This is a genomic window from Streptomyces flavidovirens DSM 40150 (assembly GCF_000429085.1).
Classification (GTDB): Bacteria; Actinomycetota; Actinomycetes; order Streptomycetales; family Streptomycetaceae; genus Streptomyces; species Streptomyces flavidovirens.
The window spans coordinates 1-45,430 of the sequence record NZ_AUBE01000036.1 but is presented as its reverse complement, the minus strand read 5'-3'; the positions used below and the strand labels follow the sequence as shown (position 1 = coordinate 45,430).

The window sequence follows — 45,430 nt, the reverse complement described above, 5'->3', positions numbered from 1 at the left end:
GTGGTGGAGTCGACGCACACGATGGTCCAGTCGACAGCTCCGACGGCATCGGAGTGCTGCTGGACATGCGCGAGGAGCCGGTCCCAGGTGCCGTCGGCGGACCAGTGCCGGAAGCGTTCATAGACCGTCTTCCACGGCCCGTACCGTTCGGGCAGGTCACGCCAGGCGGCCCCGGTGGACAGCTTCCACAAGATCCTGTTCACGACCTGGCGCCGGTCCCGGACCGGTCGGCCCATCCGTCCCGGCGCCAGCAACGGAGCGATCAACGCCCACGACTCATCCGTCAGTTCATGTCGACGCACCACTAACGGACCAACGACTTACCCACTTTCCGGACACGACCTAGCCGCTGACACCTGACCGCCACTGTCGACGGTGACTTCTGACAGAGGCCTCAGCGAGGGCCGGCTGCCGGCGCCGCTTCCGCTAGCCGCCGGCTTCGGGCACCGGGCCGCCGGTCTCCGACACCGCCCTCAGCCGGGCGTACTCCTCGGCCATGGTCTGCGCGGTCCAGTGAGCGTTGAGACCGCTCGGGTTCGGCAGGACCCACACACGGGTCTCGCCGATCGTCCGTTCCTGCGGCCCGACGACTGCCTTCTTCTCGCCGAAGGCGGTGCGGTAGGCGGTGATGCCGACCACCACCAGCCACTTCGGCCGGAGCAGTTCGACCTTCGCCGTCAGGATCCGCCCGCCCTCGCGGAACTCCTCGTCGCTTATCTCGTCCGCCCGCGCACTCGCTCTGGCCACCACGTTGGTGATGCCAAGGCCATAGGAAAGGAGTTCGTCCTGCTCCGCCGGCTTCAGCTGCCGGGGAGTGAATCCCGAGAGGTGCAGCACCGGCCAGAAGCGGTTGCCCGGGCGGGCGAAGTGGTGGCCCGTCGCGGCCGACATCAGCCCCGGATTGATGCCGCAGAAGAGCACGCGCAGGCCACCCGCGACCACGTCTGGGACGAGGCGGTCGCGGGCGGCCAGGACTTCTTCGGGCGTCATGCCGTGCGGATCAGAGGATCGATCCGGGGGTGTACCCGGCGGCGTCGGGGTGCTGCTTGGCGATCTCCTCGATGCGGGAGACCACGACGCCGACCTGCTGCGCCGCCGCTCCCGTGAAGGACAGCTTGTCGGCCATCAGCTCGTCCAGCTGCGCCCGGTCGAGCGGAATCCGCTCGTCGGCCGCGAGCTTGTCCAGCAGCTCGTTGCGCTCGGCGCCCTGCTCCCGCATCGCCAGCGCGGAGGCGACGGCGTTCTCCTTGATGGCCTCGTGCGCGACCTCCCGGCCGACCCCGGCCCGTACCGAAGCCATGAGCACCTTGGTCGTCGCGAGGAAGGGAAGGTAGCGGTCCAGCTCGCGGGCCACGACCGCCGGGAAGGCGCCGAACTCGTCGAGCACCGTGAGGAAGGTCTCCAGCAGACCGTCGAACGCGAAGAACGCGTCGGGCAGCGCGACCCGGCGCACCACCGAGCAGGACACGTCGCCCTCGTTCCACTGGTCGCCCGCCAGCTCGCCCGTCATCGAGGCGTAGCCGCGCAGGATCACCATGAGGCCGTTCACGCGCTCGCAGGAGCGGGTGTTCATCTTGTGCGGCATCGCGGACGAGCCGACCTGGCCGGGCTTGAAGCCCTCCGTCACCAGTTCGTGCCCGGCCATCAGCCGGATGGTCTTGGCAAGAGAGGAAGGAGCGCCCGCCAGCTGCACCAGCGCGGTGACGACCTCGTAGTCCAGCGAACGCGGGTACACCTGGCCCACCGAGGTGAAGGCCTGGGAGAAGCCGAGGTGAACGGCGATCCGCTGCTCCAGGTCCGCCAGCTTCCCGGCGTCGCCGCCCAACAGGTCCAGCATGTCCTGGGCGGTGCCGACCGGGCCCTTGATCCCGCGCAGCGGGTAGCGGCCGAGCAATTCCTCAAGACGCCCGTACGTCACCAGCAGCTCGTCGGCCGCTGTCGCGAAGCGCTTGCCGAGCGTCGTCGCCTGGGCCGCGACGTTGTGCGAGCGGCCCGCCATGACGAGCTCCGCGTACTCGGCGGACAGCTTGCCGAGCCGGGCCAGCACGGCGACCGTACGGTCGCGCATCAGCTCCAGCGACAGCCGGATCTGAAGCTGCTCGACGTTCTCGGTGAGGTCGCGGGACGTCATGCCCTTGTGGACCTGCTCGTGGCCCGCGAGCGCGTTGAACTCCTCGATCCGCGCCTTCACGTCGTGACGCGTGACCTTCTCGCGCTCGGCGATCGACGCCAGGTCGACCTGGTCGAGCACCCGCTCGTAGTCGGGGATGGCCTCGTCGGGCACCTCGATGCCGAGGTCCTTCTGAGCGCGGAGCACGGCGAGCCACAGTTGGCGCTCCAGCTTCACCTTCTGCTCGGGGGACCACAGGACGGCGAGTTGCGCGGAGGCGTAGCGGCCGGCCAGGACATTGGGGATGCGAGGCTTCGCAGGAGCAGCAGTCACGTGACCAGAGTTTACCTGCCGTCTTCAGCGGCTCGTGAGCGCCCACACAGTCCATAAGGTCCAGGTCAGAGGCTCCCAGACCACCGTGTCACGCACAGCGTGTGAGACGCGCGTGAGACGGAACGGCCCCGGGCTGCTGATTCCAGCCCTGCCGGGTCCTTGATCCGAAACCGCTCCGATCAAGGAGGGAACCGAACCCATGCAAGACTGCACCAACAGGGCGACGACCTTGGTTGGCCGCGGACTATCTGCGGCCCGTCTAGCCGAGCACTCTCCTCTCGGTACCGCCCCCTGCGCCCCCTGCGGCGCCGCAGGAACGGAGGCAGGCCGATGAGCCCGCCGCGCACTGTCACGGTGCCGACCTTCGACCACGGCCCGGTCACCGTGACCAGCCTGGAGCAGCGGACCATACGGTATACCAGGTCGAGTACCAGGTGGTCCTCGCGCACGCTGGCGCCGAGGCCGTCATGACCCATGACGGCGGACCGCTCCACTTTGCCAATCGGTAGCAGTACTCGTACGGCCGGAGCGTCCGTCGCCACGTGGGCGTATACGTCGAGCAGTCCGGGTTCGCCCGGACACTGGCGTTGGCGGAGCTGGCCGCGGCGCTCGTCGACCACGTCGCGTAGTTCCGACCTCGCCGCCCCTCAGCACCCTCCGCTCTGCTGGGGGATGAGTAAAGCGGATCGGCGCGGTCGCCACTCTTGCGGCCGTGAGCGTCGTCCTTACCGGTGCCGGATTCTGGCAGAGCGCGTGAGACGACGAAGCCCCGCCGAATCCAGCGGGGCTTCGTTGCGCGGCGTTCTACGACGGCGTGCAGTGTCCGGTGTGGGCACCGTTGTACTCCGGCTCTCCGGTTTCGAGCACTCGGAGCAATGATGCGGTGACGACACGTGTCGTACGGCCGATGCGTAGCACACGGCATGGGAACTCCCCGCGATGGACCAGGTCGTAGCCCTTCGCGCGCGAGAACCCCAACGCCCTGGAGGCGTCCTCCAGGCTCCCTGTTCCGTCCCAGGTGGCGCGGATACGCGTAGGACTGTACTGGGTGCCCTGTACCCCGTTAGTTTGTCCGTGTATTTCGATTCTCCATTTCTCGATGTCGGACGCACAGACGTGTGGATGGAACGCCTGTGGCGAATGAGCAGTGCAAGGTGCCGGGTCGGAAATTGGTCAAGACTGCGGTGACCCAAGTGAGGTCATCATCCTGCGCTGAGGCGCATATGGATGGCAGGCCAATCCGGCGCCGTCTCTTTCCCGGCTTCGTCCGAGATGCGATATCTCATGTGGCCTCTAGAGATCTTTAACGGCGGGGGTTACGCGGTGTGAGGTCGAGTCCGGTCGTTGGCGCTGTAGGTGTCGTCATGGTTCGCCCTGCTGACGGTGTTCGGAGTTGCCGGTCAGGCACAGGCGTGCTCCGTTCGGCTCAGGCCAACGCGCCTGCGGCTCGCCACGATGGTCGACTGGGCCAGACTCTGTACCGTTGTGAAAGGGAGCTCAGCATGCCAATCGTCGCGGTCTTCGATATGCCGGGGATGACCCAGGCTCAATATGAGCAGAGCGCCGAGAAGGTATCTGGTCGGCCTGGCCCGGTAAAGAACCCGCAGACTGGCCGGTGCCCGGCCTGATCTCGCACACCTGCCGCCCCTACTCCCAACGGATGGCTCGTAGTCGACGTATGGGAGTCCGAGAAGGCATTCCAGCAGTTCGGCGAAACCATCATGCCAATCCTGCAAGAGATCGGCGTCCCTGACGCACAGCCGAAGATCTATCCGGTGTTCAACGTGGTCACCCGCTAGCTAGAGATCTTTAACAGCTAGGTTACGGCGGTTGGAGGTCGAGGCCGGTCTTGGCGATGAGGCCCTCGATGAGGCGGGGGCGGTACTGCATCCGTTTCAGCCGCGTCTTCACCAGGGCGGTGAGCTGGTCGAGGCTGTGTTTGGTGAGGTTGGCCAGTGACCTCTTCAGGTGCGACCACACACCTTCGACGGGGTTGAGCTTGGGAGCGTACGGAGGCAGTTGGTAGACGGTGAGCCATAATCGGGCGGCGATCAGCTCGTGCATGGTGCGGCTGATGTGCGTGTTCAAGTTGTCCCACACCAGCACGATGGGGCCGCCGAGCTGCTGGTGCGCGGCATCCAGCAGGCGGGCGTAGTCGGTCTCGGTGAAGCCCTTGCGGCGGCCCTTGGCGGGACCACGGTCGAGGTGGATGCGGTAGATCAGCCGGGGCTGGTGGCCGGGCTTGGTGCAGATCAGCGCGGCCATCGAGACCCGTTTGGTGCCCGTGGCGCTGACCCGCACCACCGGGGGTGGCCCGGCGGCCCCAGGTGCGGCCCTCGGGCGGCCTCAGGCCCTGGCCTGCCTCGTCCTCGAAGCAGACCCAGGCGCCCAAGCCCGCCGCCTTCTTTTTATGACGGGCCACTGCTCGTCCTTCCAGGCAGCGATTTTCGCCTCGTCCCGCTCGGTGGCCTTGCGGGAGGGGACATGCACGCTCCAGCCGATGCGGTGCAGCAGCAGGTCCAGGCTGGCAAGGGTGTACTCGACGCCGAACCGGCGGCGCACGATCTCAGCGATCCGGGCCAGCGTCCAGCACTGGTCACTCCAGCCCGAGGCGGCCGGGCCGACATCCAACACCGACTCCAGAACGCGGAGTTGGCCAGCACCGAGCTTGCAACGGGCGCCACCAGGGCCCTTGGAGACCAGAGCCTGCCGACCGTCCGAAGCCAACGCCCGACGCCAGCGGTTCGCCGACATCCGGGTCACCCTGAATCGTCGGGCCACCTCCCGGTCACTGGCCCCTGCTTGGATCAAGTCAGCAGCTGCGAGTCGGACTTGTTCACGCCGAGCCCGCTCTTCGGCCGTCAATCCACCGCCATCGGGATACCTCATTCTCACGGCATACCGCGGCCCACGACAGCCGTCACGACCCGACGTAACCCGCACCGTTAAAGATCTCTAGCGTGCACGGTACCTGTTCCGGAGCAGCTCCGTGGCGGTGCAGTCGCTAATGGATGCGCGACGAGTTCAATTTATGGTCGTCTCGGTGATGCCTTTCGCGTATGGGCAGGTCGTGGCGGTGAACTATCAATGATGCGTGGGATCGCCGGTTTGGCTAACCGGCGATCCCACGCTATGTTCCCTGGCTCTGACGTGCCGGCGATCAGCGTGTGCGGCTGACCGCGGGGCTGGCTGGGGCCGCCGGGATGACTGGCGGCGTGGTGCCGAGGCTCGTCCCTGGAGTGCGCTGATGTGCTCGGCTTAGACGCAAGTCCCCGTTGGCCACCGACTGCGGGCCTCCCTCAGTTGGATGACGACCCGGCATCTGTGGGGCGGTCCACCTCGGTGGCTCGCGTCGGGCCGTGACTTCCTTGTCGCATCTTGTGGTTGTCCAACGGATCAGCTCGCGAATACCCTCTACCGGCGGGTTCATTTTCGCTGCGGGGCCGGTGCCTCAGCCATTGTGGGGAGTGAGTATGTCGGAAGACGGAGTGCAGTGGCTGGCTTATGAGGGACTGGAGGGGTTCTGGTTGCTCGCGGCGCGGAACATCTCCGCCCGTGAGCTGCTGGGCCGGGTGGGCTGCTCCGGCGACGAGCTGCATTTGAGCTGGGGTGACGGCACATCGCTTGAGGTCGAGACCAGAGTAACGCTGCTGCGTTCAGTCACTGTCGGAGACTGGTCTGTCGCGCTGGGGCAATACGGGCCGTCCGGAGAGGCCGGCAGGGCGCTCGATGCAGCGGTCCGCAGGGCTTCCCGGGGTACAGACGCGGTGGACATTTCCCAAACGACGAATTTCGATACCTTCTTTGCTTACGCCTCTCATGAGCGGACGCTCTGCACGTTCGATCCACTGGCGGATGCCGAGCCCCGCGGGGATCAGCCCGATTCGGTGGTGCCGGCCATGCAGCGGGTGGGACTGCTCGATTCGGACGGCAACCCAGTGGAGTGGGATGAGAGTCCGGAACGCGACCCTATGTTGCTGACTCTCAAAATGGTCGAGGATTGCTTTTCGCTTTCGGTACCCCGCACGATACTCGCCGATGAGGTCTTGACCATGCGCGCTCCGTCCTAATAAAGCCCTGAGGCCGAAGAGGTGTCCTCTTCGGCCTCAGTTCCACGGCCCGACGCTTTTCTGCACTACGGCCGCGGCATGACGGTGCATACCTCCTCTACCTTGCAGTTCTCGAGTTCGGGAACCACGGGGTAGTACGGATCGCTGTCGATCAGCCGTACCTCCACGGTGAAGCGCCCCAGGTCGCCGCCCGCATCCGTGTTCTGCTGAGTCGGAATGCTGCCTCGGCCACACGGCTCGTTCCAAGTAGGCAGGGCGTAGTTGGAGTCGTAGTGGAGCGACCACTTCTTGGTCTGGGTGTTCTGCACGGCGGAGAACTGCGCACAGGCGGTGCCCTTGAGCGGCACGCCGCTGGCGTCGGTCTTCAGTCCACCGCTCTGTCGCGACTTCGCGAACGGGTACTCGTCGCAGCTGGCCCCTGCCGGATTGGGGACGAAGTTCGTGGCGCTCTTGGAACACATGCGGCTGCGATTGGTCTTTGCAGCCGCATCGCTGGCCAGACGTGTCAGCGGAGAATTCTTGTCCTTGTTTCCAGGGAAGTTGCCGCCTTGGAGCTTCTTCCAGATGACCCAGTACAGAGATGCCGCGACCGGGTACTTCTCGTAATTGAGTTCGAAGTCGGGGATGTAGCTGGGAAATACGCAGCCAGGATTGCCGCCGACCTCGTTGTCGCAACGCACCGTCAGAGCGTCCTTGGTCCATGTGTGCGGGACGCTCTTGGCCTTGCCGCCGACAGCGGTAGCGGTCACTGACCACTTCAGGTCCAGGAAGTCATGGACCTTCTTTGTGGGATCGGAGCTGACCCACTTGGACTTGGAAGTAATGGTGGCGGTGTGTGTTTGCCCCGCAGTCCACACTCCGTCGATGACAGAGATCGGCGGTTCCGTCGAGCAGGCCCCGCCGCAAATGAAGTTCAGATCTAGAGAGACGGTCCCCAGTTGCGGCTGGATCTCCACCGGCTTGATATTGAGAGCCTGGTAGATCTCCGTCTTGGTCGCAGTCAGCCTGATGTCGTGGTCGACGACGAACTCACCTGTTCCCACAGGCACGTTGTTTTCGAAGAGGATGAGCTTCAGCTTCGTCACCGCGCATGCCTGGAATCGGTTGTAGGACGACATCTCGATGCCGGTACTGCACGTCAGGGCGGCTGCTCGTGCGCCAGGGCCGCGAGAGTTCGGCAGGGCCTGTCCCTCGAGTGATGTCGTCTGGATGCACATCTCGCGCCCAGCAACGCCTGGGACGGGGCGGCAGTTGTTCGCCGGCGACTTGAACGCAGAAGCCCGGTTGGCTGGTATCGGGCGGGCAGCCTCGCCGAACACCACGTCAGGTGCGTTCGGGTCGGCATTCTGCAGTACCAGCTGCGGGACACCACCCGTGGTGGTCTTCGGTGCGAATGCGACGGCATCAAATGCGATGTCCTGGTCGCCAGTGCCGTCCGGGGTCTCCGAAGAGAGGCTGACTTCCGGGATGACGCCCTTGAAGTTTTGTATGCCGAGCGATACCCACCGGTTCGCCATGCCTGGCTGGGAGATGACCTTGCGGGTTGTGCGAGCGATGGACTTGATGTCGTATGCGGCCTGGGTGGTGTGCGCCCCGTGATCAGGTAGGTGCACCAAGACTTCGGCTGCTCCGGTCATGGGCTTGTCGAGCTTCCAGGTGCCGGTGACTTTCATGCGTCCGCCGTCGGCGCCGGGCTTGCGGGTGTGGGCGTACCAGAAGTGCCCCCCGTACCCTGCGCCGAGCTGCTGGAAGTCGATTCGGGCGCTGGGAGATGCGAAGTCCAGGTCAAACGTTCCTGCCGACGGTTTCAGCAGCGAGCAACCACCCCGTGGAGAGGCGTAGCTGTTCGGAGTGTCATCGACGATGAGGGCGTTTGCAGGCAGGCCCTGGGTTGAGCAATTGGGCGGGTAGGCGGTGCCGTCGGCCTCTTCTGCAAAGGTGTCGTTGAACCTGAGGATCTCGTTGCCGCACTCCGCCTTGGTGCAGTCCTTCCACTTGACCGGCTGGTTCCACCAGCACTTGAGGTCGGCGCGGTTGCAGGCACCGAGACCGGGTTCGTTCTGGTCGTTCGGACCGATCTTGCTCGCGTCGCAGTTGTTGGCCGTGGTGCAGAACAGTCCTTCTGCGGGCTTCATTTTCGTGCGCAGAGCGTCGTTGGTCCACCAAGCGGGACGGAAGCCGGAGACCATGTTCCCCGGGGATTCCAGCCCTTCGAGTGGGCGTGCGGCCCAACCGAGGACCTTTTCCTGGTACGGCCAGTCCTGCGGATGGGCGGCCTGAGAGTAGTCGTTACCGCCTGACGGGCTTTCCAGGAACGGGGTGCGGTTGGCCTTCCACAGCGGGTTGGCCGGGTTGTTGGTATAACCCACTCCCCACATGCCACCATTGGCGCCCGCGCTGGCCTTGGGGTAGTAACCGGCGTTGTAGGCCCACAGGGCGAAGAACCAGTTCTCCAGGTACTTCGGGTCACCGCCGTTGGCGGTCAGGCCGTCTTTGCGGGTTTGGTTCCACTTGTCGACGAGGATGTTGACGCCAGCCGCGACATTGGCGGTGTAGTCCAGGGCGACCGCTTCCTGTTGAAGAGCACTGAGAGGCTTCTCGCCGGGCTTCTCCCTGCCGTGCATCCGCATGCCGTCGGTAACCTGCGTGATGCCGTAACCGCAGTCGGCTTCTGCCCAGTCGATCGCCCAGGGGTCGTCCTGCGTGCCGCCGGAGCTGTACTTGATGCCGTAGTAGTTGCCGATGAGCGGGTTGCCGGTGACCCCGGGTACCACAACCCGGGACGCCTGCCACATGTTGGATTCCTGGGCAGTGATGCCCAGCATCACCTGCGCCGGGACGCGGCCGCCACCCTCGAGACCCTTGAGCGGGAACAGGCTCTGGGGCTGGTAGGCGCCCATGCCGAGGTTCTTCCAGTTGGCGGGACGGGATATGTGCTTGTTCAGGTTGCCGGTGATGGCCTGGTCCACAGCCCACTCGACTTGCCGCGGCTTAGGTTGCATCGCCTGCTTGCCCGTATTGTTGCGCGGCACCGAACAGTAACGTTCCGGCTCATCTGTTCCGCCGGCTGCCAGTGCTGCCGCCTTGGCGCTGTGAGCTCCCGCTGCGGGAGCGGACAGCGCGGGTGAAAGAGACGCCCCGCCGCCCGGGTGAGCACTCTCCGGTGCCGACGGGGTGAGAGAAAACGCGGCGGTCCTGCCGGTCTTGAGGACCCTGACGTCGATGCCTGCCACCTTGGGAGCCGCACCCTGGGGTGTCCTGGGATCCTTGCCATGGGCGAGGGTCACGCTGGTGATCAGCGCATCGCCGTTGGTTGAGGCCGCGGCGCCCTTCGGGACATCGGGCCAGCGCGTCACCGATTTGGGCAGCGGCTGAGCCGCCTGTGTTTCTCCGGTGACGAAGACCTCGCCGTCGGCGCTGGCGGACAGATCCATCTTGGTGAGCGGTCCGCGGGCCAGCACTGCTGGCTTCGCCTTGGTCGCGTCTGCGTGGGAGATGTCAGCTGCGGTGATCCGCCGGACCTCGCCCTCGGTGCCGGAGTCGGCGGGGCGGTCCATGTAGACAACGCCACCATCGCTGTCCACCGTGAGCCCGAAGGGGACCTGGCTGGTGTGCGCGAGGGCGACGCGGCGGCCCGAAGGGTCGATTCTGGTGAGGCGGGCCGCATCTGCGGCAACGATGTCCTTGCCGATTGGTACCGCGGAAGTAACTTGGCCCTGGAGCTCGACGGTTCGGCCGAGGTTCGCGGTAGAGGCGTCAACGGTCAGCAGCCGGGTCGCGTTCTTGGATTCACCGCCGGCTTGGGTGAACACGGCGGTCTCGCCGGTGCCGCAGCCGGGGCTGAAGTACGCCAACGAGGCTTGCCGGTCGAGCTTGGTGACCGCACCGGATCCCAAGTCGACGACGGCGGTGAACGCACCGCGGGCCATCAGCTCCGGCTTGTTGGTGAAACTACGCGGGGCGTAGGCGACGACGGCACGCTTGCCGGATCCGGTGACACAAGCATTGCCGATCCACATGTCGGTATCGAAACCCGGCTCGGACAGTGTGGCCGCAGTGCGCCAGGCGTAACCGGCCTTTTGATCCGCCGTGAGGATATGGAAGCCTGTGGCATCGCCCGTTGTCGTCCAGGCCCGGTCGGCCGATTCCTTCCAATCCCTCCCCAGCACCTTGTCGCGGTCGGCCGGTGGGACCTTGGATGGGTGGACTGGAGCTTCAGCTGTGGAACGCGCTGGCCGATCGTCTGCTGATTGGGGGTCCGCCCATGCCTGGCTCTGGAGTAGGCCGACTACCAGCGTGGCATTCAGCGCTGCGGCGACGGCCCTTCTTTGTCTTGTTCTGAATTTCAACGATCTTCCCTCTGTGTGCTCTGGGGATGGGTGTGGCGCGGGTGTGCGGCACGGCTGTCATGGTCATGATCAGCAAGTGGCCAGTGGGTGGCGTGAAGGGGTGGTACCGCCTACCGCAGTGACCACAGTTCCGATAGGGCAGGTCGGAGCGGCAATACGCAGGCAGCAGTAGTCGTCAGTGGCGCTGGGTTCGGCCCTGGTCCGTCCCTTTGGCTGGGGCGGACCAGGGTTGAGTTTCCTCGCTCAGCTGACGAGCGGGGTTCCGGTGAGCTGCCAGGTGATCGCGCCCTTTCCGTCTCCCTCGATGTCGTAGACGACGGTCGCGTCACCGGACCAATGCAGATCCGCGTTGTAAGCGGCGGTCGGAGTAGAGCACGTCAGGCCCGTCGCGTTGGCATAGCTCTGGTTGAACTTGTTCGTGAAGTCGCAAGTGGTGCTCGCGACCACACGGTCGACGCCGGACGGCGACGGTCGGTTTTCGAGTCGACTGATTACCTTGAATGATGTGAATCGCTTGCCAGCGTCTTGCACTTGGTCATCCAGGATGCCCCAGTTGAGCGTGACGTCAGCCTTTACATTTTTGTCGGCGGAAGGGTCGGCGCAGACGTCGGCGCCGATCTGAGTGTCCGGCTTGAGCCCGGGCAGATCTATGACTCGTAAGTTGCTGGACGCGGTCGAGCATGTAGCAGCTGCTCTGGCTGACTGCGAGGTCATGATGACTCCGCTGAAAGCGACGGCTGCCGCGGCAAATGTCGACAGGCGCATGACGGCGCGGTTCATAGCAGGTCTCCTAGTTGTTGCTGTGAATCGAAGTAGGGCAGCCCCGTCAATCACCGAGCTGCTTGTCAGGTGCCGCTCTACCGATGAGTCAGGCAATCGAGAGCAGCGCAGCAGCAAGACGTGCTTGCGTAGTCGCACGGACACTCGCAAAATACGAGTGGAGGATGTGCCGCTCGCCTCCCTCTCCTTCCGCACAGTGAAGGGCCTCACTGTTGCGCTGAGGGGGTGCGGCGCCGGAGGTGCTTGCTGTTGCGCACGGCCACGTGAGTGCCCCGCTGTCTCAGCGCGGGTCGGCCTCGAACCTGGACTGTGACCTCGGTCAGACGCGGCCCGGCCCGGCAGCCCTGCCCGCTGAGTGAAGTGGATGAACAGGCCAACGGGCTCGCACCGGGGGGTGCTGTGCGAGCACCGGGTCGTGGCTGCGGAAGCTAGTTGCGGCGGACTTCGAAGATGTCGACCTTGTTGTTCCAGTTCCCGCCGCCGGGATAGGCGAGGTTCCCGAAGTTGCGGTAATCAGCGGGCGCGTTGAGGGCCCTGACCCGGTCATCGACCGGCCATGACCGGTAGTCGGTGATCTTGGCGTTACCGTAGTTGAGCGCCCAACGCCCGACCCAGTAGAAGACGGAGCCCAGGTTGTCGCGGCAGCCCCACTCGTTGAGGTCCTTCTTGCCGTCACTGGACAGCCTGAGCAGCCTGCCCTCGTAGCCGGTGTCCATGTACAGGCACCAGTAGTCGGCGACGCACCCACGGGGAGGCGCCGAGGCCGAGCGCGCCGAGGCAGCCTTCAACGTCTCCTTGCGACTTTCGGCGGGTAGTGCGGGATCGGCCAGCGCTTCCTCGTCCGAGTCGTAGCAGTGGACTTCCCCGTTGGGGAGTTCGGTGCAGCTGTCCGCCCCCTCCCAGGACTCGGCGAGGTTGATCTTCCGCCCGTCGTATTCGGCGATGACCGGGTTGACCGGCTCCTCTGCCGTCGGCGGAGCCGTGACGGACGGCTCAGGAGTGGGCTCGTCGGCCTGCGCTGCCGCGGCGCTGGTGACGATCAGCGCGGTGGCCGATGCGGTCGCGAGCAGAAGATTGGTTAACGGTTTGCGTATCACGAGTTGTTCTCCGGTGTGGTGTCGTAGTTGTGCAGCCGGGTTCCGTCGGGGCCGTACACGTTGAGTACGTAGCCCTGGTCGAGGCGGACGCCCTCTCCGGCCAGGAAGGACGCCAAGTTGGTGGCGAAGTCGTCGAAGGGCTCGTAGCCCGTCTTCTTGCGGGTCCACACGGTCAGCTCAAGGGAGCCGTCCTTGGATTTCGCGTGGCGGATGCCGTAGACGTCGTTGTCTCCGCCGGTCTTGCGGTAGCGGTCGGCCAGCTCGGTGGCCACCGGGGCAGGGGAAGCGGTGGTGCTCGGAGGGGTCGGTGTGGTCGGATCGCGCGTCCATGGAGTCTCATCATCTGAGACGCATCCTGAGAGGAGGACGGCAGCAGCAAGGGCGAGCGCAGGCAGGATTCGTTTCATTACGCCAGTTTCACCGGTACATGGCGGCCGTCAGCCGGCGGGACGGGAGGGACGGGAGGGACGGGAGGGACGGGTCGATGATGACTCGGACACCCTGCCCGGGGGCTTCGTTCCAGCGGCGGATCTTGTTCGCGGCCCTGGCCAGCGTGGGTCGCCTGGCCTGACGCCGATCTCGAAGTGACCTTCGTGTACCCAGCGTCGCACCGTTGTCGTAGGTCCTGTTAATTAACTGCTGCGCTTTGCGTACCATCTCGTCGGGCATGCAGCGGACTCCTTTCAAGGTTATGGGGTGCTGAGTGAGAATGAGCAGGAGTCAAAACCGCGCGAGCTCGGGCCTATTGGCAGCGATTCAGGCACGCTACTGCGACAGCTTGGACAGGAACACGCAAGGAAGAGGGGTGATACCTCTAGCCGCCTGTCCGGGCGTCAGGTACGCCCCGGCTCGTCTAGAACCCGACGGGATTACTTAGCGCGCGATGAAAATCCGGTATCGCGGTCTGACGCGATCCCCCATGACGACGTGGTCCCCCGATGTTTGATGGCGTGCTACTTCGGCAGTCTGGTCAGGACTGCCGGGAACACGGTGACCACCATAGGCACAGCCCGAGAACGCGGGACAAGTGCCCACCCGAGACATGGCCAGGATCCGATGCTTCCACAGGCAAGGCCCAGGGCCGCCCATCCCCGCTGTGACGCCTGGGAAAAGGAGGGCCACTGAGGCGTGAGCAACGCAAAGTGGATGGCCGAATCCGATTCCCGTGACAGCAGCCCACTTCGGGCAGAGTGAAGCGGATCACAACAACAGGTTCCGGCCACAAAGCTGTCCGGGGGGACTCAATGACCTGACAAATTGATTTGACAGAAGGTCAAAAAAATTTGCTTTCCAGTCCTCGAGATCAAGATGGCTGAAGGCGTCTTCGCTGGCGCCGCCCCGCATTGATGCTCCGCCGGCATGCGATCCCGCTTGAACGGCCACCCCTGGAAGGCTGTGGGGTCACCGCCTGGGGGCCGTATCTGTCGAGAAGGGCCGCCCCTGGTCGGGCGGGACGGGCGCTGCAGATCTCGGAGGCGTCCGTGATCTCTAGAATGCTCCGGAAACCGACACCCTGGTTCCCGATGCCCTCACCGACGGTCTTTTCGCTTCGGGCGAGCTTGCGCATGGCCTCGACGCTGGCCCAGGTGAACAGCGTGCCGCCATTGGCCACGTAAAGAGTCCCGTGCGGCTCTTGTCCTCGTCGAGCAGGACTTGGACGCCACCGTTGTTGCGGCCTCTGGGATAGGCGTCGTGGCCGTTTGCGGCAACTCTAGGAGGAACCGGCCGGCGTAGTCCCGCACATTGCTGTGCGAGGCTGCGCGCAACTGTGAGGCGGGCTGCCAGCCTTTCGTCGACTGCCACTCCTTGAGCACGGCCTGCGCGTAGTTGCGCAGCCTAGGGCCCCCGTACCCTCGGAGGTAGCGACGCTCGCGCTGCTCGTTTGCGTTGTACCGACCATATTTCCCCCGGTACTTCTGTGATGATCTCACCGAGACCGTAGCGCGGGAGCCATCGAAAGCGCAGGGCTGTCCGGCGAGATCAGGACACGAGGGAAGCCAAGGGCCTCAGCTGGGGGTGGCTAGCATGTAGTGCGCGAAAGGCTCTCGTCCCACATCTGGGTTCTACCGGCGGATGTTGGACCTGTCGAAGGCGACCTTCCATGTAGAGACGCCAGCGTCGGCTTTCATCGACCGTGACGCTCTTGTGCGGGGCGTCGGATGACTGGCCGAGATTCATTGTGAGCAAACAAGCCATCAGGCCTCCCCTCCCGCACCCCTGTAGCGGAGGGCGTCGGGCTTTCCGGGCAGGATTTGTCAGTGTCGCTGCTGGCGGGCCTCGGGCTGTTCGTCAATTGATCATGGGGGGTTGACCGAATCAGCGTCTCGCTCGGTGCTCCCCCCCTCCCCCGGAGAGTGATCACGAATATGAGGCGTGTTTGTCATCCAGGCGTATCATCCCAGCCAACTTCCGGGCAACCCGGCTGTTGGCAGTCGTGCCGCATCTGACGGCGGGGTGGGGCGACTGTTACCTACGGGGTCTGATGCTGGACGGTCGGCACAAGTCGATCCAGCCGATGGCCGAGCGGCTGCCGGATGGGAACATGCGGGCCCTGCAGCAGTTTGTAAACCAGTCGCCATGGGATCCGCTGTCGGTGCGACTGCGCATTGCCCAGAAGCTGTGCGAGGTGGTCCCGCCCGAGGCGTGGGTGGTCGATGATTGCTTTCATCCTGGCCACTGATCGGGTGACAGCGGCTGGGCACGCAACGCACGAGGCCCCGTGCCGTTGGGGGAGGTGTTCGAAGTCACAATCCACTGGTAAAGGAGCCTCGTTGGTTCCCTATCCTGGAACTCGACCTTCCGCATGCTCTGGTCGAGTGGGTCACGATGCTCGTCGTCACCCGTGAGGGTGACCGGCGCTGCAAGCTGCCGCCGCACAAGCGTGCGCTGGTCGCCTTGGTGCACCTGCGCTAGCACGACCCCTCGCCCAGATAGCCGCCGGCTTCGGGATCTCCGTCGGCACCGCACACGCCTATACCTCTGTGGTGATCGCTCTCCTCGCCGACCGGGCGCCGGGCCTGCTCAAGGTCTTGCGCGAGAGCGATCCGGACTGCGTGCTGCTAGACGGCACTCTCGCGGAGTGTGACCGGACTGGCGACGGGCGGGCCGACTACTTCCACAAGCACCGCCAGCACGGTGTGAACGTGCAGGTCGTGACCGCCCCGACAGGTCGCATGCTGTGGATCTCGCCCGCGCTGCCCGGCCGTGCCCACGACCTCACAGCTGGCCGCGCGCACCGGATCATCCGGATCTGCGAACGTCAGGGCGTCCCCGTCCTCGCCGACCGGGCCTACCAGGGAGCCGGACCGTGGGTGACCACCGGACGCAAACGGCCTCCTGGCGGGGAGCTCTCTCCGACCCGGCGCACGGTCAACCGAGCACTGGCCCAGGCCCGGGCACCCGTCGAACGCGGGATGGCACGGCTGAAGTCCTGGCGCATCTTCCGCCGGTCCCGCGTAAGCCCCAGCCGCATGACGTCAATCGCCGCAGCCGTCCTCACTCTGGAGAGGCAACGCTGAAAACGCTCACTGATCGGTACCATGTTGGGGTGCACCTTTGGCGGCTCCAAGGATGGCGTGCCCGGGGGTGCGGCCAAGACCCCACCGACGTCGCCCTGAAGAGCAAGATCACACCTCCCGCTGCCTTTGCGAGCGAACAGGGTTGGGAGGTCAGGGCCGACTGGATGCCCGAGACCGAGCAGGGGTACCTCCTGAAGGTTCGCGAGGCGGTGTCCGGCCGCCTGCTGTCTACGAGCAAGCCCTGGAAGGCACCGGAGCTCACCGAGGAGCAGACCGAGTCCCCGTCCCTGCGACTGACGGTCCCGCGCATATCGCTGATCACGGGCGGCGAGTACTTCGCGGTGTGGGCGTACGGCAAAAAGAGCAAGAACCAGCTCGACAACGCCAAGGAGGTCATCTCCGCGGCCTTCTACCCGGTCGATGCTTCCGGGGACATCGCCCCATCCGGCACCACGGATGCCGAAATGCCGGGTGAGGATTCCGCCCCCGATCTCAGCGTGTTCCCGGGAGCGCGGGGCCTACTGGTCAGACCCCTCTACGAGAACGCCACCCTAGTGTCCCCTGACGACAAGGTCACCCAAGACATCTCCAAGGTGAAGCTCGGCGGGAAGTTCTCCGACCTGGACCTCAACAATGCCTTCCCCGGTCCGGACGGCCTGGTCACCAACGGCAAACTCGAGCACGGCGGCAGTGCCTCCGGCGGCTTCGGCGTCGACGGCGGCTGGCACAGCACAGAGGTGACTCCGCCCGGCGTTGACGCGGTCCTCAAGGGGGAAGCCGCCCGTACAGGCCCCTGGGAGACGCCGAACGGCCGGATCAACAGCGCCGCGGGCAACCACCTGATCGCCGGCTGGTACACCACTTCGGGCGACCCCATCTCAGCCGTACACGACCTGGCGACCGGCAAGCCCCAGGCGACCGCCTCGTGCGAAAGCGTCGGCACCCCATATGACCTGCGCATCCCCGAGCGAGCCGATCAGTACGACACCCCTCCAGCCGTATCACCCAACGGTGACTATCTGATCAAGGACGGCAGTGTCTTCGACCTTAAGAAGGGCAAGGGCCACTGCGTCGGCGAAGGGAAGGACGCCAAGGAGATCACCCTCATCTCCGTCGGCGACGACGGCACCGCCTATGGTCTGACCGACAGGACGGCACTGAGGGGAACATGCCCGTCTCCGTCTCGGCCAAGACCGGGGTCGCAAAGCCATTGCCGGTGGCGGCCACGCCCCCGGACGCCGTTGCCAAGGATGCCGGCGTGTTCATCACCTACGGCAGTCAGTACATACGCATGATCGTTCTGAGCGCTCGGAACTGAGCGCCGACAGGTCGGCGCGAGGCGTAACGATAGACGACCATCACCTGACGTCCTCCTCACGCCGAAAACGGAAGCCGTGCCCGCACGGGCACGGCCCTTCCGGCGTATTGCGGGCTGGACTCCAACAACGGTGAGCGACAGGACCTCCTGGGACACCGGATCCGCACCTACGCGGCGAGTGGCCTTCAGGACTGGCGAATCACGAAAGACGACCTGGGGCAGCGACAAGACGTTGGCGAACGGACAGTGGGACGAACACCCTCTGAACCGGAAGCGCTCGCTGCGCCGATGTCCCTCACTTGTGGGCCTGTTTCTGGAAGACCACAGGTTGAGAGCCGCTGCCTGACCGTTCGGCGAACGGTCACAGTATCCGCGTCGCCCGTATGCGAGGCCACGGTCGCCACAGCGAAGATCACTGCCTATGGTCCGAAATGTCTCGCTAGGTGCTGCCTCTCACGCCAGCCCGGGGCCGAGATATGCAGGCGATCCGCCCTGCCAGCTCCAGCACCGACTTGGGCGGCGCGCGATACAGCAACCGGAGGCTTCGCATGACTCTTCGTCGCCGAAACCATCGGCCGTTTGGGGCCCGACACGGCGTCCCGAACGTGGAAGCGCTCTGACTGTCGTCCTCGCCACGGCGGGACTGCTCGTAGTTGGGTTTCCGGGACTGCCGTCCGCTGCTGCTCACAGCACGTGCTTCGGTCGCCCGGCCACCAACCCGGGCAGCACGGCCGGCACTCCGGGGCCGGACGTGATCATCGGGACGCCGGGGCCGGACACGATCGATGGCAACGGTGGTAGGGATCTGATCTGCGGCCTGGGCGGAGACGACACGCTCAGTGGCGGGCGTGGCAACGACAAGATTGACGCCGGCGCCGGCGATGACCTGCTCGTCGGTGATGTCATCAGCCTCGGCGGACACGCAGTCGGAGGCGGTGACGATCTCCTCTACGGGCGCGGGGGAGACGACCGAGTCAATGGCGACAGCCGGGGAGAGAGCGCAACCGGCGGTGGCAACGACCGTATCTACGGCGGTCGCGGCGATGACTGGGTGACCGGGGACTCGTTCGCGTTCACCGGGAACGCCAAGGGGGCCGGTGACGATTTGATCAAGGGTGAACAAGGCTTGGACTTCGGGATCGGCGACAGCAACGCGGCCGGGGACGCTATCGGCCGAGGAGGAGATGACGTCATTGACCTGGGCGCTGATGGCGGAGGCGTGGCGATCGGCGATCACAACGTCTTCGTTTTAGATCCGGGTGCCGGCCGTGCGATCGGTTCCGGCAACGACCAGCTCATCGGCGGATCAGCAGACGAACCTCTCGTCGGCGACAGCTCCGCAGCCAACGTCAACGTTACCGACGCAGGCAACGACGTCATCAAGGGCCGAGGCGGAAACGACGCGCTCTTCGGCGACAACGCGAACTTCGACGCTACTGCGACCATCGGCACCGTCGGCGGGCGGGGCGAGCTCAACGGCGGTGCGGGAGACGACACGCTACGGGCAGGCCCGGCAAACGACTTCCTCGACGGCGGGCCGCACACTGACCTCTGCGACGGCGAAGCAGGCAACCGCGACACCGCCGTGCGCTGCGAGACGGTCAACGGCATCCCGTAGAGAACGGCTGCGTTGGCGGTGATGCCGAACGGTTCGGCGCCCAGCCAGCAGCTGAGTGACCTCGTGTGGGTGAGAAAGGGCCTGGAGTCCTGCCCCAAAGAAGGGCACCGGTCGCAAGGCGTGGTTGGCGTAGTTAGCCGAGGTAGCGGAGGTCGCGGTCGGGCTTGCAGGACCTGACAGGGGGCGATGCCTTCGGCCAGAGCGCGGAGGGCCTGCGTACGGTCGATGGCGCGAGGGCGTCCACCCGCAGGGTTACAGCCACCGACATGGACGGCCATCGGGGGCCGTCCATCACCGATGCCCAGCTGGGTCACCCAGTCAGGCCGACTGCTACCGAGCGGGGCCGCCACCGAGCCCCCGGCTGGGCGAGCCTCTGAAGACGCGGCACCTCCGCGAGCACGCTTACCGGCTCATGCGGGAGCTGGAGATGCGGAGGGTGCAGCTCTACGATGCCCGACCCTCGTGCCTCAACTACCTCGCCGTAAACGGTGTGCCTGATGTCGTCCTCGCCGCCCGGGCGGGGCACACGAACGCGGCCTTCACGAAGGCCAAGTACGTCCACGTGGACATCGAGGACCTCCGGCCGGCCGCGGCCGCGTGGGACGCCTTCCACGGAGCTGAACCGAGTGGCAGTGAGAATCGGTGAGAGATGATCAGTAATTGGTCTGCTGAAAGCGTCTCTGATTCCTGGATCTATCCGTTCACGCGTAGAACGTGACCAGATTCTACTGGCGGTTTCTGCAGGCCAGCGCCGCGGTCCCCTTTGTGGCTTGCTACGAAGAGCGCGCGATCAGCGTGTCGAGCGCGCTATGGCAGGGGAGCGTCGTACGGAAGCAGCTCCGGGCGCTTGGCCGGCCGTCCGTCGCCCGACGACCGCCCGGTGACGCGTCGCCCAATCCACGGCACCAGGTGTTCGCGCGCGAACCGCAGGTCACTCCCGCGCCGCGCCGCCCAGCCGGGCAGCACACCGGGCGCCAGCGGCGTCCGCCAGTCTTCCTCGGCCGCGAGACCCAGTGCCTGCCACACCGCCTCGGCGACGCGCCGGTGCCCCTCCGCCGTCAGATGCAACCGGTCGACATGCCACAGCCGCGGGTCACCGAGCACGGGGTTGCCGTACAGATCGACGACCAGGGCGCCGTGCCGCGCCGCCAGCTCGTCGATGAAGGTGAAGAGTTCCTCCATCCGCGGGCGGAAGCGCTCCATCACCGGACCGTTGCGGCCGGGACTGCGCATCAGCACCAGTTGCTTGCAGGAAGGCGCCAGCTTCCCTGCCGCCTCTTCGAGGAGTCCGCACACCCTGCCCATGTCGACCTTCGGCCGGAGCGTGTCATTGAGCCCGCCCACCAGCGTCACCACGTCCGCCTGCATGGCCGCCGCGGCATCGACCTGCTCGGCGACGATCTGGCCGATCAGTTTTCCGCGTACGGCGAGGTTCGCGTACCGGAAACCGGGTGTGCGCGCCGCGAGCCGAGCGGCGAGCAGATCCGCCCAGCCGCGGTACGAGCCGTCGGGCAGGGCGTCCGACATGCCTTCGGTGAACGAGTCGCCGACCGCGACGAGACTGGTGTATGTGGCATTCAGTTCCATGGCGGAGCGATCGTATCCCGGCAGGCGGCGGCCTCGGCGCGCGGCCGCCGACGCGCGCCGAGGCCGCCGCTGCCGGTGCGAGCGTCAGTTGACGAAGACGGCCGGGTTTCCGCTCTGGCTCATGTCCCGGACGGGTCCGTACGTGGCGGAGAAGTAGCCGGGCGAGAAGCAGGAGCTCGGGCCCGAGGAGCGCGTGAACTGCTGGTTGCTGAAGGAGATCGTGTTGCCCTGGTTGTCGGCGCTGCCGCTCATGCTCGTCGCGCGGTATACGCAGGTGATGGGACCGATCCAGCTGTTGAGGCGCGCGGTGATCTGCATCGGCGCTCCGCTGATCACCACGGGCTTTCCGGCGGAATCGCCGACCGACATGGAGTAGGGCAGGTTCTCGATCGTGATGCTCTGCACGCTTGTCGTGCCGCTGACGTTGGAGGTGCAGTCGCCGAGGGTGTGTGAGGTGATCGAGCCCGTGGCGGCGCCGGGTGCGGTCGGGTTCGAGGTGACAGTTGCGCTGAAGGAGGAGGTGGAGCAGCTGACGCCGGTCGTGCCGGTGGCGCTGGAGTAGAAGGTCGCCTTGGTTCCCGTGACGAGCGAGGCGGACACGACGTCACCGACCGCCACGGCGCTGCCGCCGGCACTGCCGTGCGTCAGGACGGGAACCGCGGCCGGTGCCGGTGCCGCAGCCGGTGCCGGTGCGGAGGCGCCGGTGGCCAGTAACGCGGCGGTGGCGGCGGCGGTGACGGCGGTGGCGACCGATGCGGACCGGGAGAGGGCGGACCGGGAGACGGTGGAGCGGGAGACGGTGGAGCGGGGCGTGGCGGTGAGGGAGGTGGTGGAGCCGGTCGTGGCGGAGCGGGAGGTGAATGAGCGCATGGCATGACCCTTCTGGGGATGTGGCTTTCGCCTCAGGGTGTGCACGGGAAGACGCCCGGGCGAGGGACCCGGCGCGCTGCGGCTTCCGGCGAACGACGGTGCGGCGGAGACGCGCCCGGCCGCATGTTCCCGCGCCATACTGGGAACGCCGGGCCTCCTACCGCATCGCTGGACAGGGAGGCCAACACGCGGCGCTGCCTTGGACATTGAGCGGGCGGCGACGCCGAATAATAGGAACTCTTGGGGGTTGTAAACCCGTTGGAGTTGCAACGTCAAGGGGGTTCGGTACGTGATGGCGCAATTGCGGCCGGGTCCGCCGGAGGCACCCTTCCCCTGCCCGCTCCCCGGCGCACGCGAGGGCCGGGACCCCGCCCGCGCCATCAAGCGTGGTCCGAGCCGCGTCCCCGCCGAACTGGTTGCCGCCACGCAGCGGGACCGGCTGTACGACGGCCTGGTCCACACCGTGGCCGAAAAGGGCTACGCGAACGCGCGGGTGACCGACATCTGCCGGGCGGCCGGAGTCACCCGCCCCGTCTTCTACGCCCTCTTCGACGGCAAGGAGGACGCCTTCCTGGCCACGTACCGGCATGGCACCCATGTCCTGCTGCGCATGATGGACGCCGCGTACGACGCCGCCCGTGACTGGCAGCAGGGGGCGCGAGCGAGCCTGGGCGTACTGCTCGAACTCCTCGCCCGCGTTCCCGCGTTCGCCACGATGGCGCTCGTGGAGATCGACGCGGTAGGTCCCCGCGCCCGCGAGGAGCGCGCCCGGCTCCTCCGGCACTTCCACCACTTCTTCGCCCAGGCACCCACCCCACCGCCGCCTGCCGAGGCGAACGAGCTCATCTCGGCGGTGGTCGGCGGCATCTATTCCACGCTGTGCGGGTACGTCGCCGACGGCCGTACGGCCGAACTGCCCGGGCAGCTGCCGCACCTCAGCTTCTTCCTTCTCGCCCCGTTCCTCGGCCCGGCCGCCGCGTCCGCGGCCCTGCTGTCGGACAGCGGCGCGACGGCCCAGGCGCCCTAGGACTGCTTCTGGTCCGGCCGCCCCACCAGTTCGCGCAGTACGTCCTCCATCGTGACCAGACCGGCCGGATTGCCGTCGTCGCCCAGCACCGCGGCCAGGTGAGTCCGGCTGCGCCGCATCGCCGTCAGTACGTCGTCGAGCGGCGTGACCGCCCGCACCCGGGCGATCGGCCGGAGCGCGGAGACGGGGAACGGCACGTTGCGCGGCGCGGCGTCCAGCGCGTCCTTCACGTGCAGATAGCCGAGGATCCGCAGGCCCTCGAGTACGGGGAAACGGGAGAATCCCGACTCGGCCGACAGCCGCTCCAAGTCCTCCGGCGTCGTCCCCATCTGGGCGAACACCACGCGTTCCACCGGCATGACCACGTCCTGCACCGGGCGCCGGCCCAGCTCAAGGGCGTCGTGCAGCCGCTCGGCCGCGCGATCGTCGAGCAGCCCGGCGTGGCCCGCGTCCGTGACCAGCCGCGCCAGTTCGTCGTCCGTGAACGTCGCCGACACCTCGCTCTTGGCCTCCACCCGCAACAGCTTGAGCAGGGCATTGGCGAAGGCGTTGATGGCGAAGATCACCGGCCGCAGCGCACGGGCCAGCGCCACCAGCGGCGGCCCGAGCAGCAGCGCGGTCCTGACCGGTTCGGCCAGCGCGATGTTCTTCGGCACCATCTCACCGAAGAGCATGTGCAGATACGTCGCCACCGCGAGCGCGATCACGAACGAGATCGGATGCGTCAGCCCGTCCGGCACTCCGAGAGCGTGGAAGACCGGCTCCAGCAGATGCGCGATGGCCGGCTCGGCGACCACACCGAGGACCAGGGTGCACAGCGTGATGCCCAGCTGGGCCGCCGCGAGAAGCGCCGCGACGTGTTCGAGTCCCCACAGGACGCTGCGCGCCCGCCGGTTGCCTTGTTCCGCCTCGGGCTCGATCTGGCTGCGGCGTACGGAGATCAAAGCGAACTCCGCGCCGACGAAGAAGGCGTTGACGACCAGCGTGAGCAGGCCGATGAGCAGTTGGACCGCGGTCATCGCCCGGCCTCCTTGTCCCCGGAGCCGAAGGAGTCGGTGGAGTGGAAGGAGCCGGTGGAGCCGAGCGACTCAGGGGAACCGGCGGAACCTGCGGAACCGGTGGAGTCGGGCGAGCCGGTGGAATCGCCCGGCAGGGGCGCGTGCAGCAGCACACGTGCCGCGCGCCGCCCCGTCGCGTCCACCACGTCGAGCTGCCACCCGGCCACGTCGATGCGGTCACCCACGGCCGGGATGCGTCCCAGCTCGTGGGCAACCAGCCCGGCGAGCGTCTCGTACGGGCCCTCGCCCAGCCGCAGCCCGACCCGCTCCAGCTGGTCCGTCCTGGCCGCGCCGTCCGCCGACCACAGCACCCGCCCGTCGGCGTCCTCGCCCGCCGGGGCGAGGTCCGGTGTCTCGTGCGGATCGTGCTCGTCGCGCACCTCGCCGACGACTTCCTCGACGATGTCCTCCAGCGTCACGACGCCCGCGGTCCCGCCGTATTCGTCGATGACGACGGCCATGGTGTGCTTGCCCGACAGCCGGTCGAGGAGCCGGTCCACGGTAAGCGTCTCCGGTACGAGCAGGGGTTCGCGCAGCAGAGACGCGACGGGGTACGACGGCCTGCGGTCGGCGGGCACGGTCAGTACATCCTTGATGTGCGCGATGCCGACGACTGAGTCGAGGCTGCCCCGGTAGACGGGGAAGCGCGACAGGCCGGTCGCGCGGGTGGCGTTCGCGACGTCCTCCGCGGTGGCCTGCACGTCCAGTGCGGTGACCTGCACCCGCGGGGTCATCACGTTCTGCGCGTTCAGTTCCGCCAGATTGAGGGTCCGTACGAACAACTCGGCGGTGTCGGCCTCCAGCGCGCCCTCCCGCGCCGAGTGTCGCGCGAGGGCGACGAGCTCCTGGGGGTTGCGGGCGGACGCCAGTTCCTCGGCGGGCTCCATGCCCAGGCGCCGCACGATCCGGTTCGCCGAGCCGTTGAGGTGGCTGATGAGCGGCCGGAAGACAAGGCTGAACATCCGCTGCGGGGCGGCCACGACCTTGGCCACGCCCAGCGGCGAGGAGATCGCCCAGTTCTTGGGCACCAGCTCGCCGACGACCATCAGGACGACGGTGGACAGCCCGGTGCCGAGGGCGAGAGCCACCGACGAGGACGCCGCGGGGGACAGGCCGACTGCCCTGAGCGGGCCGCGGATCAGCTTGCCGATGGAAGGCTCGGCGAGCATGCCGACGAGGAGGTTGGTCACGGTGATGCCGAGCTGGGCGCCGGAGAGCTGGAACGTAAGGCTGCGTACGGCCTTCAGGGCACTCGACGCACCCCGCTCGCCGCGGTCCACCGCGCGTTCGAGGTCTCCGCGCTCGATCGTGGTCAGGGAGAACTCCGCCGCGACAAAGGCTCCGCAGGCGAGCGAGAGCAGCAGGGCCAGGGCGAGCAGAAGCACTTCGGTCATCGGTTCACCTCCGCCCCATGATCGGGCAGGGCGGGGAGGAGTGCGCGATGTCGACTGGGAGGCTCGCCCATGGGCGGACGCTCACACCTTTCAAAAAAGGGGGTGAATGATCCGCCCATGGTAGAGGGACGAGTGAATTGCGACAGAAGTCAGCCCAAATGTCACCCTGTGAGCGGCTTGACCCACCGCCGCCACTGCTGCTCCGGGGCGTACCCCGCGGCCCGCCAGGCGTGGTGCGCGCGCTCGTTCTCCGCCAGGACCATCGCGTCGCCGCGTCGCCCGCCCAGCGCCACGAACCGTTCCTCCGCCGCCGCGAGCAGCGCGGCGCTGATGCCACGCCGCCGCCGGTCCGGGTGCACCGCCAGCCGGTACAGGTGACAGCGCCAGCCGTCGAAGCCCGCGATGACGGTGCCGACGAGCCCGGCGCCCCCACCGCCGGTGCCTCCGGCGTCGCCGAGCTCAGCCAGGATCAGCGCCTCGGGGTCGCGGACGACCAGCCGCTCGACACCCGCGCGGTCGTCGCTGATGCTCGTTCCCTCGGCGGCCTCCTTCCAGAAAGCCAGCACCGCGTCGAGGTCGTCGGGCGTCGCGGCCCGTATACGAAGATCATCCATGCCTGGCATCCCACCACCCCGCGCGTCACGGCGTCGACCCCTTTCCCACCCCTCGTCGCGTCCCCCTTGCCGGTGCTAGCGCCGTCGCGCTAGCTTGGTGGTGTGGCAAAGACTCAGCTGAACGTACGGGTGGACGAGACCACCGCCGAGGCCGCGCGACAGCGCGCCCTCCAGCGGGGGATGAGCGTGAACCGCTACATCGAGGAGCTCGTCAGGCAGGACGCGGGGGAGGTGGGACGTACCTTCGTCGAGGCCGCGTCCGACTTCATGAGGCAGTACGAGTCGGTGTTCGCGGAGGAGTTCGGCACGGAGCGCGAAGGCAAGCGTTGACTCTCAAGATCGACCTCGCCTGGCTCCTCATGATCGCCGAACGCAAAACTCCGGGTGACCCGCAGGTCGTCGACTGGGGCGCGCTCGTCGCCGCAGTGGCCCGGCACGAGGCGGAGATATTCGGGATCCCCGTCTACAGCGATCCGGCCGCCCGCGCGGCCGCCCTGCTCCAGTTGTTGCTGCACGTGCCGGCGCTGGAGCGCTCGAACGCGATGTTCGCGTCGGCCGTCGCGTACGGCTATCTCGTCGCCTGCGGACTGAAGGTCGTGACCTCGCCCGAACAGGTGCGGGACCTGGCCAGGCTCGTCAAGGAGGGCAAGGCGGACGTGCGCGTGATCGCGGACGAGCTGCGGCAGTGGAGCTAGCGAGCCCCACGGCCGCCCAGGGGGCCCGCTTTCGAAAGCGCCGGCCTCTACGGGACCTCCGGCCGCTACGGGACCTTCGGCCGCTACGGGACCTCCGGAGCCTGCCGCCGGGCCTCCGAGTTCTCCGGAGGCCGGTGTGCCACGCCCAGCACGCACGGCGACGACGGCAGTTTGGGGCCCTTCTCCGGTATGAACAGCCGCCGGTACGTGCCGATGTCGAACCCCGCCGCCGCGATGCCCGCCAGCGGGTCCCGTGCCGTGTGGCAGCCGCCGAAGAGCACCGGCCATACGGTGCGGTCCAGCACCCGCTGGGCCGTCACCATGGCCCTGCCCTCGCCCCTGCCGTGCTCGAAGAAGCGCAGCTCGCCGCCGGGCCGCAGGACGCGCCTGATCTCGGAGAGGGCGCGCGGCACGTCCCGCACGCTGCACAGCACCAGCGACACCACCGCCGCGTCGAACGCCTCGCTCTTGACCGGCAGCGCCTCCGCGGCGCCCGGCACCACGTCCACCGGGACTCCGGCGTCCAGGGCGGCCTTCACCGCCAACTGGCGCAGGCTGCGCTCCGGTTCGATGGCCACGACCTCCGAGACGGCCGACGGGTAATGGGCGAAGTTCAGCCCGTTGCCCGCGCCGATCTCGATGACCCGGCCCGAGAGACCGGACAACAGCTCCGCGCGATGCGCCGCCACCCCGCCTCTCAGGTCGGCCGCCACGCTGAAACGGGCGTAGAAGCGTGCGAAGAGCGGGTGGTGCACGGCGTCCCGGCGAACCTTGCTGCGGCGCTCGGGCATCACGGACCTCCTCCGGTGGGGCGTACGGCTACCGCGATACTTACCCCGTCGGGCGGCTCACTCCGCTCACGAAGCAGAACTCGTTGCCTTCCGGGTCCAGCAGCACCTGGAAGGAGCCGTGCTCGTCGGTGACGATGCCGCCGGTCCTGGTCGCGCCGAGGCGCTCCGCCTCGGCACTCGCCGTGTCCAGATCGCCCGCGTCCAGGTCGAGATGCAGCCGGTTCTTGGCGGCCTTCCCCTCCGGTACGCGCTGGAACGCGACCCGGGTCCAGTCCGGCGGGTCGACGTACGACCAGTCCGGACTCCGGTCGACCGGTTCGCCGCCCAGCAGGGCGGCCCAGAAGCGGACCAGGGCGGCCGGGTCCGCGCAGTCGAAGACGATTTCGTCGATACGTGCTCGCATGGCGACGACCATACGGGCGTTACGGGCGCTACAGGTGTTACGGCTGCCAGGTCCCGCCCAGCGGGGGCGCGAGCCATGTCGTGGCGCGGGTACGGAATTCAGCCGGGTCCAGGGCGCCCGCGCCTTCGGGAACGGCGCCGAGCAGGGGGGCTCCTCCCGCCGCCTCCGGCAGATCGATCACATTGCACCGTTCCGCGAGGCCGGGGGCGCCGGGCCAGCTGCCGATGACGACTCCGAGCATCTCGATTCCGCGGGCGCGCAGGGCCTCGGCGGTCAGCGCGGTCGAATTCAGTGTGCCGAGGGCGGCCGGGGTGACGACGAGGACGGGCGCGTCGAGGAGGCGGGCGGCGTCGGCGAGGGTGGCGCCTTCGTCGTCGAAGCGGACGAGGAGACCACCCGCGCCTTCGACGAGCACGAGGTCGTACTCGGTGGCCAGTTCGGCCGCCGCCTTGGCGACGTCGTGCGGCCGTACGGGGGGCAGGCCCGCTCGGCGGGCGGCGGTCGCGGGCGCCAGGGGCTCGGGGAACCGGGCGAGTTCGACCCCGGTCACTCCGTCGCCCGCCAGCCGCACGACCTCGTCGGCGTCCCCCGGCTCCCCCGCGGCGAGCCCGGTCTGGGCGGGCTTGAGCACCGCGACGGTACGGCCCTGGGTTCGGGCGACGGCTGCGAGGGCGGCCGTGACGACGGTCTTGCCGATCTCGGTTCCGGTGCCACTGATGACGATGACGGTCATGCGGTGTGTTCCTGCCTCAGTAGTGCGTGTCTGACGGTAGTGCGTGTCTGGCGGGGCTGGGGGAAGAGCCACTCACGCGCCCGCCGACGCCGCCGCCGCTCGTACCGCCCCGCAGATGCGGGCCAGGTCCGCGTCGGTCGTGACGTACGGCGGCATCGTGTAGATCAGGTCGCGGAACGGGCGCAGCCAAACGCCCTCCCGTACCGCCGCCTCCGTCGCCGCTGCCATGGCGGCCTCGTCGAGAGCGCGGCCCAGCTGTACGACGCCGATCGCGCCCAGCACCCGTACGTCCCGTACCCCCGGCAGTCCCGTCACCTGCGCCAGGCCGTCGCCCAGCCCCGCTTCGATGCGTTTGACCTCGCCCTGCCAGTCCTGGCCGAGCAGCAGGTCGATCGAGGCGCAGGCCACCGCCGAAGCCAGCGGGTTGCCCATGAACGTCGGCCCGTGGGCCAGGACCGGCACCTCGCCGCGTGAGATGCCGTCGGCCACCTCAGCCGTGCACAGCGTCGCCGACATGGTCAGATAGCCGCCGGTCAGCGCCTTGCCCAGGCACAGGACATCGGGCGAGACCGACGCGTGCTCCGACGCGAAGAGCGTCCCCGTACGGCCGAAGCCCGTCGCGATCTCGTCGAAGATCAGCAGTACGCCGTGCTCGTCGCACGCCTCCCGCAGCACCCGCAGGTACGCGGGCGAGTGGAAGCGCATGCCGCCCGCGCCCTGCACCACCGGCTCCACGATCACCGCCGCCAGCTCGTCCGCGTGACGGGCGATCAGTTCGCGCAGGTGGCCGGCGTACGCCGCGTCGTACGCGGCCGGCGGCGCGTCCGCGAAGATCTGGCGCGGCAGCACCCCCTGCCACAACTCGTGCATCCCGCCCTCGGGGTCGCACACCGCCATCGGCTGCCAGGTGTCCCCGTGGTAGCCGCCGCGCCACGTCAGCAGCCGCTGCTTGCCCGGGCGGCCCACCGAGCGCCAGTACTGGAGGCACATCTTGACCGCGACCTCGACCGACACCGAACCGGAGTCGGCCAGGAACACGTGCCGCAGCGGCTCGGGAGTGATCTCCACCAGCTTCGCGGCCAGGCGCACCGCCGGCTCATGGGTGAGCCCGCCGAACATCACATGGCTCATCCGGTCGAGCTGACCGCGCGCCGCCTCGTTGAGGACCGGGTGGTTGTAGCCGTGCACCGCCGACCACCAGGACGACATGCCGTCGATCAACTCGTCCTGCCCGTGGGCCGGCTGAGCGAGGCGAAGGCGTACGCCGGACGCCGAATCCACCAGCAGCGGCTCGGCCCGGCCCGGCATCGGACCGTACGGATGCCACACGTGCTCGCGGTCGAGCCGGAGCAGCTCGGCCGGGGACAGCGGCTCAGGCATTGGGCGCGAGGTCCGTCCCGGCGCCCCGCCGCCGTACCGACACGAGGTCCGTACGGGCCGCCGGAATCTCCGGGGACGCGTCCTTGCCGGCCGCCGGCTCGCCGCACGCCGACGCACAGCCGCCACCGGCCCGGTGCTCCGGCAGGGTCGTCGTGTCCGTCCCCTCCACCTCGAAACCGGCGTCGGCGATCATCTCCAGGTCGGCCTGGCCGGCCTGGCCCTCACTGGTCAGGTAGTCGCCGAGGAAGATCGAGTTGACCAGGTGCAGCGCCAGCGGCTGCATGGTCCGCAAGTGCACCTCGCGCCCGCCCGCGAGCCGCACCTCCACGTCCGGGCAGACGAACCGCACCATGGCCAGAATGCGCAGCGCCCGCTGCGGCGTCAGGTTCCACTCCTTGGCGAGCGGCGTCCCCTCAAAGGGGATCAGGAAGTTCACCGGCACCGAGTCGGGGTCGAGCTCGCGCAGCGCGAAGACCACGTCCACGAGGTCCGCGTCGGTCTCACCCATGCCCGCGATCAGGCCGGAGCACGCGGACATGCCCGCCGCCTGCGCCTGCTGGACCGTCTCCACGCGGTCGGCGTAGGTGTGGGTGGTGGTGATGTCGCCGTACGTCGCCTCGGACGTGTTGAGGTTGTGGTTGTACGCGTCGGCGCCCGCCGCCCGCAGCCGCTCGGCCTGTCCGTCCGACAGCAGGCCGAGGCAGGCGCACACCTCGACGTCCTCGTGCCGGTCCTTGATCGCTTCGATCGTCTTCGAGACGCGGTCGACGTCCTTGTCCGTCGGCCCGCGCCCGCTCGCGACCAGGCACACCCGCTTCGCCCCGCCCGCGACCCCCGCCGCCGCCGCCTCGGACGCCTCGTCGGGCTTCAGCCAGGTGTACTTCAGGATCTCGGCCTTCGAGCCGAGCCGCTGCGAGCAGTACGAACAGTCCTCGGGGCACAGGCCCGACTTGAGGTTCACCAGATAGTTGAGTTTCACCCGCCGTCCGAACCACTGGCGGCGTACCTTTCCGGCCGCGGCCACCACATCGAGCAGCTCGTCGTCGGTCGTCGCCAGCACGGCGAGCGCCTCTTCGCGGGTCGGCAGCTCGCGCCGCAGCCCCTTCTCCACCAGCGTGTTCAGCAGGTCCATGGAGCCGATCCTCACCTACGGCGCCGCCTGCCGCCAAGGAGGAACCGCACAAGAGCGGCCTCACGAGGTGTGGGTATTGCCACACCCTGCCCTCGCGCGAGCCCGGCTAGTGTCTGTGGGCTGCCTACAAAAGGGACTCTTCCATGCCCCAGGGACCGTTCGACCCGTTCGACTGGATCGACGAGCAGGCGGCGGTACGTGCCAGGGCCGGCCTCGTCAGGACGCTGCGCCCGCGCCCCGCCGAGTCCGCCCTGCTCGACCTCGCGAGCAACGACTACCTCGGCCTCACGCACCGCCCGGAGGTCACCGCCGCCGCCGCGGACGCCGCCCGCCGCTGGGGCGCCGGCGCCACCGGGTCGCGGCTCGTCACCGGCAGCACGCGGCTGCACGCCGAACTTGAGCGGGAATTGGCCGATTTCTGCGGATTCGGGGCGGCTCTGGTCCTCTCCTCCGGTTACGCCGCCAACCTTGCCGCCCTCACCGCGCTCAGCGGCCACGGTTCGCTGATCGTTTCCGACGCCCTCAACCACGCCTCGATCGTGGACGGCTGCCGGCTCTCGCGCGCCACGACCGCCGTGGTGCCGCACACCGACCCCGACGCCGTACGCAAGACACTCGACGCGCACGACGGCCGCGCCCTCGCCGTCACCGACTCGGTCTTCTCGGTGGACGGCGACGCGGCGCCCCTGCCCGAACTGGCAGCCGCCTGCCGCGCGTACGGCGCCGCCCTCCTCGTCGACGACGCCCACGGCCTCGGGGTGCTCGGTGACGGAGGCAGGGGCGCCCTGGACGCGGCGGGCCTGGCCGGAGCGGACGGCGTCGTCGCCACGCTCACGCTCTCCAAGTCGCTCGGCAGCCAGGGCGGAGCGGTCCTCGGCCCGGCCCGCGTCATCGACCACCTGGTCAACACGGCCCGTACGTTCATCTTCGACACCGGCCTGGCACCGGCCGCGGCGGGCGCGGCGCTGGCGAGCGTACGGCTGCTGCGCCGCGAACCGGAGCTGGCGGCGAGGGCCCGTACGGTCGCCGTGTCACTGCACCGCGGACTGACGGACGCGGGTCTGTCCGCCGTACGTCCGGACGCCGCCGTGGTGTCGGTCCTGGCGCCCTCGCCCGAGGAGGCGGTGCGGTGGGCCGCCGACTGCCGGGCCGCCGGTCTCGTCGTGGGCTGTTTCCGTCCGCCGTCGGTGCCGGACGGTATCTCCAGGCTCCGGCTGACCGCTCGCGCGGACCTGACGGGCCCGCAGGTCGAGGAGGCGGTGGCCACGGTCGTGCGGACCGCCCCCACCGCCGCCTTCTGACGGCCGGTCGCTCAGCTCGTCAGCTTCGGCTTCCCTCGCCCAGCGCCTCGTCGCGCACGGCGGACAGGAAGCACGTCCAGGTGTCCGGCCCGAACAGCAGGGCTGGCCGGGTGACGTTCTTGGAATCGCGCACGGCCAGCAGGCCGTCGGTGAGGCGGGCCGCCTCGACGCAGTTGTTCATCCCGGTGCTGCGGCTGCTGCGCCGCCACCGGGTTCCGTGCAGGAGAGTGCTGGAAGGTAAGTTCGCAAGAGGTGCGGACACGGGGCCTCCTACCGGTCATCACTGATACGCGTGATGAGAGCGGATGATTCCTCTGGTGAAAGAGCCTGTTCCTGAAGCGCGTTGAACGCGGCGTCGTACGCCTTGAGGTCTTCTTTCCGTTCCAGGTAGAGGCTACTCGTCAAGTGGTCGATAACAACCACATCCAGATCAGCTATGTTCGGAAAAGAGAAGATAACGAAAGGGCCCGTGAGTCCAATGTGCGCTCCGGACTCGAACGGCAGGACCTGTAAACGGACATGAGGCAATTCTGCCACCGCCAGTAACTGCCGTAACTGCTGTTTCATGATCTGCCGGCCGCCCACCGGACGGCGCAGCACCGCCTCGTCCAGCACCGCGCTCAATTCCAGCGGTTTTCCCGAACCCAGCACTTCCTGACGGGTGATCCGCACCTCGACCAGCGAATCGACCTTCGCCGCGGGCAGGCCCGCGAGCGCCGCCCGCGTCACCGCCCGTGCGTAGTCCGGGGTCTGAAGCAGCCCCGGCACCACCGTGGTCTCCAGGGTGCGCGCCGCACTCGCCTGCGACTCCAGGCTGATGAGGTCCCGGTACTGGGGCGGCAGCAGCCCGCGGTACGCGTGCCACCAGTGCTTGCCGTTCTCCTTGGCCGGTGGGCTCGTCAACGCGTGGACCAGCTCCCTCAGCCGGGGGTCGGTGACTCCGTACGCGTCGAGCAGCCGGGTCACGTCGGACGGCTTCACGGCACTGCGGCCTGTCTCGATCCTGCTCACCTTCGACTGGTGCCACCCGACCAGGCGGGCGGCCTCGGGGCTGGTGAGCCCGGCCCTGTCGCGCAGTCTCCGCAGCTCCTCTCCGAGCTTGCGCCGACGTACCGCGGGACTCTGCCGCATGTCCGCCTCCTTCCAACCGGCGAGGATGCGCCGGTTCGAGCCCGAATACGGTCTCGCGTAGCAGAGTTCACCGCATCGAGCGACAGATATATGCATATCTTGGGTGATGAGGCCCTATCGGAGCACCAGGAGTGGCACTCTGACGACGGAGCACAATCCGAGGCCGTCCTCGAAGTTCATCCGCTACGAGTCGGAGTCCGGCCCCGGTGGGAAAGGGACAGCGTCGCCATGGCAGACCACCAGGAAGCATCCGTCACTCTGCCGAGCGAGCCAGCCTCGGTCTCCGCCGCGAGGAGATATGTCGCGGAGATTCTCGGCGAGTGGGGCATGACCCCCGGATCCGACGCCGCCGATACCGTACGGCTGATCGTTTCGGAGCTGGCCACCAATGCCGTTCAGCACACTTTCGGGCAGTCGCCGACGTTCACCGTTGACGTACAGCTCGACCGGGACGAGCAGTTGCGCATCGGCGTCACCGACAGCCACCCGCGCTGGCCGAAACGGCTTCCCGCGGCCGTCCAGCAGGACAACGGGCGCGGCATAGTGATCATCCGGTGTCTCACCGCCGAATGCGGTGGGCGGGTCTCCGTCCAGCCCACCCGCGAAGGGGGCAAGACCGTGTGGATCGAACTGCCCTGGACCGTTCCCGTGCAACAGCCCGTCGTCCAGTAGACGACCCGTCGGCCAGGAAGAGTCGTCAGGCCGTCAGGATGCCGCAGCCCTGCCGAACGCGCCGCGCAGCAGCGCGCGCAGCGTGTCCGCCGCCGGGCTTGCCTCGCCCGGCCGGTGCGCCACCGAGATTGTGCGCCGCAGCCCGGCCGGCTCCAGCGCCCGTACGCCCAGCGGGGTCATCGCCATCGCGGCGACCATCTCCGGCACCACGGCCACCCCCACCCCCGCACTGACCAGGGCGCACACCAGGGCGTACCCCGGCGACTCGCACACCACTGCCGGGGTCGCCCCTGCCGCGGCCAGCGCCGCCTCCACGCCCTGCCGGGCCGGATGCGAGGGCGCGCTGCTGATCAGCGGCTGCCCGGCGAGTTCGGCGACCGGCAGCCGCCCGGAGCCGCCGGCCAGCGCGTGGCCGGGCGCTGTCACCAGTACGAGCTCCTCCACCAGCAGGGGCTCCGCCGCGACCCCGGCGGGCAACGGTACGGGCGGTGCGGGCTCGTAGGCGTGGGTCAGCGCCAGGTCGACCGCGCCCGAGGCCACCGCCGAGACGCCGTCGGGCGGCTCGTAGTCGGCCACCGCCAGTTCCACGTCCGGATGGGCGCGGCGGAAGGCACTGAGCACGGGCGGCAGCAGATGAATCCCGGCCGTGGTGAACGTACCCACGCGCAGGCGTCCGCCGGACAGGCCTGCCAGCCGGGCGAGCTCGTGCCGCGCCTGGTCCATCTCGTCCAGTACGCGCCGGGCCCGCGCCGCCAGCAGTTCGCCCGCCGCCGTCAGGCGGGCCCCGCGGTGATGGCGTACCAGCAGAGCGGCGCCCGCCTCCCGCTCCAGCTTCGCGAGCTGCTGGGACAGGGCGGGCGCGGTGTAGCCCAGGCGCGCGGCGGCCCGCGTGATCGAACCGGCCTCGGCGACCGCCACCAGCGCCGCGAGCCGGGTCGGGTCGTACATCCGGCGGCTCCTGACCCTTAAGCATATCTTTAGGCCAACCCAGAGTATTGCAAGTACATGCTAAAGCCCCGGCCAGGCTGAGGGCATGGACGTACAACTTGTCGCCTTCACGGGCGTCGCCGCCGGCATGGTCGCCATGCCCGGCGCGGATTTCACCGTCGTCGTACGCAACGCACTGGCATCACGCCGCGATGGAGTGGCGTGCGCGGCGGGGGTCGCGGGCGGGCTCCTCGTCCACACGGCGCTGGCCGTGGCGGGACTCGCCGCCGTACTGGTCGCCGTGCCGGCGCTCTTCCGCGCGATCCAGCTGCTCGGTGGCGCCTACATCCTCTTCCTCGGCTACCGGGCCCTGCGGTCCGCGCTGCGCCCGGCGCCGCCACGGAATGTGGAACCGGAGCCGGAGGGGAGAAGGGCCGGCGGCACCGGCCGCAGTCTGCGCCAGGGCTTCCTCACCAACGCGCTCAACCCCAAGGCGCCGGTGCTCTTCCTCAGTCTGCTTCCCCAGTTCGTGCCCGCGGACCAGCAGCCGCTGCCGAGGACCCTGCTGCTCGCCACGATCGTCGTCGTACTGGCGATGCTGTGGTTCACGGCCGTGGCACTGCTGGTGGACGGGCTCGGTGGGTGGCTGCGGCGGCCGGGCGCGGCCTGCGCCGTGGAAGCGGTCAGCGGGAGCGCGCTCGTCGTGCTGGGGGTGGCCCTGCTGGCAGGAACGGTGACGGCGGCCGGGTAGCCGCAGGACCGTGGGCCCCCTGCACCCCCGTCAGACGAGCCCGCGCTCCTCAGTGCTGCGCTCCACGCAGAATTCGTTGCCCTCGGGGTCGGCCATGACGACCCAGCCCAGACCGTCCTCGGTGCGACGGTCGCTGACGATCCGCGCACCGAGCGCGGCGAGCCGCTCCACCTCGGCATCCCGCGTGCCGCGCGGCGGCTGGATGTCGAGGTGGACGCGGTTCTTGACGGTCTTGCCGTCCGGCACCCGGATGAACAGGAGGCCGGGCACCTCGGGTTGCTCCGGATCGATCAGCACCTCGTCGTCGCCCGGCGCGTCCAGCAGCTTGTAGCCGGTCAGGTGGGACCAGAACTCGGCGACGGCGTACGGGTCGTGGGCATCGAAGGTGATGTGACGTACCGGATTCAGGAAGGTCATGGCGACGAACGTACCTTCCCGGACCGACAGCCCGTGCGGAATATTCAGCGCACCCGGCCGTACCGGACGCTCTTGGACCAGATCTTCTCCAGCTTGACCACGGAGCCCGACTTGGGGGAGTGCCAGATCTTGCCGCTCCCCGCGTAGATGCCCACGTGGTAGACGCTCCGCCCGGAGTGGAAGAAGACCAGGTCGCCGCGCTGGCGGCTGGAGGCGGAGATGTGCCGGGTCTTGTTGTACTGGGCCTGGGCGGTGCGCGGCAGGCTCTTGCCGGCCTTCTTGTACGAATAGAGCGTCAGCCCTGAGCAGTCGAACCGGCTCGGGCCCGCTGCCCCGTACCTGTACGGGGCCCCCTTCTTCGACGCGGCGACGTTGAGCGCCTTCGTCGAGTGCGCCGCGGCGTGTGCCTCGGGGACGGCCCCCGGTGCCAGCATCGTGCCGCCGATCGCGGCGAGGGTGAGAGCCGAAGCGGCTCCGGCCCGGGACAGTACGGTCGGGACATTCCTGTGCGCGGTCATGCGCAACCCTTCGTCAGCCGCCTGTGAAGGATGACCTGTCGGGTTCGGACAGGCGAAGATGCCCGGCCGCGTAACGCGGCTTCACCCCGAGGGACGACCGTCTCCGGTCACCCCGTACTGCTTGGGTCCTCCACTCCTGCCGATGCACTCCTGTCGACCAGTCATCCGGAACGGCGGCAGGACTCAGCGTCCGCCCGGACCGCCCCGCCGCGGTGGCGGGGGCTTGTCGTCCCAGGGATCTTGACTCATAAACCACCGGATTTCCGAGCCGAAACGGCGTTTTGTGAGGCTACTCACCGATGACCCGTTCGGGTGGACAGGGCGATTCGCGGCGCGGGGCGCGGGTGCCCGGCGACCGCCGTACCAGCGGCGGAATGCTCAATTCCGCCTGCCGCGTAGGCAGGTTGCGCAAGTTGGGCCATACCGCTGTTCAGGTATTTCCTACGCCGTTTGGATGAGCTCCTCTCGTACGCCAATGGAGGGTAGATGGCTGGCTGAGTGTCAACTCTCTGACGCTGGCGGGAGGGTGACGCGGCCCGCGCGCCGCTCTCCGTCGAGCACGCGCAAGGCCCGTGCGAGCGTGGCGGCATGCACGCGCGTCTCGCCGCGTTCGTACATCAGGGCGAGCGCGTCCCGCAGGGCGGCGGCCTTCCCGGCGAGGGCCTGCGCCGCCCGCAGGGCGCCGTAGGTGTCCGCACCCCGTGCGGGGTTGATGCGTCCCATCAGGTCGAGGACTTCGAGGTAACGGTCGACGAACTCGCACTCGGCGCGCGTCAGTGCGGGCAGCGGCGGCAGTTCGGGCGGCAGCATGCGCGGATTCACCTCGGCGAGGAGGACGTCAGGGAGGCCTTGCGGCTCTGTACTACCTGGTCCACCAGGCCGTACGCCGCCGCCGCTTCGGCCGTGAACACCTTGTCGCGCTCGATGTCTTCGTCGACGCGCGCCACGCTCCGGCCGGTGTGCCGCGCGAGGAGTTCGGTGAGCAGCTTGCGCATGCGCGTCAACTCCCGTGCCTCGATCTCCAGGTCGGAGGGCCGGCCGTGCACGGGCTGGTCGATGGAGGGCTGGCTGAGCAGCACCCGCGCTCCCGGCAGCGCGAGGCGCTTGCCCGGCGTGCCGGCCGCGAGCAGCACGGCGGCGGGGGACGCGGCCTGGCCCAGGCAGATCGTCTCGACGTCGCAGGTGACGAACTGGATCGTGTCGTAGATCGCGGTCATGGCGGTGTGCGAGCCGCCGGGGGAGTTGATGTACAGCGAGATGTCCCGGTCGGGGGCGGCGTGTTCGAGGTGCATGAACTGCGCCATCACGTCATTGGCCGCGGTGTCGTCGACGGCCGTCCCCAGGAAGACGATGCGCTCGTCGAGCAGCTTCGCGTACGGATCGACCGTGCGGCTCCCGGCGCTGGTGCGTTCCGTGAACTCGGGCAGTACGTAGCGGGCGCTGTGGGCGGGGGGTCGGTGCATGGCGGTGCCTCCGGGTCTCCGTAAAAAATGTACAGGACGTACAGCTCGTACTATGGGGAGCATGGCGTACGAGATTCCGGTGACGCAAGCCCGGGCAGAGCTGGCAGAGCTGATCAACCGCGTCGTCTACGGCGGTGAACGGGTGGTCGTGACCCGGCACGGGAAGCCGTTGGTGGCGCTGGTATCCGCCGCTGACCTGGAACGACTCGAGGGTGAGCAGGAAGCCGCCGAGGAGTCGGTGATCAGTTCGGTCTCCACGATCGGGTCGGCGTCGTCCGCTGCCGGCGAACGGCGCCGCTTCGGCATCGCCGCCGAGCACCGGGGCGAAGCGCCCGGCAACTGACGCGTCCGCGAGGCGGGCGGTCCTGCGCGCCGTATACGACCCCGGCCCGCCCCATGAGTTCCGCGGGGCGGGCCGAACGTGTTGATGACCATGGACGTGCAAAGGCCCAGTTAACGCGTTGGAAAAACTTCCGCTCTAACGTGCAATGCCTGGCCGCGTGGTGAGAAAGCCCAGGTCAACAGAGTGTTGAAGTTGGATATGGTCCCGCTGCGCCCGAGGTGGACGCCGTGGTTCCGTTCCCGTCCTCAGCCTCGCCGACGCGTTGGATCCGCCTGCCCCCGCCCGGGCGGCCTGGCGGCAGGACTGGAGGTAGCACGCGTGCAACTGACCCCGCACGAGCAGGAGAGACTGCTCATCCATGTGGCGGCGGACGTGGCGGAGAAGCGTTTGGCGCGTGGCGTGAAGCTCAACCACCCCGAATCGATCGCCCTCATCACCGCCCACATCCTCGAAGGCGCCCGCGACGGCCGCACCGTCGCCGAACTCATGTCGTCGGGCCGCAAGGTGCTCACCCGTGACGACGTGATGGAGGGCATCCCCGAGATGATCCACGACGTACAGGTCGAGGCGACCTTCCCGGACGGCACCAAGCTCGTCACCGTCCACGAACCGATCGCCTGACGGGGGACGCGGCCGATGATCCCCGGAGAGATCCTGTACGCCGACGAGCCCGTCGCCCTCAACGAGGCCCTGCCCGTCACCCGCCTCACCGTCCTCAACGCGGCCGACCGGCCCGTCCAGGTCGGCTCCCACTACCACTTCGCCGAGGCCAACCCCGGCCTCGTCTTCGACCGCGCCGCCGCCCGCGGCCTGCGGCTGAACATCGCCGCGGGCACCGCCGTGCGCTTCGAGCCCGGCATCCCCGTCGACGTCGAACTCGTCCCCGTCGGCGGCCTGCGCGTTGTCGCCGGTCTGCGCGGGGAGACCGGAGGTGCCCTCGATGCCTGAGCTGCCGCGCCCTGTGTACGCCGACCTGTTCGGCCCGACCACCGGCGACCGCATCCGCCTCGCCGACACCGACCTGTTCATCGAGATCGAGGAGGACCGCTGCGGCGGCCCCGGACGCGCCGGTGACGAGGCGGTGTTCGGCGGCGGCAAGGTCATCCGCGAGTCCATGGGCCAGGCCCGGACCACCCGGGCCGACGGTGCCCCCGACACCGTCATCACCGGCGCGGTGATCCTCGACCACTGGGGCATCGTGAAGGCCGACATCGGCCTGCGGGACGGGCGGATCACCGGCATCGGCAAGGCCGGCAACCCCGACACCATGGACGGCGTACACCCCGACCTGGTCATCGGGCCCGAGACCGAGATCATCGCCGGCAACGGCAAGATCCTCACCGCCGGGACCATCGACGCGCACGTCCACTTCATCTCGCCGACCGTCGTCGACCAGGCGCTCTCCTGCGGCATCACCACGCTCGTCGGCGGCGGCACCGGCCCCGCCGAGGGCACCAAGGCGACCACGGTCACGCCCGGCGGCTGGCACCTGGCCCGGATGTTCGAGGCGCTGGAGCACTACCCCGTCAACATCGGGCTGCTCGGCAAGGGCAACACCATGTCCCGCGACGCCATGCACGCCCAACTGCGCGGCGGCGCGCTCGGATTCAAGATCCACGAGGACTGGGGCGCCACCCCGGCCGTCATCGACACCTGCCTCAGTGTGTGCGAGGAGACCGGCGCGCAGGTCGCCATCCACACCGACACGCTGAACGAGGCCGGATTCGTCGGGGACACCCTCGCCGCCATCGCCGGGCGCACCATCCACGCGTACCACACCGAGGGAGCGGGCGGCGGACACGCACCGGACATCATCACGGTCGTCTCCGAGCCGTACGTCCTGCCCAGCTCCACCAACCCGACCCGCCCGCACACCGTCAACACCATCGAGGAACACCTCGACATGCTGATGGTCTGCCACCACCTGAACCCGGCCGTGCCGGAGGACCTCGCCTTCGCCGAATCCCGGATCCGGCCCTCCACCATCGCGGCCGAGGACATCCTGCACGACCTCGGCGCGATCTCGATCATCTCCTCCGACTCGCAGGCGATGGGCCGCATCGGGGAGGTCGCGCTGCGCACCTGGCAGACCGCGCACGTCATGAAGAAGCGCCGGGGCGCCCTGCCGGGCGACGGACGCGCCGACAACCACCGTGCGCGTCGCTATGTCGCCAAGTACACGATCAACCCGGCCGTCGCACAGGGCCTCGACCACGAGATCGGCTCCGTCGAGAGCGGGAAGCTCGCCGACCTCGTGCTGTGGGAGCCGGCCTTCTTCGGCGTCAAGCCGCAGCTCGTCATCAAGGGCGGGCAGATCGCGTACGCGCAGATGGGCGACGCCAATGCCTCCATCCCGACCCCGCAGCCGGTCATGCCCCGGCCGATGTTCGGCGCGCTCGGCAGGGCTCCGGCCGGCAACTCCTTCAACTTCGTCGCCCGGGCCGCGATCGAGGACGGACTGCCCGAACGACTCGGCCTCGGCAAGCGGTTCGTACCCATCAGGAACACGCGGCGGGTCACCAAGGCCGACATGCGCGAGAACGACGCTCTCCCGCGCGTCGAGGTCGACCCCGACACCTTCACGGTGACGATCGACGGCGACGCGGTCGAACCCGCGCCCGCGCCGGAACTGCCCATGGCCCAGCGTTACTTCCTCTTCTGACCATGGACACCTCCACACCCGACCCGGCAGCGCCCGGCGCGGCGCGGACCGCCCTTCTCGTCCTCGCGGACGGGCGGTTCCCCGCCGGCGGCCACGCCCACTCCGGCGGCGCCGAGGCCGCCGTCAAGGCGGGGCGTATCCGCGACGCCACGGACCTCGCCGCCTTCTGCCGGGGCCGTCTGCACACCACCGGACTCACCTCGGCGGCGCTCGCCGCCGCCGCGGCCGCCGGTGTCGACGCCCTCGCACTCGACGAGGCCGCCGACGCCCGTACGCCGTCACCCGCCCTGCGGGCAACGGCACGCAAGCTCGGCCGACAACTGATGCGCGCCGCCCGCGCCACCTGGCCGTGCGACGCGCTCGACGCGCTGGCCGCCGCGCGCCCGCGCGGCGCGCACCAGCCCGTCGTGCTCGGCGTCACCGCGCGGGCGGCGGGGCTCGGGCCCGAGGACGCCGCACACTGCGTCGCGTACGAGACCGTCGGCGGCCCCGCCACCGCGGTGGTACGCCTCCTCGGCCTGGACCCCTTCGAGGCGACCGCCGTCCTCGCCCGCCTCGCACCCGAACTCGACCAGGTCGCGCGACGGGCCGCCGGGGCCGCCCACCGCGCCCTGGCCGAAGGCACCGGCACGCTGCCCGCGGCTTCCGCGCCGCTGCTCGACATCACAGCCGAGGCACACGCGGCCTGGCCCGTACGCCTCTTCGCCTCGTAACACCGCTTAGGAGCCGCACACCATGCACCTCGACCACAGTCACGACAGCGCCATGGCCGTCAGCGCCGACGCCGCCCGCCCCGACGGTACGAAGCGCGCCCTGCGCATCGGACTCGGCGGCCCGGTCGGCTCCGGCAAGACCGCGACCGTCGCCGCCCTGTGCCGCGCACTGCGCGAAGAGCTGTCCATCGCCGTCGTCACCAATGACATCTACACGCGCGAGGACGCCGAATTCCTGCTGCGCAACGCCGTGCTGCCGCCCGAGCGCATCCAGGCCGTCGAGACCGGCGCCTGCCCGCACACCGCCATCCGCGACGACATCTCAGCCAACCTCGAAGCGGTCGAGGACCTGGAAGACGCGGTCGGACCGCTCGACCTGATCCTGGTCGAGTCCGGCGGCGACAACCTCACCGCCACCTTCTCCAAGGGACTGGTGGACGCGCAGGTCTTCGTCATCGACGTGGCGGGCGGCGACGACATCCCGCGCAAGGGCGGTCCGGGTGTCACGACGGCCGACCTGCTGGTCGTCAACAAGACCGACCTCGCGCCGTACGTCGGCTCCGACCTCGGCCGCATGGCGCGCGACGCCAAGGCGCAGCGCGGCGAACTGCCCGTCGCCTTCACCTCGCTGACCGCCGAGAACGGCGTGAAACCGGTGGCCGACTGGGTCCGCACACAGCTCGCCGCCTGGTCCGCATGACCACCGCACCGGCGGATGTGGCGCCGGCCGGCATCGGGGCGACGGCCAGGATCACCGCCGTCCCCGACGGCCTGGGCGGCACCCGGCTGCCCGTTCTGGAGAGCGACGGGCCGCTCGCCCTGCGCCGCACGCGCGGCACGGGGGCGTACGCCCGTGTCACCGTCGTCGGCGCGATGAGCGCGCCGCTGGGCGGCGACCGGCTGGCCGTCGAGGCCGGCGTCCGGGACGGCGCCGCGCTCGCCGTGGACTCGGCCGCGGCCACGGTCGCCCTTCCCGGCCGCGGCGGCCGGCACGCCCGCTACGACGTACGGCTGACAGCCGGAGCCGACGCGCGCCTGCGCTGGCTGCCGGAACCGCTGATCTCGGCCCGTGGCAGCGACCTGCGGATGATCACCCGCGTCGAGCTCGCCGCCTCCGCCCGCCTGGTCCTGCGCGAGGAGCAGATCCTCGGCCGGTACGGCGAGGAGCCCGGCACGCTCACCACCCGGCTCACCGTCCACCGGGCCGGCCGCCCGCTCCTCGACCAGGAACTGTCGTACGGTCCGGGGGCGCCCGGTGGCTGGGACGGGGGAGCGGTGCTCGGCGGCCACCGGGCGACCGGCCAACTCCTCGTCGTCAACCCCGACTTTGAGCTCAATCCTCCTGAAACCACCCTTCTGGGCGACAATGCGGTGCTCGCCCCGCTCGCCGGTCCCGCCGTGCTGGTCACGGCGGTGGCGGCCGACGCGCTCCAGCTCCGACGCGTACTGGACCGGGCGCTTCGGACATTTGGGTGACCGTCAGGTGCACCGCTCAGCGGGACATGGGTCTCCGGTTATGGGATTGGTAAAGAAACGCCAGTACAGCCTGTTGCCCAGGGCCTTTCAGGCGACAGGATGCGCCCGTACACGTACTGACCAATGACCTGTCGTCACGTACGGCACCACACTCACTGGGGGAGACACCACTTGAGGCGTACAGCAGCGCTCGGCTCGGCCGGCACTCTGATAGCGGGCACCTTGATGGCCGGCGCACTGGCCGCGCCGGCCGCCGGCGCCGAGGGCCGCAGCACCACCGCCAGCAGCACCACCAGCACCAGTACGTCCGAGGCGCGCGGCGTGCGGATCGCCGCCCACCGCGCCGCGAAGGCGGGCATCGACTGGCGCGAGTGTCCGGCCGGCTGGGGGCTCGACAAGCCCATCCAGTGCGGCTGGGTCACCGTCCCGGTCGACTACGCCAAGCCCAACGGCCGCAAGATCAAGATCGCCGTGGACCGTATCGGCAACACCGGGTCCAGGGAAGACCGTCAGGGCGCGCTGCTCTACAACCCGGGCGGCCCCGGCGCCTCGGGCCTGAAGTTCCCGACCCGGGTCACCAAGAAGAACCCGGTCTACACGAAGATGGCCAAGGCGTACGACTTCGTGGGCTTCGACCCGCGCGGTGTCGGACACTCCTCGCCCATCTCCTGCGTCGACCCGCAGGAGTTCGTCAAGGCGCCGAAGCTCGACCCGGTGCCCGACAGTGAGGCCGACAAGCGCGCCCAGCGCAAGCTCGCCGCCGAGTACGCGGACGGCTGCCAGGAGCGCAGCGGGTGGCTGCTGCCGCACATGACCACGCCGAACAGCGCACGCGACCTGGACGTCCTGCGCGCTGCGCTCGGTGAGAAGAAGCTGAACTTCCTCGGCGTCTCGTACGGCACGTACCTCGGCGCGGTCTACGGAACGCTGTTCCCCGGCCACGTCCGCCGCATGGTCGTCGACAGCGTGGTCAACCCGTCGAAGGAGAAGATCTGGTACCAGGCCAACCTGGACCAGGACGTCGCCTTCCAGACGCGCTGGGAGGACTGGAAGCAGTGGGTGGCCAAGAACGACGCCGCCTACCACCTCGGGGACACCCCCGAGAAGGTCGAACAGCAGTGGCTGAAGCTGCGCGCCACCGCCAAGAAGGACCCCATCGGCGGCGTCGTCGGCCCCGCCGAGCTCATCGGTTTCTTCCAGAGCGCGCCGTACTACGACTCCGCCTGGGCGTCCGTCGCCAAGACCTGGAGCGCGTACGCCGCGGGTGACACGCAGGCGCTCGTCGACGCGATCGCCCCCGACATGTCGGACACCGCGGGCAACGCGTCCTCGGAGAACGGCAACGCCGTCTACACGGCCGTCGAGTGCGCGGACGCCAAGTGGCCCACTAACTGGAAGACATGGGACCGGGACAACACCAGGCTGCACAAGGACCACCCGTTCATGACGTGGGCCAACGCCTGGATGAATTTGCCCTGCGCCACCTGGACGTCGAAGCAGCAGACCCCGCTGAACGTCAAGTCCGGCAAGGGGCTGCCGCCCGTCCTCATCGTGCAGGCCGAGCGCGACGCCGCCACTCCGTACGAGGGCGCCGTCGAACTGCACAAGCGCTTCAAGGGCTCACGCCTGATCACCGAGAAGGACGCCGGCTCGCACGGTGTCACCGGGATCGCCAACCCGTGTGTCAACGACCGGGTCGACACCTACCTGCTCACCGGGAAGACCGACAGCCGCGATGTGACGTGCGCCCCGCACGCCACGCCGAAGCCGTAGGGCCCCGGCGGCCGTAACAGGTGACGGGGAGGGGGCGGCCGGACATCCCGACGCCGTTGGTTAATTCGGCCCCTGTTTCGCCCCGCTGAGTGTCAGCTCAGCGGGGCGAAGTGCTGCGAAGTGGCTGGTGCGGGTGCGGGCTCGGGGTGTTTTAGTGAGGTGGGCATCGATGCGGGCGAGGTTGATGGCGGCGCCGGTCAGCTGGTGCTGGAGGCTTGTCTTCGCGAGACCTCGGTAACGGGATCTTCGCAGGCCACAGCGTTGAACTCCTTGTGAGATGGTGCCTTCGACCCCGGCACGGATCTTGTAACGGTCCTTCCAGGCATCGGTTTGCTGCTCGGCCCGGCTGTGTCGGATGACCTCGTGTTCTTCCTGGGGTCGCAGCATGATCTCCCGGCGCTGGCCG

Annotated in this window: 44 protein-coding genes, 4 pseudogenes and 1 riboswitch; of the genes and pseudogenes, 20 read left to right on the top strand and 28 right to left on the bottom strand. The window is 68.6% G+C overall.

The window, feature by feature from the left end; translation table 11 throughout:
• The 4 genes and pseudogenes from G412_RS0129535 to G412_RS41870 all read right to left on the bottom strand — a co-directional run.
• A partial coding sequence (locus G412_RS0129535) for a transposase (protein ID WP_157839192.1) occupies nucleotides 1–305 on the bottom strand: 305 nt, incomplete at its 3' end.
• Between the two features lie 121 nt (nucleotides 306–426).
• A complete protein-coding gene (gene mug / locus G412_RS0129530) occupies nucleotides 427–990 on the bottom strand; it encodes a G/U mismatch-specific DNA glycosylase (RefSeq protein WP_028815198.1) in 564 nt (187 codons plus the stop codon).
• A 10-nt stretch (nucleotides 991–1,000) separates the two neighbouring features.
• Nucleotides 1,001–2,443, bottom strand: coding sequence for an adenylosuccinate lyase (gene purB / locus G412_RS0129525; protein ID WP_028815197.1), 1,443 nt, complete (start codon nucleotides 2,441–2,443; stop codon nucleotides 1,001–1,003).
• 1,821 nt (nucleotides 2,444–4,264) lie between these two features.
• A pseudogene (locus G412_RS41870) lies at nucleotides 4,265–5,332 on the bottom strand (IS630 family transposase).
• 584 nt (nucleotides 5,333–5,916) lie between these two features.
• On the opposite strand from G412_RS41870, the gene G412_RS0129505 reads away from it, so the two are divergent.
• Nucleotides 5,917–6,513 (top strand): DUF6461 domain-containing protein, encoded by a 597-nt coding sequence (locus tag G412_RS0129505; RefSeq protein ID WP_028815194.1) that lies wholly within the window; start codon nucleotides 5,917–5,919, stop codon nucleotides 6,511–6,513.
• Between the two features lie 65 nt (nucleotides 6,514–6,578).
• On the opposite strand, the gene G412_RS36540 is transcribed toward G412_RS0129505, so the two are convergent.
• The 5 genes from G412_RS36540 to G412_RS39915 form a co-directional block, all read right to left on the bottom strand.
• Complete coding sequence (locus G412_RS36540; protein WP_157839191.1) at nucleotides 6,579–10,682, bottom strand: golvesin C-terminal-like domain-containing protein; 4,104 nt, start codon at nucleotides 10,680–10,682, stop codon at nucleotides 6,579–6,581.
• Between the two features lie 423 nt (nucleotides 10,683–11,105).
• Nucleotides 11,106–11,642 carry a hypothetical protein gene (locus tag G412_RS39925; protein WP_037650225.1) on the bottom strand — a complete coding sequence of 179 codons (537 nt, stop codon included), beginning with the start codon at nucleotides 11,640–11,642 and terminating at the stop codon, nucleotides 11,106–11,108.
• A 428-nt stretch (nucleotides 11,643–12,070) separates the two neighbouring features.
• A complete protein-coding gene (locus G412_RS0129485; RefSeq protein ID WP_028815192.1) occupies nucleotides 12,071–12,739 on the bottom strand; it encodes a peptidase inhibitor family I36 protein in 669 nt (222 codons plus the stop codon).
• Nucleotides 12,736–13,011 carry a hypothetical protein gene (locus G412_RS39920; RefSeq protein ID WP_028815191.1) on the bottom strand — a complete coding sequence of 92 codons (276 nt, stop codon included), beginning with the start codon at nucleotides 13,009–13,011 and terminating at the stop codon, nucleotides 12,736–12,738. The genes G412_RS0129485 and G412_RS39920 overlap by 4 nt, the downstream gene beginning before the upstream one ends.
• 145 nt (nucleotides 13,012–13,156) lie before the next feature.
• A complete protein-coding gene (locus G412_RS39915) occupies nucleotides 13,157–13,408 on the bottom strand; it encodes a hypothetical protein (protein WP_157839190.1) in 252 nt (83 codons plus the stop codon).
• A 1,789-nt stretch (nucleotides 13,409–15,197) separates the two neighbouring features.
• On the opposite strand from G412_RS39915, the pseudogene G412_RS0129470 reads away from it, so the two are divergent.
• From G412_RS0129470 to G412_RS36525, 4 genes and pseudogenes are all read left to right on the top strand, one after another.
• Nucleotides 15,198–15,410: pseudogene (locus G412_RS0129470) on the top strand (transposase); the annotation flags it as partial.
• A gap of 100 nt (nucleotides 15,411–15,510) precedes the next feature.
• Nucleotides 15,511–16,257, top strand: a pseudogene (locus G412_RS36530) (transposase).
• 164 nt (nucleotides 16,258–16,421) lie between these two features.
• A complete protein-coding gene (locus G412_RS0129460) occupies nucleotides 16,422–17,552 on the top strand; it encodes a hypothetical protein (RefSeq protein ID WP_028815189.1) in 1,131 nt (376 codons plus the stop codon).
• A 444-nt stretch (nucleotides 17,553–17,996) separates the two neighbouring features.
• The gene (locus G412_RS36525) at nucleotides 17,997–19,193 is read left to right on the top strand and encodes a calcium-binding protein (RefSeq protein WP_078607509.1); all 1,197 of its coding nucleotides are present in this window, start codon (nucleotides 17,997–17,999) and stop codon (nucleotides 19,191–19,193) included.
• Between the two features lie 185 nt (nucleotides 19,194–19,378).
• On the opposite strand, the pseudogene G412_RS41865 reads toward G412_RS36525, so the two are convergent.
• Nucleotides 19,379–19,507: pseudogene (locus tag G412_RS41865) on the bottom strand (DUF6233 domain-containing protein); the annotation flags it as partial.
• A gap of 98 nt (nucleotides 19,508–19,605) precedes the next feature.
• Here G412_RS41865 and G412_RS0129450 point away from each other — a divergent pair.
• Nucleotides 19,606–19,839, top strand: a complete 234-nt coding sequence (locus G412_RS0129450) for a site-specific integrase (protein WP_028815188.1) — start codon at nucleotides 19,606–19,608, stop codon at nucleotides 19,837–19,839.
• A gap of 161 nt (nucleotides 19,840–20,000) precedes the next feature.
• Here the strand turns inward: G412_RS0129450 and G412_RS0129445 are convergent, their stop codons facing one another.
• Both G412_RS0129445 and G412_RS0129440 read right to left on the bottom strand, forming a co-directional pair.
• Nucleotides 20,001–20,780 carry an SGNH/GDSL hydrolase family protein gene (locus G412_RS0129445; RefSeq protein ID WP_028815187.1) on the bottom strand — a complete coding sequence of 260 codons (780 nt, stop codon included), beginning with the start codon at nucleotides 20,778–20,780 and terminating at the stop codon, nucleotides 20,001–20,003.
• 84 nt (nucleotides 20,781–20,864) lie between these two features.
• Nucleotides 20,865–21,650: a Tat pathway signal sequence domain protein gene (locus G412_RS0129440; RefSeq protein ID WP_244283296.1), complete on the bottom strand. Its 786-nt coding sequence runs from the start codon at nucleotides 21,648–21,650 to the stop codon at nucleotides 20,865–20,867.
• Between the two features lie 292 nt (nucleotides 21,651–21,942).
• Here G412_RS0129440 and G412_RS0129435 point away from each other — a divergent pair, with 292 nt between their 5' ends.
• Complete coding sequence (locus G412_RS0129435; protein ID WP_037650223.1) at nucleotides 21,943–22,677, top strand: TetR/AcrR family transcriptional regulator; 735 nt, start codon at nucleotides 21,943–21,945, stop codon at nucleotides 22,675–22,677.
• On the opposite strand, the gene G412_RS0129430 is transcribed toward G412_RS0129435, so the two are convergent.
• From G412_RS0129430 to G412_RS0129420, 3 genes are all read right to left on the bottom strand, one after another.
• A complete protein-coding gene (locus G412_RS0129430; protein ID WP_028815184.1) occupies nucleotides 22,674–23,696 on the bottom strand; it encodes a hemolysin family protein in 1,023 nt (340 codons plus the stop codon). The genes G412_RS0129435 and G412_RS0129430 overlap by 4 nt on opposite strands.
• On the bottom strand, nucleotides 23,693–25,129 hold the full coding sequence (locus G412_RS36520; protein WP_078607507.1) for a hemolysin family protein: 1,437 nt from the start codon (nucleotides 25,127–25,129) through the stop codon (nucleotides 23,693–23,695). The genes G412_RS0129430 and G412_RS36520 overlap by 4 nt, the downstream gene beginning before the upstream one ends.
• Before the next feature lie 161 nt (nucleotides 25,130–25,290).
• Nucleotides 25,291–25,743, bottom strand: coding sequence for a GNAT family N-acetyltransferase (locus G412_RS0129420; RefSeq protein WP_028815183.1), 453 nt, complete (start codon nucleotides 25,741–25,743; stop codon nucleotides 25,291–25,293).
• 102 nt (nucleotides 25,744–25,845) lie between these two features.
• Here G412_RS0129420 and G412_RS0129415 point away from each other — a divergent pair, with 102 nt between their 5' ends.
• Nucleotides 25,846–26,073, top strand: a complete 228-nt coding sequence (locus tag G412_RS0129415) for a hypothetical protein (RefSeq protein ID WP_028815182.1) — start codon at nucleotides 25,846–25,848, stop codon at nucleotides 26,071–26,073.
• Nucleotides 26,070–26,438, top strand: a complete 369-nt coding sequence (locus tag G412_RS0129410) for a hypothetical protein (RefSeq protein WP_028815181.1) — start codon at nucleotides 26,070–26,072, stop codon at nucleotides 26,436–26,438. The genes G412_RS0129415 and G412_RS0129410 overlap by 4 nt, the downstream gene beginning before the upstream one ends.
• A gap of 83 nt (nucleotides 26,439–26,521) precedes the next feature.
• On the opposite strand, the gene G412_RS0129405 is transcribed toward G412_RS0129410, so the two are convergent.
• The 5 genes from G412_RS0129405 to bioB form a co-directional block, all read right to left on the bottom strand.
• Complete coding sequence (locus G412_RS0129405) at nucleotides 26,522–27,229, bottom strand: class I SAM-dependent methyltransferase (protein WP_028815180.1); 708 nt, start codon at nucleotides 27,227–27,229, stop codon at nucleotides 26,522–26,524.
• Between the two features lie 40 nt (nucleotides 27,230–27,269).
• Nucleotides 27,270–27,632: a VOC family protein gene (locus G412_RS0129400; protein WP_028815179.1), complete on the bottom strand. Its 363-nt coding sequence runs from the start codon at nucleotides 27,630–27,632 to the stop codon at nucleotides 27,270–27,272.
• 37 nt (nucleotides 27,633–27,669) lie between these two features.
• The gene (gene bioD / locus G412_RS0129395) at nucleotides 27,670–28,365 is read right to left on the bottom strand and encodes a dethiobiotin synthase (RefSeq protein WP_028815178.1); all 696 of its coding nucleotides are present in this window, start codon (nucleotides 28,363–28,365) and stop codon (nucleotides 27,670–27,672) included.
• Nucleotides 28,366–28,437: 72 nt separating this feature from the next.
• On the bottom strand, nucleotides 28,438–29,745 hold the full coding sequence (locus G412_RS0129390) for an adenosylmethionine--8-amino-7-oxononanoate transaminase (protein ID WP_028815177.1): 1,308 nt from the start codon (nucleotides 29,743–29,745) through the stop codon (nucleotides 28,438–28,440).
• A complete protein-coding gene (gene bioB, locus G412_RS0129385) occupies nucleotides 29,738–30,877 on the bottom strand; it encodes a biotin synthase BioB (RefSeq protein ID WP_028815176.1) in 1,140 nt (379 codons plus the stop codon). The genes G412_RS0129390 and bioB overlap by 8 nt, the downstream gene beginning before the upstream one ends.
• Before the next feature lie 143 nt (nucleotides 30,878–31,020).
• Between bioB and G412_RS0129380 the strand changes: the two genes are divergently transcribed.
• Nucleotides 31,021–32,178, top strand: coding sequence for an 8-amino-7-oxononanoate synthase (locus tag G412_RS0129380; RefSeq protein WP_028815175.1), 1,158 nt, complete (start codon nucleotides 31,021–31,023; stop codon nucleotides 32,176–32,178).
• A 19-nt stretch (nucleotides 32,179–32,197) separates the two neighbouring features.
• On the opposite strand, the gene G412_RS0129375 is transcribed toward G412_RS0129380, so the two are convergent.
• Both G412_RS0129375 and G412_RS0129370 read right to left on the bottom strand, forming a co-directional pair.
• Complete coding sequence (locus tag G412_RS0129375) at nucleotides 32,198–32,440, bottom strand: DUF397 domain-containing protein (protein ID WP_028815174.1); 243 nt, start codon at nucleotides 32,438–32,440, stop codon at nucleotides 32,198–32,200.
• A gap of 8 nt (nucleotides 32,441–32,448) precedes the next feature.
• Nucleotides 32,449–33,309, bottom strand: coding sequence for a helix-turn-helix domain-containing protein (locus tag G412_RS0129370; RefSeq protein WP_028815173.1), 861 nt, complete (start codon nucleotides 33,307–33,309; stop codon nucleotides 32,449–32,451).
• Between the two features lie 228 nt (nucleotides 33,310–33,537).
• On the opposite strand from G412_RS0129370, the gene G412_RS0129365 reads away from it, so the two are divergent.
• Nucleotides 33,538–33,981, top strand: coding sequence for an ATP-binding protein (locus G412_RS0129365; protein ID WP_028815172.1), 444 nt, complete (start codon nucleotides 33,538–33,540; stop codon nucleotides 33,979–33,981).
• A gap of 33 nt (nucleotides 33,982–34,014) precedes the next feature.
• Here G412_RS0129365 and G412_RS0129360 read toward each other — a convergent pair whose 3' ends face one another.
• Nucleotides 34,015–34,929, bottom strand: coding sequence for a LysR family transcriptional regulator (locus G412_RS0129360; protein WP_028815171.1), 915 nt, complete (start codon nucleotides 34,927–34,929; stop codon nucleotides 34,015–34,017).
• A gap of 85 nt (nucleotides 34,930–35,014) precedes the next feature.
• Here G412_RS0129360 and G412_RS0129355 point away from each other — a divergent pair, with 85 nt between their 5' ends.
• On the top strand, nucleotides 35,015–35,659 hold the full coding sequence (locus tag G412_RS0129355; RefSeq protein ID WP_028815170.1) for a LysE family translocator: 645 nt from the start codon (nucleotides 35,015–35,017) through the stop codon (nucleotides 35,657–35,659).
• A gap of 30 nt (nucleotides 35,660–35,689) precedes the next feature.
• Here G412_RS0129355 and G412_RS39910 read toward each other — a convergent pair whose 3' ends face one another.
• From G412_RS39910 to G412_RS0129335, 4 genes are all read right to left on the bottom strand, one after another.
• Nucleotides 35,690–36,076 (bottom strand): VOC family protein, encoded by a 387-nt coding sequence (locus G412_RS39910; RefSeq protein WP_028815169.1) that lies wholly within the window; start codon nucleotides 36,074–36,076, stop codon nucleotides 35,690–35,692.
• A 44-nt stretch (nucleotides 36,077–36,120) separates the two neighbouring features.
• The gene (locus G412_RS0129345; protein ID WP_028815168.1) at nucleotides 36,121–36,594 is read right to left on the bottom strand and encodes a C40 family peptidase; all 474 of its coding nucleotides are present in this window, start codon (nucleotides 36,592–36,594) and stop codon (nucleotides 36,121–36,123) included.
• 3 nt (nucleotides 36,595–36,597) lie between these two features.
• Nucleotides 36,598–36,760, bottom strand: a riboswitch (cyclic di-AMP (ydaO/yuaA leader).
• Nucleotides 36,761–37,095: 335 nt separating this feature from the next.
• The gene (locus G412_RS0129340; protein ID WP_028815167.1) at nucleotides 37,096–37,404 is read right to left on the bottom strand and encodes a hypothetical protein; all 309 of its coding nucleotides are present in this window, start codon (nucleotides 37,402–37,404) and stop codon (nucleotides 37,096–37,098) included.
• An 8-nt stretch (nucleotides 37,405–37,412) separates the two neighbouring features.
• Nucleotides 37,413–38,057 carry an ATP-dependent Clp protease proteolytic subunit gene (locus G412_RS0129335; RefSeq protein WP_028815166.1) on the bottom strand — a complete coding sequence of 215 codons (645 nt, stop codon included), beginning with the start codon at nucleotides 38,055–38,057 and terminating at the stop codon, nucleotides 37,413–37,415.
• 61 nt (nucleotides 38,058–38,118) lie between these two features.
• On the opposite strand from G412_RS0129335, the gene G412_RS0129330 reads away from it, so the two are divergent.
• From G412_RS0129330 to G412_RS0129295, 8 genes are all read left to right on the top strand, one after another.
• Entirely contained in the window at nucleotides 38,119–38,400 is a 282-nt protein-coding gene (locus tag G412_RS0129330) for a type II toxin-antitoxin system Phd/YefM family antitoxin (protein ID WP_028815165.1), read from the top strand.
• A gap of 318 nt (nucleotides 38,401–38,718) precedes the next feature.
• Entirely contained in the window at nucleotides 38,719–39,021 is a 303-nt protein-coding gene (locus G412_RS0129325) for an urease subunit gamma (protein WP_028815164.1), read from the top strand.
• A gap of 15 nt (nucleotides 39,022–39,036) precedes the next feature.
• Nucleotides 39,037–39,348 carry an urease subunit beta gene (locus tag G412_RS0129320; RefSeq protein ID WP_028815163.1) on the top strand — a complete coding sequence of 104 codons (312 nt, stop codon included), beginning with the start codon at nucleotides 39,037–39,039 and terminating at the stop codon, nucleotides 39,346–39,348.
• Nucleotides 39,341–41,062, top strand: a complete 1,722-nt coding sequence (locus G412_RS0129315) for an urease subunit alpha (protein ID WP_028815162.1) — start codon at nucleotides 39,341–39,343, stop codon at nucleotides 41,060–41,062. The genes G412_RS0129320 and G412_RS0129315 overlap by 8 nt, the downstream gene beginning before the upstream one ends.
• A 2-nt stretch (nucleotides 41,063–41,064) precedes the next feature.
• Nucleotides 41,065–41,775 carry an urease accessory protein UreF gene (locus G412_RS0129310; protein WP_037650220.1) on the top strand — a complete coding sequence of 237 codons (711 nt, stop codon included), beginning with the start codon at nucleotides 41,065–41,067 and terminating at the stop codon, nucleotides 41,773–41,775.
• A 22-nt stretch (nucleotides 41,776–41,797) separates the two neighbouring features.
• Nucleotides 41,798–42,475 carry an urease accessory protein UreG gene (gene ureG / locus G412_RS0129305; protein ID WP_028815161.1) on the top strand — a complete coding sequence of 226 codons (678 nt, stop codon included), beginning with the start codon at nucleotides 41,798–41,800 and terminating at the stop codon, nucleotides 42,473–42,475.
• The gene (locus G412_RS0129300; RefSeq protein ID WP_051338684.1) at nucleotides 42,472–43,251 is read left to right on the top strand and encodes an urease accessory protein UreD; all 780 of its coding nucleotides are present in this window, start codon (nucleotides 42,472–42,474) and stop codon (nucleotides 43,249–43,251) included. The genes ureG and G412_RS0129300 overlap by 4 nt, the downstream gene beginning before the upstream one ends.
• A 171-nt stretch (nucleotides 43,252–43,422) precedes the next feature.
• Nucleotides 43,423–45,024 (top strand): alpha/beta hydrolase, encoded by a 1,602-nt coding sequence (locus G412_RS0129295; RefSeq protein WP_028815159.1) that lies wholly within the window; start codon nucleotides 43,423–43,425, stop codon nucleotides 45,022–45,024.
• A gap of 60 nt (nucleotides 45,025–45,084) precedes the next feature.
• On the opposite strand, the gene G412_RS38675 is transcribed toward G412_RS0129295, so the two are convergent.
• Nucleotides 45,085–45,430: transposase (locus tag G412_RS38675; RefSeq protein ID WP_208857941.1), on the bottom strand; the 346-nt coding region annotated here is incomplete at its 5' end.

Bases quoted from the DNA above. Each gene is read 5' to 3' on its own strand.
- G412_RS39910 (WP_028815169.1), bottom strand. From the start codon at position 36,076: ATGACCTTCCTGAATCCGGTACGTCACATCACCTTCGATGCCCACGAC.
- G412_RS39925 (WP_037650225.1), bottom strand. From the start codon at position 11,642: ATGAACCGCGCCGTCATGCGCCTGTCGACATTTGCCGCGGCAGCCGTC.
- G412_RS0129310 (WP_037650220.1), top strand. From the start codon at position 41,065: ATGGACACCTCCACACCCGACCCGGCAGCGCCCGGCGCGGCGCGGACC.
- G412_RS36520 (WP_078607507.1), bottom strand. From the start codon at position 25,129: ATGACCGAAGTGCTTCTGCTCGCCCTGGCCCTGCTGCTCTCGCTCGCC.
- G412_RS0129405 (WP_028815180.1), bottom strand. From the start codon at position 27,229: ATGCCCGAGCGCCGCAGCAAGGTTCGCCGGGACGCCGTGCACCACCCG.
- G412_RS36525 (WP_078607509.1), top strand. From the start codon at position 17,997: ATGGTCCGAAATGTCTCGCTAGGTGCTGCCTCTCACGCCAGCCCGGGG.
- G412_RS0129450 (WP_028815188.1), top strand. From the start codon at position 19,606: ATGCGGGAGCTGGAGATGCGGAGGGTGCAGCTCTACGATGCCCGACCC.
- G412_RS0129335 (WP_028815166.1), bottom strand. From the start codon at position 38,057: ATGCACCGACCCCCCGCCCACAGCGCCCGCTACGTACTGCCCGAGTTC.
- G412_RS0129320 (WP_028815163.1), top strand. From the start codon at position 39,037: ATGATCCCCGGAGAGATCCTGTACGCCGACGAGCCCGTCGCCCTCAAC.
- G412_RS0129345 (WP_028815168.1), bottom strand. From the start codon at position 36,594: ATGACCGCGCACAGGAATGTCCCGACCGTACTGTCCCGGGCCGGAGCC.
- G412_RS0129340 (WP_028815167.1), bottom strand. From the start codon at position 37,404: ATGCTGCCGCCCGAACTGCCGCCGCTGCCCGCACTGACGCGCGCCGAG.
- G412_RS0129300 (WP_051338684.1), top strand. From the start codon at position 42,472: ATGACCACCGCACCGGCGGATGTGGCGCCGGCCGGCATCGGGGCGACG.
- G412_RS0129435 (WP_037650223.1), top strand. From the start codon at position 21,943: ATGGCGCAATTGCGGCCGGGTCCGCCGGAGGCACCCTTCCCCTGCCCG.
- G412_RS0129365 (WP_028815172.1), top strand. From the start codon at position 33,538: ATGGCAGACCACCAGGAAGCATCCGTCACTCTGCCGAGCGAGCCAGCC.
- G412_RS0129370 (WP_028815173.1), bottom strand. From the start codon at position 33,309: ATGCGGCAGAGTCCCGCGGTACGTCGGCGCAAGCTCGGAGAGGAGCTG.
- bioD (WP_028815178.1), bottom strand. From the start codon at position 28,365: ATGACCGTCATCGTCATCAGTGGCACCGGAACCGAGATCGGCAAGACC.
- G412_RS0129390 (WP_028815177.1), bottom strand. From the start codon at position 29,745: ATGCCTGAGCCGCTGTCCCCGGCCGAGCTGCTCCGGCTCGACCGCGAG.
- G412_RS0129380 (WP_028815175.1), top strand. From the start codon at position 31,021: ATGCCCCAGGGACCGTTCGACCCGTTCGACTGGATCGACGAGCAGGCG.
- G412_RS0129505 (WP_028815194.1), top strand. From the start codon at position 5,917: ATGTCGGAAGACGGAGTGCAGTGGCTGGCTTATGAGGGACTGGAGGGG.
- mug (WP_028815198.1), bottom strand. From the start codon at position 990: ATGACGCCCGAAGAAGTCCTGGCCGCCCGCGACCGCCTCGTCCCAGAC.
- ureG (WP_028815161.1), top strand. From the start codon at position 41,798: ATGCACCTCGACCACAGTCACGACAGCGCCATGGCCGTCAGCGCCGAC.
- G412_RS0129355 (WP_028815170.1), top strand. From the start codon at position 35,015: ATGGACGTACAACTTGTCGCCTTCACGGGCGTCGCCGCCGGCATGGTC.
- G412_RS0129330 (WP_028815165.1), top strand. From the start codon at position 38,119: ATGGCGTACGAGATTCCGGTGACGCAAGCCCGGGCAGAGCTGGCAGAG.
- G412_RS0129445 (WP_028815187.1), bottom strand. From the start codon at position 20,780: ATGGAACTGAATGCCACATACACCAGTCTCGTCGCGGTCGGCGACTCG.
- G412_RS39915 (WP_157839190.1), bottom strand. From the start codon at position 13,408: ATGCCCGACGAGATGGTACGCAAAGCGCAGCAGTTAATTAACAGGACC.
- G412_RS0129420 (WP_028815183.1), bottom strand. From the start codon at position 25,743: ATGGATGATCTTCGTATACGGGCCGCGACGCCCGACGACCTCGACGCG.
- G412_RS0129360 (WP_028815171.1), bottom strand. From the start codon at position 34,929: ATGTACGACCCGACCCGGCTCGCGGCGCTGGTGGCGGTCGCCGAGGCC.
- G412_RS0129315 (WP_028815162.1), top strand. From the start codon at position 39,341: ATGCCTGAGCTGCCGCGCCCTGTGTACGCCGACCTGTTCGGCCCGACC.
- G412_RS0129460 (WP_028815189.1), top strand. From the start codon at position 16,422: ATGCCCGAGACCGAGCAGGGGTACCTCCTGAAGGTTCGCGAGGCGGTG.
- G412_RS0129400 (WP_028815179.1), bottom strand. From the start codon at position 27,632: ATGCGAGCACGTATCGACGAAATCGTCTTCGACTGCGCGGACCCGGCC.
- G412_RS0129440 (WP_244283296.1), bottom strand. From the start codon at position 21,650: ATGCGCTCATTCACCTCCCGCTCCGCCACGACCGGCTCCACCACCTCC.
- bioB (WP_028815176.1), bottom strand. From the start codon at position 30,877: ATGGACCTGCTGAACACGCTGGTGGAGAAGGGGCTGCGGCGCGAGCTG.
- G412_RS0129430 (WP_028815184.1), bottom strand. From the start codon at position 23,696: ATGACCGCGGTCCAACTGCTCATCGGCCTGCTCACGCTGGTCGTCAAC.